The sequence below is a fragment of the Alphaproteobacteria bacterium genome (assembly GCA_039980135.1).
In the GTDB taxonomy this organism is placed as follows: Bacteria; Pseudomonadota; Alphaproteobacteria; order UBA6615; family UBA6615; genus UBA8079.
In genome coordinates, this window is sequence record JBDXCV010000003.1 from 1 (window position 1) to 56844 (window position 56844).

55 protein-coding genes, 1 tRNA gene and 2 pseudogenes (1 of these 58 only partly in view) are annotated in these 56844 nt (G+C 62.3%); 26 read left to right on the plus strand and 32 right to left on the minus strand.

The features are described 5' to 3' along the window. From ABJ363_01885 to ABJ363_01915, 7 genes and pseudogenes are all read right to left on the minus strand, one after another. A partial coding sequence (locus tag ABJ363_01885; GenBank protein ID MEP4377725.1) for a VCBS domain-containing protein occupies positions 1-2116 on the minus strand: 2116 nt, incomplete at its 3' end. Between the two features lie 408 nt (positions 2117-2524). Then, positions 2525-3220 (minus strand): annotated as a pseudogene (locus ABJ363_01890) (IS6 family transposase). Positions 3221-3278: 58 nt separating this feature from the next. Next, positions 3279-4340, minus strand: coding sequence for a TIGR03032 family protein (locus tag ABJ363_01895; GenBank protein ID MEP4377726.1), 1062 nt, complete (start codon positions 4338-4340; stop codon positions 3279-3281). A gap of 309 nt (positions 4341-4649) precedes the next feature. Next, entirely contained in the window at positions 4650-5345 is a 696-nt protein-coding gene (locus ABJ363_01900; GenBank protein MEP4377727.1) for an IS6 family transposase, read from the minus strand. A 193-nt stretch (positions 5346-5538) separates the two neighbouring features. Further along, positions 5539-6357 carry a dienelactone hydrolase family protein gene (locus ABJ363_01905; GenBank protein MEP4377728.1) on the minus strand — a complete coding sequence of 273 codons (819 nt, stop codon included), beginning with the start codon at positions 6355-6357 and terminating at the stop codon, positions 5539-5541. A gap of 134 nt (positions 6358-6491) precedes the next feature. After that, a pseudogene (locus ABJ363_01910) lies at positions 6492-7187 on the minus strand (IS6 family transposase). A 187-nt stretch (positions 7188-7374) separates the two neighbouring features. Beyond that, positions 7375-7464: transfer RNA gene (locus tag ABJ363_01915), tRNA-Ser, on the minus strand. Positions 7465-7623: 159 nt separating this feature from the next. Here ABJ363_01915 and ABJ363_01920 point away from each other — a divergent pair. Next, complete coding sequence (locus ABJ363_01920; GenBank protein MEP4377729.1) at positions 7624-7944, plus strand: hypothetical protein; 321 nt, start codon at positions 7624-7626, stop codon at positions 7942-7944. Positions 7945-8097: 153 nt separating this feature from the next. Here ABJ363_01920 and lepA read toward each other — a convergent pair whose 3' ends face one another. The 5 genes from lepA to rpmI form a co-directional block, all read right to left on the minus strand. Next, a complete protein-coding gene (gene lepA / locus ABJ363_01925) occupies positions 8098-9900 on the minus strand; it encodes a translation elongation factor 4 (GenBank protein MEP4377730.1) in 1803 nt (600 codons plus the stop codon). Between the two features lie 444 nt (positions 9901-10344). After that, positions 10345-12750 carry a phenylalanine--tRNA ligase subunit beta gene (gene pheT, locus ABJ363_01930; protein MEP4377731.1) on the minus strand — a complete coding sequence of 802 codons (2406 nt, stop codon included), beginning with the start codon at positions 12748-12750 and terminating at the stop codon, positions 10345-10347. A 124-nt stretch (positions 12751-12874) separates the two neighbouring features. Further along, positions 12875-13963, minus strand: coding sequence for a phenylalanine--tRNA ligase subunit alpha (gene pheS, locus ABJ363_01935; protein ID MEP4377732.1), 1089 nt, complete (start codon positions 13961-13963; stop codon positions 12875-12877). A 46-nt stretch (positions 13964-14009) separates the two neighbouring features. After that, positions 14010-14375, minus strand: a complete 366-nt coding sequence (rplT, locus tag ABJ363_01940; protein MEP4377733.1) for a 50S ribosomal protein L20 — start codon at positions 14373-14375, stop codon at positions 14010-14012. A 3-nt stretch (positions 14376-14378) separates the two neighbouring features. Next, positions 14379-14585: a 50S ribosomal protein L35 gene (rpmI, locus tag ABJ363_01945; GenBank protein ID MEP4377734.1), complete on the minus strand. Its 207-nt coding sequence runs from the start codon at positions 14583-14585 to the stop codon at positions 14379-14381. Between the two features lie 213 nt (positions 14586-14798). On the opposite strand from rpmI, the gene ABJ363_01950 reads away from it, so the two are divergent. The 4 genes from ABJ363_01950 to ABJ363_01965 all read left to right on the plus strand — a co-directional run bounded on the left by ABJ363_01950 (position 14799) and on the right by ABJ363_01965 (position 18266). Beyond that, on the plus strand, positions 14799-15581 hold the full coding sequence (locus ABJ363_01950; protein ID MEP4377735.1) for a short-chain dehydrogenase/reductase: 783 nt from the start codon (positions 14799-14801) through the stop codon (positions 15579-15581). Positions 15582-15701: 120 nt separating this feature from the next. Beyond that, positions 15702-16700, plus strand: coding sequence for a 2-oxoglutarate and iron-dependent oxygenase domain-containing protein (locus ABJ363_01955; GenBank protein ID MEP4377736.1), 999 nt, complete (start codon positions 15702-15704; stop codon positions 16698-16700). 2 nt (positions 16701-16702) lie between these two features. Further along, positions 16703-17440, plus strand: a complete 738-nt coding sequence (locus tag ABJ363_01960; GenBank protein ID MEP4377737.1) for an alpha/beta fold hydrolase — start codon at positions 16703-16705, stop codon at positions 17438-17440. 148 nt (positions 17441-17588) lie between these two features. After that, on the plus strand, positions 17589-18266 hold the full coding sequence (locus tag ABJ363_01965) for an alternative oxidase (GenBank protein MEP4377738.1): 678 nt from the start codon (positions 17589-17591) through the stop codon (positions 18264-18266). A gap of 218 nt (positions 18267-18484) precedes the next feature. Here ABJ363_01965 and infC read toward each other — a convergent pair whose 3' ends face one another. The 4 genes from infC to ABJ363_01985 all read right to left on the minus strand — a co-directional run bounded on the left by infC (position 18485) and on the right by ABJ363_01985 (position 23328). Next, on the minus strand, positions 18485-19030 hold the full coding sequence (gene infC / locus ABJ363_01970; protein ID MEP4377739.1) for a translation initiation factor IF-3: 546 nt from the start codon (positions 19028-19030) through the stop codon (positions 18485-18487). A gap of 36 nt (positions 19031-19066) precedes the next feature. Then, the gene (gene thrS / locus ABJ363_01975; protein ID MEP4377740.1) at positions 19067-21079 is read right to left on the minus strand and encodes a threonine--tRNA ligase; all 2013 of its coding nucleotides are present in this window, start codon (positions 21077-21079) and stop codon (positions 19067-19069) included. Positions 21080-21145: 66 nt separating this feature from the next. Continuing rightward, complete coding sequence (locus tag ABJ363_01980) at positions 21146-22075, minus strand: glycosyltransferase family 9 protein (protein MEP4377741.1); 930 nt, start codon at positions 22073-22075, stop codon at positions 21146-21148. After that, a complete protein-coding gene (locus ABJ363_01985) occupies positions 22072-23328 on the minus strand; it encodes a glycosyltransferase family 4 protein (GenBank protein MEP4377742.1) in 1257 nt (418 codons plus the stop codon). Before ABJ363_01985 ends, ABJ363_01980 begins: the two co-directional genes overlap by 4 nt. A 20-nt stretch (positions 23329-23348) precedes the next feature. Here ABJ363_01985 and ABJ363_01990 point away from each other — a divergent pair, with 20 nt between their 5' ends. After that, positions 23349-24212, plus strand: a complete 864-nt coding sequence (locus ABJ363_01990; protein ID MEP4377743.1) for an alpha/beta fold hydrolase — start codon at positions 23349-23351, stop codon at positions 24210-24212. Here ABJ363_01990 and ABJ363_01995 read toward each other — a convergent pair. Next, a complete protein-coding gene (locus tag ABJ363_01995) occupies positions 24173-25048 on the minus strand; it encodes an SDR family oxidoreductase (protein ID MEP4377744.1) in 876 nt (291 codons plus the stop codon). The two genes, ABJ363_01990 and ABJ363_01995, sit on opposite strands and share 40 nt — an antisense overlap. Positions 25049-25145: 97 nt before the next feature. On the opposite strand from ABJ363_01995, the gene ABJ363_02000 reads away from it, so the two are divergent. Next, entirely contained in the window at positions 25146-25961 is an 816-nt protein-coding gene (locus ABJ363_02000) for a tetratricopeptide repeat protein (protein MEP4377745.1), read from the plus strand. Positions 25962-25988: 27 nt separating this feature from the next. Here ABJ363_02000 and ABJ363_02005 read toward each other — a convergent pair whose 3' ends face one another. Further along, complete coding sequence (locus ABJ363_02005; protein MEP4377746.1) at positions 25989-26672, minus strand: glutathione S-transferase family protein; 684 nt, start codon at positions 26670-26672, stop codon at positions 25989-25991. 122 nt (positions 26673-26794) lie between these two features. Between ABJ363_02005 and ABJ363_02010 the strand changes: the two genes are divergently transcribed. Beyond that, a complete protein-coding gene (locus ABJ363_02010; GenBank protein MEP4377747.1) occupies positions 26795-27634 on the plus strand; it encodes a phosphoenolpyruvate hydrolase family protein in 840 nt (279 codons plus the stop codon). Positions 27635-27658: 24 nt separating this feature from the next. Here the strand turns inward: ABJ363_02010 and ABJ363_02015 are convergent, their stop codons facing one another. Together ABJ363_02015 and ABJ363_02020 are read right to left on the minus strand one after the other, a co-directional pair. Further along, positions 27659-27814 (minus strand): hypothetical protein, encoded by a 156-nt coding sequence (locus ABJ363_02015; GenBank protein ID MEP4377748.1) that lies wholly within the window; start codon positions 27812-27814, stop codon positions 27659-27661. Between the two features lie 3 nt (positions 27815-27817). Beyond that, positions 27818-28822: an alpha/beta hydrolase fold domain-containing protein gene (locus ABJ363_02020; protein ID MEP4377749.1), complete on the minus strand. Its 1005-nt coding sequence runs from the start codon at positions 28820-28822 to the stop codon at positions 27818-27820. Positions 28823-29027: 205 nt separating this feature from the next. On the opposite strand from ABJ363_02020, the gene ABJ363_02025 reads away from it, so the two are divergent. After that, complete coding sequence (locus ABJ363_02025) at positions 29028-29831, plus strand: undecaprenyl-diphosphate phosphatase (protein ID MEP4377750.1); 804 nt, start codon at positions 29028-29030, stop codon at positions 29829-29831. 17 nt (positions 29832-29848) lie between these two features. Here the strand turns inward: ABJ363_02025 and ABJ363_02030 are convergent, their stop codons facing one another. Then, on the minus strand, positions 29849-30802 hold the full coding sequence (locus ABJ363_02030) for a complex I NDUFA9 subunit family protein (GenBank protein ID MEP4377751.1): 954 nt from the start codon (positions 30800-30802) through the stop codon (positions 29849-29851). Positions 30803-30957: 155 nt separating this feature from the next. On the opposite strand from ABJ363_02030, the gene ABJ363_02035 reads away from it, so the two are divergent. From ABJ363_02035 to ptsN, 8 genes are all read left to right on the plus strand, one after another. Next, positions 30958-31581, plus strand: a complete 624-nt coding sequence (locus ABJ363_02035) for a ribonuclease H-like domain-containing protein (protein ID MEP4377752.1) — start codon at positions 30958-30960, stop codon at positions 31579-31581. 147 nt (positions 31582-31728) lie between these two features. Continuing rightward, positions 31729-32721: a KpsF/GutQ family sugar-phosphate isomerase gene (locus ABJ363_02040; GenBank protein ID MEP4377753.1), complete on the plus strand. Its 993-nt coding sequence runs from the start codon at positions 31729-31731 to the stop codon at positions 32719-32721. 7 nt (positions 32722-32728) lie between these two features. Continuing rightward, positions 32729-33433: an LPS export ABC transporter periplasmic protein LptC gene (gene lptC / locus ABJ363_02045; protein MEP4377754.1), complete on the plus strand. Its 705-nt coding sequence runs from the start codon at positions 32729-32731 to the stop codon at positions 33431-33433. After that, complete coding sequence (locus ABJ363_02050) at positions 33430-34266, plus strand: LptA/OstA family protein (protein MEP4377755.1); 837 nt, start codon at positions 33430-33432, stop codon at positions 34264-34266. The genes lptC and ABJ363_02050 overlap by 4 nt, the downstream gene beginning before the upstream one ends. Then, entirely contained in the window at positions 34263-35048 is a 786-nt protein-coding gene (lptB, locus tag ABJ363_02055; GenBank protein ID MEP4377756.1) for an LPS export ABC transporter ATP-binding protein, read from the plus strand. The genes ABJ363_02050 and lptB overlap by 4 nt, the downstream gene beginning before the upstream one ends. A gap of 12 nt (positions 35049-35060) precedes the next feature. After that, on the plus strand, positions 35061-36527 hold the full coding sequence (gene rpoN, locus ABJ363_02060) for an RNA polymerase factor sigma-54 (GenBank protein ID MEP4377757.1): 1467 nt from the start codon (positions 35061-35063) through the stop codon (positions 36525-36527). A gap of 282 nt (positions 36528-36809) precedes the next feature. Beyond that, a complete protein-coding gene (raiA, locus tag ABJ363_02065; protein ID MEP4377758.1) occupies positions 36810-37403 on the plus strand; it encodes a ribosome-associated translation inhibitor RaiA in 594 nt (197 codons plus the stop codon). A 10-nt stretch (positions 37404-37413) separates the two neighbouring features. Continuing rightward, a complete protein-coding gene (gene ptsN / locus ABJ363_02070; GenBank protein ID MEP4377759.1) occupies positions 37414-37896 on the plus strand; it encodes a PTS IIA-like nitrogen regulatory protein PtsN in 483 nt (160 codons plus the stop codon). 25 nt (positions 37897-37921) lie between these two features. Here the strand turns inward: ptsN and ABJ363_02075 are convergent, their stop codons facing one another. The 3 genes from ABJ363_02075 to ABJ363_02085 form a co-directional block, all read right to left on the minus strand. Further along, the gene (locus tag ABJ363_02075) at positions 37922-38131 is read right to left on the minus strand and encodes a DUF1150 family protein (GenBank protein ID MEP4377760.1); all 210 of its coding nucleotides are present in this window, start codon (positions 38129-38131) and stop codon (positions 37922-37924) included. Continuing rightward, entirely contained in the window at positions 38128-38580 is a 453-nt protein-coding gene (locus tag ABJ363_02080; protein ID MEP4377761.1) for an Hsp20 family protein, read from the minus strand. Before ABJ363_02080 ends, ABJ363_02075 begins: the two co-directional genes overlap by 4 nt. 189 nt (positions 38581-38769) lie before the next feature. Next, positions 38770-39180: a hypothetical protein gene (locus ABJ363_02085; protein ID MEP4377762.1), complete on the minus strand. Its 411-nt coding sequence runs from the start codon at positions 39178-39180 to the stop codon at positions 38770-38772. A gap of 201 nt (positions 39181-39381) precedes the next feature. Here ABJ363_02085 and ABJ363_02090 point away from each other — a divergent pair, with 201 nt between their 5' ends. After that, positions 39382-40305, plus strand: a complete 924-nt coding sequence (locus ABJ363_02090) for a phytanoyl-CoA dioxygenase family protein (protein ID MEP4377763.1) — start codon at positions 39382-39384, stop codon at positions 40303-40305. A 9-nt stretch (positions 40306-40314) separates the two neighbouring features. Here ABJ363_02090 and ABJ363_02095 read toward each other — a convergent pair whose 3' ends face one another. After that, complete coding sequence (locus ABJ363_02095) at positions 40315-41235, minus strand: SMP-30/gluconolactonase/LRE family protein (protein ID MEP4377764.1); 921 nt, start codon at positions 41233-41235, stop codon at positions 40315-40317. Between the two features lie 122 nt (positions 41236-41357). Here ABJ363_02095 and ABJ363_02100 point away from each other — a divergent pair, with 122 nt between their 5' ends. The 3 genes from ABJ363_02100 to ABJ363_02110 are packed head-to-tail and all read left to right on the plus strand — an operon-like array spanning position 41358 to position 44330. Further along, the gene (locus ABJ363_02100; GenBank protein ID MEP4377765.1) at positions 41358-42011 is read left to right on the plus strand and encodes an NIPSNAP family protein; all 654 of its coding nucleotides are present in this window, start codon (positions 41358-41360) and stop codon (positions 42009-42011) included. Positions 42012-42031: 20 nt separating this feature from the next. Then, a complete protein-coding gene (locus tag ABJ363_02105) occupies positions 42032-42670 on the plus strand; it encodes an NUDIX hydrolase (protein ID MEP4377766.1) in 639 nt (212 codons plus the stop codon). A 49-nt stretch (positions 42671-42719) separates the two neighbouring features. After that, on the plus strand, positions 42720-44330 hold the full coding sequence (locus ABJ363_02110) for an RNA-directed DNA polymerase (GenBank protein ID MEP4377767.1): 1611 nt from the start codon (positions 42720-42722) through the stop codon (positions 44328-44330). A 148-nt stretch (positions 44331-44478) separates the two neighbouring features. Here the strand turns inward: ABJ363_02110 and ABJ363_02115 are convergent, their stop codons facing one another. From ABJ363_02115 to ABJ363_02130, 4 genes are read right to left on the minus strand one after another with little or no spacing between them, the layout of a single operon-like run. Continuing rightward, positions 44479-44607, minus strand: coding sequence for a hypothetical protein (locus tag ABJ363_02115; protein ID MEP4377768.1), 129 nt, complete (start codon positions 44605-44607; stop codon positions 44479-44481). A gap of 13 nt (positions 44608-44620) precedes the next feature. Then, entirely contained in the window at positions 44621-45610 is a 990-nt protein-coding gene (locus tag ABJ363_02120; protein ID MEP4377769.1) for a hypothetical protein, read from the minus strand. Between the two features lie 37 nt (positions 45611-45647). Continuing rightward, positions 45648-46550, minus strand: a complete 903-nt coding sequence (locus ABJ363_02125) for an MBL fold metallo-hydrolase (GenBank protein ID MEP4377770.1) — start codon at positions 46548-46550, stop codon at positions 45648-45650. A gap of 4 nt (positions 46551-46554) precedes the next feature. Further along, positions 46555-47745 (minus strand): CaiB/BaiF CoA-transferase family protein, encoded by a 1191-nt coding sequence (locus ABJ363_02130; protein MEP4377771.1) that lies wholly within the window; start codon positions 47743-47745, stop codon positions 46555-46557. Between the two features lie 126 nt (positions 47746-47871). On the opposite strand from ABJ363_02130, the gene ABJ363_02135 reads away from it, so the two are divergent. The 4 genes from ABJ363_02135 (at position 47872) to ABJ363_02150 (ending at position 53690) form a co-directional block, all read left to right on the plus strand. Continuing rightward, entirely contained in the window at positions 47872-49137 is a 1266-nt protein-coding gene (locus ABJ363_02135) for an MFS transporter (protein MEP4377772.1), read from the plus strand. A 155-nt stretch (positions 49138-49292) separates the two neighbouring features. Next, entirely contained in the window at positions 49293-50834 is a 1542-nt protein-coding gene (locus tag ABJ363_02140) for a tetratricopeptide repeat protein (protein MEP4377773.1), read from the plus strand. Positions 50835-50849: 15 nt separating this feature from the next. Beyond that, positions 50850-52472, plus strand: a complete 1623-nt coding sequence (locus tag ABJ363_02145) for a porin (protein ID MEP4377774.1) — start codon at positions 50850-50852, stop codon at positions 52470-52472. Between the two features lie 27 nt (positions 52473-52499). After that, positions 52500-53690 (plus strand): multidrug effflux MFS transporter, encoded by a 1191-nt coding sequence (locus ABJ363_02150; GenBank protein ID MEP4377775.1) that lies wholly within the window; start codon positions 52500-52502, stop codon positions 53688-53690. A 15-nt stretch (positions 53691-53705) separates the two neighbouring features. Here ABJ363_02150 and ABJ363_02155 read toward each other — a convergent pair whose 3' ends face one another. Further along, complete coding sequence (locus ABJ363_02155; GenBank protein MEP4377776.1) at positions 53706-54155, minus strand: hypothetical protein; 450 nt, start codon at positions 54153-54155, stop codon at positions 53706-53708. A gap of 100 nt (positions 54156-54255) precedes the next feature. On the opposite strand from ABJ363_02155, the gene ABJ363_02160 reads away from it, so the two are divergent. Beyond that, positions 54256-54879 carry a DsbA family oxidoreductase gene (locus ABJ363_02160; protein ID MEP4377777.1) on the plus strand — a complete coding sequence of 208 codons (624 nt, stop codon included), beginning with the start codon at positions 54256-54258 and terminating at the stop codon, positions 54877-54879. A 15-nt stretch (positions 54880-54894) separates the two neighbouring features. Here ABJ363_02160 and maiA read toward each other — a convergent pair whose 3' ends face one another. Beyond that, positions 54895-55548 (minus strand): maleylacetoacetate isomerase, encoded by a 654-nt coding sequence (maiA, locus tag ABJ363_02165; protein MEP4377778.1) that lies wholly within the window; start codon positions 55546-55548, stop codon positions 54895-54897. Positions 55549-55626: 78 nt separating this feature from the next. Then, positions 55627-56844, minus strand: partial view of an ABC transporter permease subunit gene (locus tag ABJ363_02170; protein MEP4377779.1) — the 3' portion only. Its footprint extends 414 nt past the window's final position; 1218 of the gene's 1632 nt are visible here — the last part of the coding sequence; the start codon falls outside the window, past its right edge; the stop codon is at positions 55627-55629.

Below are 56844 nucleotides of genomic sequence, written 5' to 3' on the forward strand. Positions count from 1 at the left end.
CACCGTTGTCCACGTCGCTCGCGTCGAGGTCGCCCGTCGCCTGAAGCGTCACGTCTTCCTCGACCGCACCCGAGACATCGCCACCGTCGGCGATCACCGGATCATCGTTGGTCCCCGTGACGGTGACCGTGACGGTCTCGGCGTCGGTCGCGCCGTGCTCGTCGGTGACCACCACCGTGAACACCTCGTCATGGGACTCGCCGTCGGCGAGCGCCTGCACATTGGCGTCGCCGTTGCGCAGGTTGTAGGTCCAGGTGCCGTTGCCATCGACCGACAGGTCCCCATAGGTCCCGGCCCCGCCGCCGGCCACGCTCCACGCCGCCGTCGCACCATTGTCCACATCGGTGGAGTCCAGGTCACCCGAGACGGACGTCGGCGCATCCACACCGTCCTCATCCACCGTACCCGCGACATCGCCGCCCGCCGTGATCTCAGGGTTGTCGTTTGTGCCCGAGACATCGATCGTGATTGTCTCGGTATCGGTCGCGCCCTGGTCGTCGGTCACGGTGATTGTGAACACTTCATCGTGGGTTTCGCCCACAGCCAGCGCCTGCACATTGGCGTCGCCGTTGCGCAGCACGTAGGTCCAGGTGCCGTTGCCGTCGACCGACAGGTCGCCATAGGTCCCCGCACCGCCGCCGGCAACCGACCATGCCGCCGTCGCGCCGTTATCGACATCCGTAGAATCCAGATCGCCCGACACGAATGTCGGCGCATCGACGCCGTCCTCGTCGACCGTGCCCGCAACATCACCACCGGCCGTGATCACCGGCGCATCATTCACACCGGTCACTTCGATCATGACTGTCGCCGTCGAGGTCTCGCCCGCAAGATCGGAGATCGTGTAGGTGAAGCTGTCCAGGGCGGTTTCGCCCACGGCGAGCGCCTGCAGGAATGTCGCCGACGTCGCGTCATAGCTGTAGGTGCCGTCCGGATTGACCGTAACGGTCGCGCCAAACAGGCTCGTGGCATCAAAGCCGGTGACCGTCAGCACATCGAGATGATCGGGATCGGTATCGTTGGCGATAAGGCCTGCAGCCACATCGCTGACCACCAGAACCGTGTCTTCGTCCGTCGCGCCGGAATCATCATTGGCCGTCGGGCCGGTGTTGATCAGCTCAACCGTATAGCCTTCCCAATCGGTCAGATCGAGGGTCGCAAACGACGTGAAGTTGTAGGTCGGACCGTCATCAGTCGTCGGGTCGCTGTTGGCCGCCAGGAACGCTTCAAACGCCGCCAGGTCGGCGATCACACCCGCATCCGCAGCCTCGCCATGGGTCAGCGCAAACCGAATCGCGTCTGTCCCCGTGCCGCCATCGTAGATATCGGTGGCGCCGAGATTGTCCTGCATCGTCCAGGCGCCGATATCGTCGCCCTGCTGCCCGAACACCAGATCGTCGCCGGCACCGCCGTCGAGATAGTCGTTGAAGCTGACGTCGGCGTCGCTGCCCGAGCCACTGCCATGGTGGGAGCCAGAGCCCGATCCACTGCCCGAACCCTTGCCATTTTGGCCACTGCCCGAACCGGACCCCTTGCCCTTTTTGCCTTTTGCACCGCCGGAACCGCTGCCATGGCCGGCGTGGCTGCCTGAACCAGAGCCGGCGCCATTGTCGCCATAGAGAACGTCGTTCCCGGTGCCACCCAGGAGCGTGTCGTCACCCGCACCGCCGACGATCAGGTCGTCGCCCGCGCCACCATCAAGATAGTCGTCAAAACCAGCGCTGCCCGAACCGCTGGCGGACGCACCGCCCGAACCCGAGCCATCACCAAACAGCGTGTCATCACCGTCGCCGCCGTAGAGCGTGTCCGAACCCTTGCCACCGACCAGATCATCGTCGCCGAGCCCGCCCCATAACTCGTCGTCGCCCTTGCCCGCCTTCAGCCGGTCGTTGCCTTCACCACCGTCAAGGAAGTCGTTGCCCTTACCGCCGTCGAGGGTATCGTCGCCGCCCTCGCCGAACAGCGTGTCGTCGCCCTTGCCACCCTTGACCTTGTCGTCGCCATCGCCCGCATGGACCGTGTCGTCCCCGTCCTTCGCGTCAATGTCGTCAATCCCCGAGGTCCCAAGCAGATCGTCGTCTGAGTTCGTACCCTTGATCTTGTTCTTCTTAGCCATGCTACGCCCCCTTCACTTTTCGTGCTTCCAGAATACGAAACAACACGCGAGCGCAACTGGATCTCGGAACGTCCTTCCGGCCAAGAAAACATGCTTTTTAAGTACGGATATGCTCTCCCCAGCGCATTCTCAGGAAGAATACTGCGCCAATTAACTCAGCTTGTACGAGTCGAAAACATAATCACTCGCCAGAAAATCGCTTCACTTGATCCGTAACCATTCGTCAAAAGTCGGGGTTTTTGGTTTCTCCTCAAACACTTGTGCTTGATTCCGGTTCGGTTGGAACCAAAGCACAGATTTGTCCGTTAAAGTCCGTGATCGACAAGCAGAAGACTCGTTTGGGAGCTGTCAGTCTAATGCGAACCAGTCTCCGAATGCCCTGGCACATCACATTCTGGCACATCACATTCAGGCAGCAAGCTGGCGCCACTCGGCTAGCGCTACCGAGCGGCTCTGTTTGAAAGTTTCGCGTGGATTGAGATAACGGTCGAGATTGAAATGATTGTGGATCGAAGCGTGAACGGAAGCGAATTGCTGAAGGGCCTTTATGTCCCTGAATCTCGACATCGCTCCCTCTCTCCGCCGGAACGGCTGGTGTGAGTTTTCAGCGCGATTATTGAGCCACCGACCACATTCCTGATCGGCGGTGTTCCCAATCAAATTCATTGCCGCTCGATACGACCGAAGGCGATCCGTGACAATTACCTTTGGACAGCCATACCGCTTCATCGCTCGCTTCAGAAAATCAAGCGCCGCCCTGCGATTCCGCCGTTACGTGACGAATACCTCAAGCACCTCACCTTCGTGATCGACCGCGCGCCAAAGGTAGTGTGTCTCGCCGTTGATCCGTACAAATACCTCGTCCAGGTGCCAGCGCCAGTTCGAATATGAATGGGTTTGAACGCGGCGTTTTCGGATATCGGCACCGAACATCGGACCGAACCGATTCCACCACAGCCTCACCGTCTCATGACAGATATCCATGCCGCGCTCGAACAAAATGTCTTCGATCTGGCGCAGAGAAAGCGGGTACCGGATATACAACATCTCCGTCAGGCGAATAATCTCGGGCGACGAATTGAAATAGCGGAACGGGTTTTTCATCCGAGGAGTAAACGGACCACCCCGTCCCGGTTCAACACGGTTTGCTCTGACAGTGCCCTTAGAGTGGTTGCGGCGCGTCTGAACTCAGGAGCCGGCGAATCTCGTCGGTTTTGAACCCCAGCGCCATCGGCCGTCGCACCCCCGGCAGAATCGCGACATCGTAGAGCTCCTCGATCAACCCCTCGAGTCGCAGCCAGTGGACGATATCGCCCGACTTCAGGTCGATCACGATCAGCCCGCTGCGCGCCTCGGCATCCCGCGCGGCCAGGTTGTCTTCCAGTTCGAGGCCGGAGAAGCTGCCGTCGCGTGGCTTCGACAGACCGACGATGGCAAATCCCTTGTGGAACGCGAGCCCCCGCGCATAGCCGGGGCAGAAGGTGACGGGCTCGAACTTCCCGGCGGCCGTGTCGACGTACCCGAACCAGCCGGTCCCGGAATTCAGCACCCACAGCTTGCCGTCATGCACGCGCGGCGAATGGGGCATCGACAGGCCGTCCACGATGATCTCGCCGTCCGGCACCCCGATCACGCAGCCACCGTCCGTACGCCGGTCACGCCAGCCATCGGCGACACCGCTCTGGCTGACAGCCGTCACATATCTGGGCTTGCCGTCTTGCATCGCCAGCCCGTTCATATGGCAACGGTCCTCGGCGGCAAGCTTGCTGATAAAGGGCGGCGACCACAGCGGCGTGAAGCTGTGATCCGCGCTGGTCGTCGCCAGGCAGCTGAACAGCGTGTTGACAAAGACGACGCGACCTTCCCCGTCGACGGCGACGTCATGAATATCGAGATCGCCCGTCGTGAAGGATTGGCGCGGCACGTAAAGCCGGTCGTAACCCTCATGCCCCTGGCCCGACTGGAGCGCATTCGTGAAGCGCCACAATTGATACAGCGAACTCAGCCACAACCCGTCATCGGTCGCATACAGACCCATACTGCGATTGAAGAAGCGCTCGAAAATCGACAATTTCCGCTCGGAATTCGTGCCAATGAGAAACAGCCGGCCTGCCTGATAGGTCGTGAAGGCCAGGCTGAGCTCATGCTCGATCAGCCAGTCGGGAAACTGACGCGAGGACGACACCGATGATGGCGGTGAATCAGGTTCTTGAGTGTCGGGCATGATTCTCTCTAGAAATTTGGATCGAGACCTTAGCGATCTCGATCAACAAAAGGTACTTTCCAATCATGCGTGCTGGCTATCCAATCATGCGTGCTGGCTATGCGATAAAACTGAATAGCCCCTAGATTTGTAGACGTCTTCTTCCCCAATCTTGAAGCAAGGAGGACAAGGACACCTGCCCTTAGTAGGGTTGGATCATGCTTTTCCGGCACGGCTTTCAGCTGCATCCAACTGAAGTCGAAGGATAGGTAGAAGAGGTGGTGTCAGACCAATGCGAACCAGTCTCCAAAATTGCCGACGACCCCGTCTTCATGCCGCCAACTGACGCCACTCGGCCAGCGCGGCGGAGCGGTTCTGTTTGAAGACGGAGCGGCTGTTGAGGTGGCGGTCGAGATTGAAATGGTTGAAGGTTGAAGCATGAACTGCGGCGAACTTCTGCAGGGTTTTTACGTCCCGGAATTTCGACATCGCCCCTTCCCTTCGTCGAAACGGTTGATGTGAGTTTTCCGCTCGGTTGTTAAGCCAGCGGCCGCGTTCCTGATCGGCGGCATTCCCGATCACATTCATCGCTGCCCGGTATGACCGAAGCCGGTCGGTGACAATCACTTTCGGATGTCCATACCGCTTCATCGCACGCTTCAGAAACTGAAGAGCAGCCCTACGATCCCGGCGTTTCGTCGCGAAAACTTCGAGCACCTCGCCTTCGTGATCGACCGCGCGCCACAGGTAATGCGTCTCGCCATTTATCCGAACAAAAACCTCGTCCAGATGCCAACGCCAGTGCGAATACGAACGATTATGAACCCGGCGCTTCCGGATCTCCGCGGCGAACATCGGCCCGAACCGGTTCCACCAGAAACGAACCGTCTCATGGCAGATATCGATGCCACGTTCGAACAGCATGTCCTCAACCTGGCGCAATGACAGCGGATAGCGGACATACATCATCACCGTCAGGCGGATCACCTCCGGCGAAGAGTTGAAATAACGGAACGGATTTCTCATCCGCAAAGGCTATGGAACGGACCTCGCCACCTCAAGGCGTTTTGCTCTGACAAAGCCTTCGAATCTCTTTTGAGAATAAATAAAGAGAAGGACTTAGTGGCGGTGGACGGAGTCTTCGGCGAACCCGTCTCTGCCGTATTTCTATATTTTAATGGGAATGAAAAACGGCATCAGTTGCCTCTTCGCACGAATGTTAACGAGCGCCCGTATGTTCTGCAAAAAATCCTACAATTCGGTCATAGGCATCCTGGGCGGACGCGGGATTGCTACCGGAAGTTGAACGGCCCGATGCGTGTTTATATTCTTTGACCGGTTGGTTGATGTTATCAAATCCATGATGGGTATCTGCGTATATCTTCAATTCCATCTCTGCGCTGTGAGGACTTTTCTCTCTTATCAAATCCTCACATTTTCCGGCGGGCTCCCAATTGTCATTTTCACCAACAACAATCAGCATCGGAGCATATGGTGAATAGGGTGAATTTCCGCCCCCACCTCTGCAAGGCGGGTAGAACAGTGCTGCCGCAGAGAAAAGCTGCTCCGTTCGGCTAACGAGATTGTTGCGGGTATTCATTGTCTCTAAAGAACCCGGCCCCCAACCAACTAGGACAATACTCGCATCGGGATACATTTTTTTTATGTACGCGGCAGCGCCAATGTGATCATCAATGCGCTTTGCGGGAGTGGCTGACCGGTGCGCGTCTTTTGTTTTACAAATGTTGTTTTTCCCACGAGAATTGTGGCTATCAACCAGAAAACTCGAGACGCCGTTTTCTTTAAGTTGGAACGCCATAGCGCTATACTTTTCGCGAATGTCACCTTTTCCATTTAAAACCCCATTACATGCATGGGCCAATACAGCCCAACGGTTACTACCGCCCGTACCACTTCTCAAAATGTAACCGGTGATCGTAGTCTCCCCGGTAACATTGGGAAACTCGATTCGGTCGTATCGTTCATCTCCAGCCGATGGGGTTGCTGACAGGCCGAGAACCGCCACGGAAACTGTCATGATGATTGATATCAAGTGTCTCATTGTGCGAAACCATCCCTAGTAGAATTATTCAGCGCAAAGTAACATATCTTAAATATAGGTGCTGTCAGTCTAATGCGAACCAGTCTCCAAATTGGCGACCAACGCCAACTTCATGCCGCCAGTTGACGCCACTCGGCCAGCGCGACCGAGCGGTTCTGCTTGTAGACGGAGCGGCTGTTGAGATGTCGGTCGAGGTTGAAGTGATTGAAGGTTGAGGCATGAACAGCGGCGAACTTCTGCAGGGTCTTTATGTCCCGGAATTTCGACATAGCCCCTTCCCGTCTTCGAAAAGGCTGATGTGAGTTTTCGGCCCGGTTGTTCAGCCAGCGACCGCACTCCTGGTCAGCGGCATTCCCAATCACCTTCATCGCCGCCCGGTAAGACTTTAGTCGATCCGTCACAATTATCTTTGGCCGACCGTACCGCTTCATCGCACGTTTGAGAAACCGCAGCGCAGCCTTGCGATTCCGCCGTTTCGTCGCAAACACCTCGAGCACCTCGCCCTCGTGATCAACGGCGCGCCAGAGGTAGTGCGTCTCCCCGTTGATGCGCACAAACACCTCGTCCAGGTGCCAGCGTCAAATCGAATGCGATCGATCATGAACGCGACGTTTCCGGATCTCCGCAGCGAACATCGGACCGAACCGATTCCACCAGAACCGGACTGTCTCGTTGCAAATGTCGATGCCGCGCTCGAACAGTAGATCCTCAACTTGGCGCAGCGACAGCGGGTAGCGCACGTACATCATCACCGTCAGGCGGATGACTTCAGGCGAACTATTGAAATAGCGGAACGGATTTGTCATCCGCGGAGGCTACGGACCGGCCTCTCCAGGCTCAAGCCATATTGGCCTGACACTGCCCAATTGGCGCACCAAGTTCGTCTCTGTCGTTGGTTGCCTCGCGCACTATCGCGCTAACCCACGGAAGTGACGGACGAATTACGACGCGTCTGAAAAACAGAAAGTCGTTGGGTGTCTACGAGAGGTAAAGTGGCGGAGGGAGAGGGATTCGAACCCTCGAAACGGTCGCCCGTTTACACGCTTTCCAAGCGTGCGCCTTCAGCCACTCGGCCACCCCTCCGCACTGGGGCACTGGATAGCCGACCCGACCCACGCTGGCAACCGCCGAGCGCTTTCATAAAATTGAACGGGAGTAAGGCTTGTGTCCGACGCGCCGAGTGCGGTTAAACTTGCCCCAGAGCCTAAACAAGAAAAACGGAAACGCGGGGCCCGCAGGGCCATGATAATTGGCCGAATCATAGGCTGGATATTTCTGATCGCGGCGCTGGCGGTGCTGGCGCGGGATGTGCTCGCGTCGATCGATGCCGGCTCGCTGAGCCTGATCGCCGCCGGCGAGCTTTGGTTCAGTCTGCACCAGACCAGCCTGCAGGTCGCCGAACCCGCGATCGCGCGCCATATTCCCGTGATCGGACCGTGGCTCTGGCATCCCGTGATCTCGACAATCCTGACCTGGCCCGCCCTGTTCGTGTTCGGCGTACCGGGGCTGGTGTTGACGTGGATGTTCCGCGCACGGCGGCGCAAGACCGGGATGTTTACGTAAGTTAGATATTCACTGGATCGTCATGCCCGGACCCGCCCTCGCGCTTTGCGCGTTGGCGGATAAAAACCGGATCCGCGCATCTCACTTACATCAGCCAGTTTTCAGACGAGATGCCCGGATCAAGTCCGGGCATGACGTGACTTAATCTGCGATCTACTCGTCACCCATGCGCAGGGCCTGGATGAAGGCCGACTGGGGAATCTCGACATTCCCGTACTGGCGCATCTTCTTCTTGCCCGCCTTCTGCTTCTCCAGAAGCTTGCGTTTGCGCGTGATGTCGCCGCCGTAACATTTCGACGTCACGTCCTTGCGCATGGCTCCGACCGTCTCACGCGCGATCACCTTGCCGCCGATGGCGGCCTGGAGCGCGACCTTGAACAGCTGGCGCGGCACCAGATCCTTGAGCCGCGTGCACAGATGCCGGCCGCGCCCCTCGGCCTGTTCGCGATGGACCACCATCGACAGGGCATCGACGGTCTCGCCGTTCACCAGGATATCGACCTTTACGAGGTTGCCGTCGCGATAGCCGTCGAGTTCGTAATCGAAGCTCGCATAACCGCGGCTGATGGATTTGAGCCTGTCGTAGAAATCGAACACGACCTCGTTGAGCGGCAGCTTGTACACCGCCATCGCCCGGCCGCCGACATAGGTGAGTTCGACCTGTTCGCCGCGGCGTTCCGTACATAATTGAAGCACCGCGCCGAGATACTCGTCCGGTACCATGATCGAGGCCTTGATCCAGGGCTCGGCGATGGTCTCGATCCGCGTCACATCGGGATAGTCGGACGGGTTGTGGAGCTCGATCTCCTCCCCGTCCGTCAATGTGATGTGATAGACGACCGACGGCGCGGTCGCGATGATTTCCAGATCGAACTCGCGTTCGAGCCGCTGCTGGATAATCTCCATGTGCAGCAGGCCAAGAAAGCCGCAGCGGAAGCCCATGCCCAGCGCGGCGGAGCTCTCGGCCTCATACTCGAAGCTGGCGTCGTTCAGATGCAGGCGGCCCAGCGCCTCGCGCAGATCCTCATACTCCGCCGTGTCGGCTGGATAGAGCGACGAGAACACGACCGGCACCGACGGCTTGAAGCCCGGCAGCGGCGCGGCGGCGGGCGCGCGGTCGTCCGTGATCGTGTCGCCGACATTGCAATCCGCGACCGTCTTGATCTGGGCGGTGATGAAGCCGATCTCGCCCGGGCCGAGCGTGCCGGTCTCCGTGCGCGCCGGGGTGAACACACCCACTCGGTCCACGGGATAGGTCCGCCCGTTCGACATCATGCGGATCTTCTGGCCCTTCTTCAGGGTGCCGTGCTTCACCCGCATCAACGCCACGACCCCCAGATAGGGGTCGTACCAGCTATCGACGAGAAGCGCCTGCAGGTCCGCATCCGCGTCACCCTCGGGCGGCGGCATCTTGGTGACAATCGCCTCCAACACCTCATCGATCCCGAGGCCGGTTTTGGCGGACATCTCGATCGCGTCGGACGCGTCGAGGCCGATGACGTCCTCGATCTGCTGCCGAATCCGATCGGGCTCCGCCGCGGGCAGATCGACCTTGTTGAGTACGGGCACGAGTTCCAGATCCGCTTCGATCGCCAGATAGGCGTTGGCGAGAGTCTGCGCCTCGACCCCCTGGCTGGCGTCGACCACCAGCAGCGCGCCCTCGCACGCCGCGAGCGAGCGCGAGACCTCGTAGGAGAAATCCACATGCCCGGGCGTGTCCATCAGGTTCAGGTGATAGGTCTCGCCGTCTCTAGCGGTGTATTTCAGGCGCACGGTCTGGGCCTTGATCGTGATGCCGCGCTCGCGCTCGAGCTCCATATTGTCGAGCACCTGCTCCTGCATCTCGCGCTCGGTGAGGCCACCGCAGGTCTGGATCATCCGGTCGGCCAGGGTCGATTTCCCATGGTCGATATGGGCGACGATCGAGAAATTGCGGATGTGGGAGAGGTCAGTCATTCAACGCTAGCCAAATCAAAGAACGAAACATGAAAATTGGTTGTCACAATTGCCGGCACATGCTGTGTGAAAAGCGGGGATAAGTCTCATATTCGGGGTTTCAGGAATAGTTCAAGGACTAATTACGGGAGTTATATGACACATTGGTTTCATTATTTTACGTTATAAAACAAATATTTATGTTCCTTATCACCACAATCCACCGACTTGTCATATTCACGGATGCGACCGTCATCCCACTGTCATTTTATCCACAGCAACCTGTGGGCAATCAGCGCGGGAGAACACCCCCCGCAAATCCCGTCCCGCGGCCCGTAACGCCACACTTCGGGGACCCTGGACACCTCTGCCGCTCAAACTGGTTGGATAGATGGATGTTCTCGACCCATCTGTCCAGCGCGAAGTCACGCGTCCGGCCCTGCATCGGCCAACACGCCAGGCGTGTTACCCCCGCAGACTTCCGCCGGTCGCCTTCTCGACGGCCGCGACGATCTTCGCGGCGATCTTGTCGATTTCCTCGTCGGTGAGGGTCGCCTCGACCGGCTGCAACGTGACCTGGATCGCCAGCGATTTCTTGCCGTCCTCAATATTCTTGCCGTCATAGACGTCAAACAGATCGACACCCGAAATCAGGTCGCGCTCGGCACCGCGCGCGGCGCGGATCACGTTGCCCGCCTCGACATCCGTGTCGACCATGAACGCGAAATCACGCCGCACCGGCTGCAGCGCCGACAGGTGCAGCGGTGGCCGGGCCGCGCCCTTGTCCTTGCGGTCGGGCAGCGCATCGAGGAACACCTCGAAGCCGATCGAGGGGCCGCGCACGTCGAGCTTGCGCAGGACACCGGGATGAATCTCGCCGAACCAGGCCAGCACGTTCTTGCCGAGGCGCAGCCCGCTCGAGCGGCCCGGGTGATACCAGGCCGGCGCGTCGCGGCTGACCTGGAGATTGGCCGTGGGCGCACCGGCGGCGTCCAGCGCGGCCAGCGCATCGGCCTTGGCATCGAGCGCGTCGGCGGCGCGCGCCGCACCGGACCAGTGGGGCGGGTGGGCGTTGCCGTGGCGTACGCCGGCGGCGACCAGAAGCTGGCCGTCGGGGCTGGCATTGCGATAGGCAGGGCCAAGCTCGAACAGGCCCAGATCGGCGAAACCCCGGTCGGCGTTGCGCCCGGCGGCGAGCAACAGATTGCCCAGGATCGATGGTCGCATCGCGTCCAGCTCGCTGGAAATCGGATTGGCCAGCATCAGATCGTCCATGCTGATTTCAGCACCCGCGAAAAGCTCGGCTTGCCCGCGACCCATGAAGGACCAGGTCACGGCCTCGTCGAGGCCCTGTGCGGCGAGCGATCGGCGCACCCGGCTGGCGCGCAATTGCGACGGCGTGATCGCGGCGGGCGGCAGTGCTGTGTCGCGGTCGAGCGAGACCGGCGCGATCTCGTCGAAGCCATGAATACGCGTGATTTCCTCGACCAGGTCCGGCTCGCCATGCACGTCCGGCCGCCAGGGCGGCACGGCGGCGGTAATGATGTCGCCTTTGGTCTCGGTCTCGAAACCAAGCCCATTCAGAATTTCCGCCTGGCGCGCGGGCGCGATTTCCACGCCGCCCAGGGTCGCGACGCGGTTTGTTCGTAGTTCGATCTTGTGCTGCCAGTCCGGCATGGACCCGGCGGTGACATGCGCGCTCGTCTCGCCGCCACAGAATTCGAGGATCATGCGGGTGGCGACATCCGCACCCCAGTTCGCGGATTCCGGATCGACCCCACGCTCGAACCGGTAGCGGGCATCGGAATCGATCGCCAGTTTGCGGCCGGTTGTCGCGACAGAGACCGGGTCAAACAACGCCACTTCAAGGAACACATCGGTGGTCTCTTCGGTGCAGCTCGAATCGAGCCCGCCCATGACGCCGGCGACCGCCTCGGCCTTGTCGCCGTCGCCGATCACGGTCATCTCGCCGTCGAGCGTGTATTCCCGCTCGACCAGGGCCATGAAATCCTCGCCGTCGCGGGCGCGTCGCATGGTCAGCGTGTTGGAACCGAGCTTGCCCGCATCGAACACATGCAACGGTCGGCCGAGATCGATGGAGACATAGTTCGTCACATCGACCAGTGCGGAGATCGGCCGCAGGCCAATGGCGCGCAGGCGGTCCTGCACCCATTGGGGCGACGGCCGGTTGGTCACGCCACGGAAATGTCGGCCCACCACATAGGAACACGCATTGTCGTCATCGGCGATCGCCCAGGCGACCGGGCTGTCATAGCTGCCGTCGATAGGCGCTGCGCTGTCAAAAGGCTTGAGGCTGCCGAGCCCGGCGGCGGCCAGATCGCGGGCGATGCCGCGCACACCGGTGCAGTCGGGGCGGTTCGGCGTCAACTCGATGTCGATCACCGGATCGTCGATCCCCAGTACGCCGGCAAACGGCGCACCCAGCGGCGCGGCGTCGGGCAGCTCGATGATGCCGTCATGTTCGTCGGATAGGCCCATCTCGCGTTCGGACACGAGCATGCCATTGGACTCGACGCCGCGGATCTTGGTTTTCTTCAACTCGACATCGATACCGGGGACATACGTCCCGGCCGGGGCGAAGACGCCCTTCATGCCCGCGCGCGCATTCGGCGCACCGCAAACGACCTGGACCTGCTCCTCACCCGTATCGACGGTACAGACCTGCAACCGGTCGGCATCGGGATGGCGTTCGGCCGAGACGACATGCGCGACCGTGAAAGCCGCCAGCTTGGCGCCGGGGTCATCGACCGTGTCGACCTCGAGCCCGATGCGGATCAGCGTCTCGACGATTTCATCAACCGACGCGTCGGTCTCGAGATGGTCTTTCAGCCATGCCAGCGTGAACTTCATCGTGAAGATCCCACTGCGCGTCGTTCCCGCGAAGGCGGGAACCCATAATCGCAAACGGCTGCCCGGCCGGGCGCCTGTGTATATGGATGCCCGCCTGCGCGGGCATGACGATTAAAGTGACCCATCACAGCCCCCGCACCATGGACGGCACGGCGAGCGGCACGAAGCCGTAATGCTTGAGCCAGCGAATGTCGGCATCGAAGAAGGTGCGCAGATCGGGGATGCCATATTTCAGCATCGCGATCCGGTCGATCCCCATGCCGAAGGCGAAGCCCTGATATTTGGCTGAATCGATGCCGCCATATTCGAGCACCCTGGGATGGACCATGCCGGACCCCATGATCTCGAGCCAGTTGTCGGCCCCCTCGCCGAAATTGCCTATCTTGAGTTCGCCGCCCTCGCGCGAGCAGCCGATATCGACTTCCATCGAAGGCTCGGTGAAGGGGAAATGGCTCGGCCGGAAACGTACGGGCAGATCGGGGATGTCGAAGAAGGCCCGGCAGAAATCGATGATGCAGCCCTTGAGGTGGCCCAGATGGGTCGTCTCGTCGATGACCAGCGCCTCGATCTGGTGGAACATCGGCGTGTGGGTGGCATCGGAATCGCTGCGATAGGTCCGCCCCGGCGCGATAACCCGGATCGGCGGCTTGGCGGTTTCCATCGTGCGGATCTGCACGGGCGAGGTGTGGGTCCTCAGCACGGGCTGGGCCGCACCCTCCTGTCCTTCAAGATAGAAGGTGTCGTGCATCTGGCGGGCCGGATGCTCGGGCGGGATGTTCAGCGCCGTGAAGTTGTGGAAGTCATCCTCGATGTCCGGCCCCTCGGCGACGGTGAAGCCCATCTCGCCGAAGATCGCGATGCATTCTTCCGTCACCTGGCTGACCGGGTGCAAATGCCCACCCGGCCGCGGGCGCGGCGGCAGGGTAACATCGATGGTCTCATGGGCGAGCCGTGCCTCAAGCGCGACCGCATCGAGATCGGCCTGGCGCGACGTGATCGCCTCCTGGACCGCGTCCTTCACCCGGTTGAGGGCCTGACCCGCCTCCTTGCGGGCCTCGCCATCGAGCTGGCCCAGGCCCTTCATCTGATCGGTGATGCGGCCCTTCTTGCCAAGCGCGGACACGCGAACGGCCTCGAGCGCGTCGAGGCTGTCCGCTGCCGACACTTCTGCCAGCAGGGATGCTTGCAACTCGGTGACGTCAGGCGCGGTCATGGCGTACCCCGTTCGACCCGACTGAGCGACCCCTTGCGGGACCGGTTCAGGCGGATGCGTTGAGGGCGGCCTGCGCCTGATCGACCAGGCTCTTGAATGCCTCGGGCTCGCGGATCGCCAGATCGGACAGGACCTTGCGATCGAGCTCGATGCCGGCCTGCTTCATGCCGTTCATGAACTGGGAATAGGTCAGACCATGCTCGCGCGCACCTGCATTGATGCGCTGAATCCAGAGCGAGCGGAAGTTGCGCTTGCGGACCTTTCGATCGCGATAGGCGTATTGCAGGCCCTTCTCGACCCGCTCTTTCGCGACGCGATAGACCTTGGAATTGCGGCCCTGGTAACCCTTGGCGGCCTTGAGAACCTTCTTCCGGCGCGCGTTACGCTGGACGGTATTTTTTGCGCGTGACATCGGTTAGCCCCTCTTCGCATAGGGCATCATCGGCCGGAGAATCTTCTCATCCGACTTGGCGATGTTGCCGATCTTGCGCGCCTTGCGCTTCATGGATTGGGAGCGCTTGCGCATGCCGTGTCGCATGCCCGAAGGCTTCATTCGGATTTTGCCGGAGGCCGAGACGCGGAATCGCTTCTTGACCGACGCTTTGGTCTTCATCTTGGGCATTTTGTCCTCGCTTTGATTTCGCGTGATTTGCTCGACGGCTGGGCTGCCCCGGGCGTTAATTTTCGCCCTGCCGCACCGTCGCTGTTCGGAATGCGCGGGGTTATAGCCCCGCAGGGCCCGGCTGGCAAGGGATATCCCCCGGATTTCATTGCCTTACGGGAACCGCCTCACTAGGGTCCGTGCAAATCAAAAACACGAAGCAGGGGGACTATCATGGATCTGGAACTCAACGGCAAAACCGCGATCGTGACCGGCGCCAGCAAGGGCATCGGCAAGGCCGTCGCCGAGGTGCTCGCCGAGGAAGGCTGCTCGCTGCATCTGGTCTCGCGGACCGAGGCCGACCTCAACACCCTGCGCGACGATCTGAACGACCGGTTCGGGGCCCAGGTGACCGTCCATGCGCTCGATCTGTCGAAACCCGAGGCCGTGAAAACCCTGGCCGCAGCGGCGGGCGACGCGGACATTCTGGTCAACAACGCCGGCGCAATTCCCGCCGGCGACCTCACCCGGCTCGACGACGACACGATCAAGAGCGCCTGGGATTTGAAAGTCTTCGGCTTCGTCGGGCTCATCCGGGGAATTTATCCGCGCATGTGCGAACGCGGCTCTGGCGCGATCGTCAACGTCATCGGCATGGCGGGCGAACGCCCCCGCGCGGGCTATATCGCGGGCTCCATGGCCAATGCGGCCCTGATGCAGCTCACCCGAGCACTGGGAGCGGAAAGCCTCGACCACGGCGTGCGCGTCGTCGGCATAAATCCCGGCCCGATCGAGACCGAGCGGCTGGTCAGCCAGGCCAAGATCAACGCCGACATGGAGTTCGGCGACGAATCCCGCTGGCGCGAGACCCACAAGAGCCTGCCCGGCGGACGCCCCGGACTGCCCGAAGAAATGGGCTGGCTCGCCGCCTATCTGGCCAGCGCACGCGCATCCTGGGTCTCCGGCACCGTCGTCATGGCCGATGGCGGCCAGCATTCGCGCTCGGCGCGGGGATAAGCATAAACCGTCATGCGCGGACTTGATCCGCGCATCTCATCTCGCGCGCGACCTGTGTCACCAGATGGCCGGATCAAGTCCGGCCATGACGAAGATGCATATGCGCGGTAACATCCGCGCATGAGCGACATGCACGTCCCCGTCATCGACATCGCGCCCTATCTTTCGGGCGACGCGGCGGCGCAAGCGCGCGTGGTCGATATCGTCCGCGCGGCGTGTGAAGGGATCGGCTTCTTCACCATCACCGGGCACGGGGTGGAGCCCGAAATCATCGATAATTTGCGGAACAATGCGCGCGGCTTCTTCGCCCGGCCCGCCGACGAGAAGCTGGGGGTCCACCACGCCAACCCGGCCCTGCCCCGCGGCTACCGGGCGATCGGCGACGAGGGCCTCGCCTATGGCGCGGGTGACGAGACGCCGCCGGACCTGAAGGAAGTGTTCCACATGGGCCCGCCGGATTTCCCGGATGAGGACTACTTCACTTGCGAGGCTGCCGCCGCCCACTTCATCGAGAATGTCTATCCCGAACAACCATCTGAATTCCGCACCGCGGCCAGCATCTATTACCGCCGCCTCGAACAACTCGGCCAGACGATCGAGGAAATCTTCGCCCGCGCGCTCGACCTGCCGCCGAACTTTTTCCGCAAATACACCGACCGGCAGATCGCGGCGCTGCGGATTATCCGCTACCCCCCGACACAGGCCACACCCTTGCCGGGGCAGCTGCGGGCCGGCGCCCACACCGACTATGGCACCTTCACATTGCTGCTCAGCGAGAACCGCCCCGGCGGGCTGGAGGTCCAGACCCGCACCGGCGACTGGATCAGCGTGCCCACGCCCGCCGACGCCTTCGTCGTCAATATCGGTGATCTCCTGATGCGCTGGACCAATGACCGGTTCGTCTCGAACCCCCACCGCGTCGCCATCCCGCCCGACGACGCGGGCGATGCGGCCGACCGGCTGTCGGTCGTGTTCTTCCACCATCCCAATTACGACGCCGAGATCGCCTGTATCCCGACCTGTACGGATGCGGACAATCCGCCGAAATACGACCCGGTCTTTTCCGGGCCCTACCGCGTGTCCATGTACACCGCGACCCGCCTCGAGAAAGACGACTGAATATGGCGACCTTCCTTCTGATACATGGCGCATGGCAGGGCGCCTGGGCATGGCAAATTCTGATACCCCATCTGGAAACCGCGGGTCACACGGCAATCGCGGTCGATCTGCCGGGGGACGGCCATGACGACACACCGCCGGAAACCGTCACGACGATGCTGTGCGCCGAGAAGGTCGCCGGGCTGATCGATCAGGCCGAGGGGCCTGTCATCGTCGTGGGGCATTCCATGGGCGGCACGGTGGCCTCGCAGGTCTGCGAGCTCCGGCCGGACCGGATTGCCGTGGCCGTCTATCTCTGCGCCTTCCTGCTGGGAGACGGGGATTCCTGCATCGATTTCTACGCGCGGGCCTGGAAGGACTGGATGACCGGGGCTCATGCGCGGGTGACCCATTCCGAAGACAGGCTGGTCTCGATGATCGACCCGGAAGCCGCCATAGATGTGTTCTTCAATACGACCGACCCGGCGGCGGCCCGCGCTGCGGCGGCGCAACTCACGCCGCAGCCGGAAGCCTCGCGGCGCTCGCGCCTGCAGCTCAGTGACGAAAAATACGGCACGGTACCGCGCGTCTATATCGAGACGCTGCGCGACCAGTCGGTGTTCCCGGAATTACAGAAGCAGATGTACACCGAGACACAAGTCGACAAGCTCTATTCCCTCGACACGGATCACGCGCCGCTGGTGGGCGCGCCGGAAAAGCTGGCCGCGATATTGCTGGAGGTGGCGGACGATCACACGTGATCCGCGACGTCACGCCGCACAATCAACCTTGGCACCCTGCCTGCCGCAACCCACATAATCATTGAGGAATCGCGTTCTGCCTGCCGCAACCCACATAATCATTGAGGAATCGCGTTTACCCTTGAAGATGACAAAGGAGCAACGTGAGATGACCATCCACCGTCAGATACCGGCCGCTGAATATGCGTCGCCGCACCGCGCACCACACGGCTTCAGCGATCGGTTCGCCTTCGCACTCGTAAAGTTTCTCCGCTTCTTCGCGGACTGGTTCTTCGCCAAACGCTATGGCCACCGCGCCATTGTGCTCGAGACCGTCGCCGCCGTTCCCGGCATGGTCGGCGGACTTCTCCAACATCTCAAGGCGTTGCGTCACATCCGCGACGATCAGGGCTGGATCCGCGAACTTCTGGACGAGGCAGACAATGAACGCATGCATCTGATGACGTTCATCCAGATCGCCCAGCCGACGTCATTCGAACGCTTCGTGGTCATGATGACCCAAGCGGTCTTCTACAATTTCTATTTCTTCCTCTACCTCTTCGCGCCGAAGACCGCCCATCGGGTGGTCGGCTATTTCGAGGAGGAGGCCGTCATCAGCTACACCCATTATCTGGGCGAGATCGATGCCGGGCGGCATCCCAATGTGCCCGCCCCGCAGATCGCCATCGACTATTGGAACCTGGACGCCAACGCGACCTTGCGCGACGTGGTGATTGTTGTGCGCGAAGACGAAGCCGGCCATCGCGACCGGAACCATGGCTTCGCCGATCAGCTCGAACGCGGCGAGCAGCCGACGGGCTCGGGCCCGTCCGTGGCGAGCAACTGAAGGTTCGTCGGGCGCGCTCACATTATTTTCATCGTCATGCCGGCACTTGATGCGGGCATCTCGTCTCGGTCATTGCAAGATGCGCGGATACCGCCCTTGCGCTTTGCGCGTTGGTGGAAATGCATCAAGCCGGCGCATGACGGACAAACATGAAGCGCACAATGCAAAAGCCCCGCACGTAGCGGGGCTTTCGGAACTAGTTCGTGAAACGGGTTCGCCTAGCGCGGTGAAATCACCATCACCATCTGGCGGCCTTCCATCTTCGGCATCTGTTCGACCTTGGCGATCTCATCGAGTTCCGTGCGAACCCGTTCGAGCACCTGGGCGCCCAGATCCTGATGCGCCATCTCGCGACCACGGAAGCGAAGGGTCACCTTCACCTTGTCACCGTCGTCGATGAACCGGCGGGCGTTGCGCATCTTCACGTCGTAATCATGGGTGTCGATGTTGGGGCGAAGCTTGATCTCCTTGACGTCGATCGTCTTCTGCTTCTTGCGCGCCTCGTTGCGCTTCTTCTGCTCCTGATATTTGAGCTTCCCGTTATCGATAATCTTGCAAACCGGCGGATCGGCGTTCGGCGACACCTCCACCAGGTCGAGCCCCACCTCAAAGGCGCGCTCCAGCGCGGCGGCCGTATCTACAACGCCGACCTGTTCGCCATTCTCGTCAACGAGGCGTACCTGCGGAACGCTGATATCCTCGTTGGTGCGCGGTCCGTCTTTCTTCGGGGGACTCTGATCTACTGGTCGTCTAGCGATTACAATTCTCCTTCCGGGGCAATTTCAGTTGAATAATCCATCTCAGGCGGCGTGTTTCGCCGCCGGGCTTTCGGCCTCGGCGCCTAGTTTGCCGACCGCGTCGCCCAACGCAAGCACTTCCTGATCCTTCGAGCCGAGTCGCCGCACGGCAACCGTACCTTCCTCGGCCTCGCGGCGGCCCACCACCAGGATCGCCGGGACATGCGCGTGGCTGTGCTCGCGCACCTTGTAGTTGATCTTTTCGTTCCGCAGATCGGCCTCGACTCGCAGGCCCGCCGTCCGGCACGCGGCCGCAACCTCTTCGGCATAATCATTGGCATCGCTGGTGATCGTCGCCACGACAATTTGGGTCGGCGCCAGCCAGAGCGGGAACCGGCCCGCATGGTTTTCAATCAGGATTCCGAGGAACCGTTCGAAGGATCCGAGGATCGCGCGATGCAACATGACCGGCCGCGCCTTCTCGCCACTCTCGTCGATGTAGCTGGCATCGAGGCGCTCGGGCAGCACGAAATCCACCTGCAGGGTGCCGCACTGCCAGTCCCGGCCGATGGCATCGCGCAAGACAAACTCGAGCTTCGGCCCGTAGAAGGCGCCCTCGCCCGGGTTGAGCGTGAAATCGAGCCCGGCGGCCTTGGTCGCTTCCATCAGCGCCTGTTCCGCGCGGTCCCAGGTTGCGTCATCGCCGGCGCGCACCTCGGGTCGGTCGGAGAACTTCACCGCCACCTCTTCGAAACCGAAGTCCCGATAGACCGACAACAGCAGTTCGCAGAAGGACTTCGTCTCCTCAACGATCTGATCCTCAGTGCAGAAGATATGCGCATCGTCCTGCGTAAACGCGCGCACTCGCATGATGCCGTGCAGCGCGCCCGACGGCTCATAGCGATGACAGGAGCCGAACTCGGCCATGCGCAGCGGCAAGTCTCGATAACTCTTCATGCCGGAGTTGCTGAAGATCTGCACATGACAAGGACAGTTCATCGGCTTCAGCGCCAGCATCCTGTTCGTCGCCGTCGAGGGCGCGTCGTGATCATGATCATGGCCGTGCGCGGCGGGATCGCTTTCGTCCACTTCCGCGACAAACATGTGCTCGCGGAATTTTTCCCAGTGGCCCGAGCGCTCCCACAGCGCGCGATCGACGAGCTGGGGCGTCTTCACTTCCGTGTAGCCGGCCCCGTCGAGCCGGGTGCGCATATATTCCTCGCACGCCCGGTAGAGCGTCCAGCCCTTGGGGTGCCAGAACACCGAGCCGACGGCGGCTTCCTGCATGTGGAACAGGTCCATCTCGCGGCCGATCCGGCGGTGATCGCGCTTCTCGGCCTCCTCGATCATCGTCAGATGGGCCTTGAGCTCTTTCTCGTTCCGCCAGGCCGTGCCGTAGATACGCTGGAGCTGATCGTTCGCCGCATCGCCACGCCAGTAGGCGCCGGCGAGTTTCATCAGCTTGAAGGCTTTGGGCAGCTTGCCCGTCGATGGCAGATGCGGGCCGCGACAAAGATCGACCCAATCACCCTGGCGGTACATCGTGATGTCTTCGCCGTCGGGCAGTTCGCCGACCCATTCGGCCTTGAACGTCTCGCCGTTCTTTTCGAAGTAGGCGCGAACCTCATCGCGCGACCAGACCTCGCGGATGATCTCCTCGTCGCGCGACACGATCTCTTCCATCTTCTTCTCGATGGCCGCGAAGTCATCCGACGAGAAGGCCTCGGCCCGGTGGAAGTCATAATAGAAGCCGTCTTCCGTCGACGGGCCGAAGGTGATCTGCGTGCCCGGGAACAATTCCTGGACCGCCTCGGCCAGCACATGGGCCGCGTCGTGGCGGATCAGCTCGAGTGCGTCCTCGTCCTTGATCGTGATGATCGAAACTTCGGCATCGGCCTCGATGGGCCGGGCGAGGTCGCGGATCTCGCCATCGACCCGGACGGCGAGCGCCGCCTTGGCCAGGCCGGGGCCGATGTCGGCCGCCAACGCAGCTCCGGTCACCGTGCCGTCAAAGACGCGCGTGCTGCCATCGGGCAGTGTGATCGTGACCTGGTTCGCGGATGCTGGGTCTGCCATATCGGTTCCGTTGTCTCTCGAATATCCAAACGCCCGGTTAACCAAAACCGGGCGCGTGTGCGGGATTTAGTCCAGTCGGAGCGCGGCATCAACCTCATCGACGGAAAGATCCGCCAGAAGATCGCTGCGCAGAATGGTCACATCGTCGCCTTTCTGTGCGCACAACGCCGGGTCGGAAGCAAAGGAATAGAGCGCGACTGACGGGCAACCGGCCGTCGCGATAACATGCATCGGCCCCGTGTCGTTGCCGACCGCGCCTTTCGCGCCTCGCGCCAGCACGACGATTTCGGCGAAGCTCGTGTCGGACGTCAGGTCGATTGTCCCGGGGCAGAAGGACGCGATGGTGCCGGTCGCATGGGCATCGGCACCCGCGCCGATCAGCACCGGCGTCACGCCGCGCGCGACGAGCCGCCGCGCCAGTTCGGTGAACGAACCCACCGGCCAGCGCTTCTCGGGGCGATGGGCCGACCCGCCGGGCACGAGCAGAACATAAGGTCCCGTGATGCCGAACCGCGCCGTATCCGCCCGCACCCAGTCAAGCGAGGGTGCCGGGACATGCGCGATTCCCGCGACGGCGAGTTGATCGATTTGCCGGTCGATCGTGTGCATCTCGTCGCGGTCGGGATTCTTGTGCCGCAGTGCCGCGCCGCGCGCGATACCCGACCATTCGGGCCGCGGCCCCGGCAACATGAGCTGATAGTAGAGGCTAGATCGATCGGACGTCTGGAGATCATAGACACGATCGAACATGCCGTATCGCAAGCGGAACCGCAGTCGATACCAGCCCCAGAAGTTTTTCCAGCCCGGTCGGTCATCGACCCAGACCTCGTCGAACCAACCGGAGGCGCCGAGAAAATTGCTGAAGGCCGGTGATGTCAGAAGGGTGATATGCGCGTCGGGGTGATGGGCGCGGATCGCGGCAAACGGGCCCGTCGCCTGAACAACATCGCCCAGCGCCCCCAGCTTGATCACCAGGATACGGGCAAGATTCTTCATGCCCGCGCCTCATGGAGCGCGGCGTAAACCCGCAACGTGTCGGCGCACATGCCGGCCTTGGAAAAATTCTCACGCACATGCACGGCAGCACGCACGGCGAGCGCCTCGCGTCTCGCGGCATCGAGAGTCAGCGCGGATTCGAGCGCGTCCGAGAAGGTCTCGGGGTCACCCGGCGTGAACAACCAGCCGGTCTCACCGGCGAGCACCTGTTCGGTCGCCCCGCCATGATCGGCCACCACCACCGGCCGGCCCATGGCCTGGGCCTCGGCGATCACCCGGCCGAACGCTTCGGGGTCGGTCGAGGCCGACACCACCACGTCGGACAGCATGTAGGCGGCAGGCATGTCTTCACAATGACCGACGATTTGCACGTTGCCCCCGAGGCTCTTTTCGGAAATCTTCTCCTCAAGCTCACGCCGATAGGCCTCGCGCCCCTGATCGGACCCGACCAACAGGCCGGTAATGCGAAATCCCTCCGAGCCCCGCCGCGCCTTGAGCCGCGCCAGCGCCTCGATGAACAGGAGCTGGCCTTTCCAACGGGTCAACCGCCCCGGCAGCGTGATGACGGCATTCTCATCGTCAAGCCGCCAGCGGGTGGAGACATCGATCATCCGGTTGGGGTTGAACCCCTCGGCATCGAAGCGCGCTGTATCGATGCCGCGCGGGATCGTGCGGATCCGCGCGTCGGGGACCGCATAGTTGTCCTTGATATGGGCCGTGATGAATTGCGAATTGGCGATCACGATATCGCCGTCGGCCATCACGGCGTTGTACCGCTTCTTCAGGGCGCCGAACGTCCCGCTGCCGAAATTATAGGTGCCGTGGAATGTGGTGACGAAAGGCAGCCCCGCCTCCCGGGCCGCTGCGCGGGCGCTCCATGCGGGTGCGCGGGAACGGGCATGCACCAGCTCCACATGTTCACGCTCGATGAGTTCGGCCAGCCGCGCGATGTTGCGGCGGATGATCAGGGGGTTCTTGGACGCGAGCGGCAGCTCGACATGGCGTACGCCACGGCGTTCGAGCTCCGCAACCTGTCTGCCCCCCGAAGAGGCGACGATCGCCGTCTTACCCGCCAGGACCAGCGCTTCGGCCACATCGATCGCGCTTCGCTCGACTCCGCCGCCGCCGACATCGAGCGACGGCAACACCTGCAACACCACCGGCAGTCGCGCCGCCGTCTCACGCGCTATGGCTTCGCTGGCCGCACTCGCCGCAGCATCCGCCAGGGTGTTAGAATCGGGACCGTCGTTCATTCCGCTAAGTTCTTGTCCTGATGGTTTCCGCCGACATCCACACTGTCAACGCCGCAGACGGTACCGCCCTCGCATATTGCGCGACGCCGGTGCAAGCGCCGGTCGCCGACACGCCGATTACGCAGGCACCCGGCCCCAGGCCCGGTGTCGTGTTCCTGGGTGGTTTTATGTCCGATATGACCGGCCAGAAGGCAACTGTTTTGGAGGCATGGGCACGCGCAAGCGGCCACGCGTTCCTGCGGCTGGATTATTCCGGCCATGGCGCGTCGGGCGGTGCGTTCCGTGACGGGACCATCGGGCGCTGGCGCGACGACGCGCTCGCCGTGATCCGTCATGCGGGCCATACAGTGCCGGGGTTGGGCGGGGACCTGGTGCTGGTCGGTTCATCCATGGGCGGCTGGATCGCAACCCTCGTGGCGAAGGCGCTCATCGAGCAAACCGACGCGCAAAACGTCGCGGGACTCGTAACGGTCGCCGCGGCGGCGGACTTCACCGAGGATCTGCTGCCCGCGCGGCTGGGGCCCGAGGCGCTGGCGCAGATCGCCGCGACCGGCTCCTTCGAGGCACCTTCGGAGTATGCCGAAGACCCCTATGTGATTACCGGGGCATTGCTCGACGAGGGCCGCAACCATCTGGTTCTGAAAGCACCGCTGGCGCTGGACATCCCCGTGCGGCTGATCCACGGAACCGCCGACCCGGACGTGCCCTGGACGCAATCGCAGAATCTCATGGATGCGCTGACGTCGGACGATGTCGAACTCATCCTGATCAAGGACGGCGACCACCGCCTGTCGGAGCCCCGCGACCTGGCGCGAATGATCGGTGTGGTCGAACGCCTGTGTGATCAGCTGTCCGACAACAGCGCCGCCAGCCCCGTCCGATAATCGGGATAGGCCAGTTCCACGCCGAGCTCTTCCTTGATCCGTCGGTTCGAGACGCGTTTGGATTCCGCATAGAAACTACGGCCCATTACGGACATCTCGGCGTCTTCGAACGGTATCTCCGGCGGCGGATCGATCCCCAGAAGCGCGCACGCATGGGTCACCACGTCCTGGGGCGGTGCCGGATCGTCGTCGCAAACATTATAGGCCGCGCCCGGATCGGGTCGCGTGATCGAGGCCGCCAAAACCGTCGCGATATCCGCCACGTGGATGCGGCTGAACACCTGACCTTCCCTGACCACGCGACGCGCCATGCCCTTGCGCACCGTCTCCAACGCGTTGCGCCCGGGACCGTAGATTCCCGCGAGACGAAACAGATGGATCGGCAAGCCATACTCGCGCCAAAGCCGGCACCAGCCGGCCTCGGCCGCGACCCGACGCAGGCCGCGTTCGGTCGCCGGTGCGAGTTCGGATGTCTCGTCCACCCAGCCGCCCGCACGGTCGCCATAAACTCCGGTGGTGGAGAGGTAGCCGGCCCAGGCGATGTCGCCCGCCCGCGCCGCAATATCGCCACCATGCAGGCCCAGAACAGGGTCGCCGTCCGCACCGGGCGGTACCGATAAAAGGAGGTGGCTGACACCCTCGAACGCAGCATCCACATCCGCGATCGGCGCCGTCCCGTCGAAAAGATGCGCATCGATGCCGTCTGCCCGCAACGCCGCAACCTTCTCGCCATCACGCACCGTGGCACGCACCTGCCAACCCGCCGGCCGGAGCCGGTCCACCAGGACCCGGGCGCTAAAGCCCAGGCCGAACACCAGTAGAGTTGGAGACGTCATGACTGCCTTTTGATCGCTCTTGTCCGCCATCCTGTCAGGAGCATTTTGCGCGGATCGCCTGGCACTGCTAGACCAGAATGACAGAATAGGAGCCCGCGTGTTGCGCCGTCTATCACCACCCGCCCCCAGGTCCAGCCTGCTTGTCGCCCTGTCGCTGGCCGTCATGCTTGTGGCCGCGTCGTTATTTGTGGCACCCCGCGATGCGCAGGCGCAGGATCGCTACGCGGACATGCCGCCCGGGCAAGCCTACCAGACCTGCCTCGCGACCGCCCGGAGCGACCCTGAAACGGGATTCGAGGCCGCCATTACCTGGCGCGACGAGGGCGGCGGCGCGCCGTCGCGCCATTGCGTGGCGCTGGCACTGTTCGGGCTGGGCCAGTTCACCGAGGCCGCCACGCGCCTCGAAGCGCTCGCCGCCGACATGCCAACAGCCACCACCCGTGAGCAATCCGCGGTCCTCGGGCAGGCCGGCAGTGTCTGGCTCCACGCCGGCGATCTGAGCCGCGCGCATACGGTGCTTACCCAGGCCCTTGAATTCGACTCGACAGACCCCGAAATCTGGATCGATCGCGGCGATGCGCTGGCGCGCGGCGGGGAATATTGGGACGCGGTGGATGATTTTTCGGCCGCGCTCGACCGGGACCATCGCCGACTCGACGCACTGATCTTTCGTGCTGCCGCCTATCGACTCCTCAACGTCCCCGACCTGGCGCGTGACGACATCGCCCGCGCACTCGTGGTCGACCCCGACAACCCCGACGCATTGATGGAACTCGGTGCGGTCCAGGCCGGCGTCGGGGAGTTCGACGCCGCGCGCGAATCCTGGCTGCGGGTGCTGGCCATCGCGCCGGCCTCGCGCGCAGCCGGCGCCGCGCGCGAAGCGTTGCAACAAATGGACGCGAAGGCAGAATAAAGGATTTCCGTCCGGGCCGGTCCGGCCCTAGAAATCCGGGTCCGCGTAATGTTTGGGCGGCGGGATGCCGGGAATATGGTCGGCGAGTATCGGCCGCATGCTGGGGCGTGATTTGACCCGCGCGTACCAGCTCTTCGCCTCGGGGAAATCTTCCCATGGCACGTCACCGACATAATCGACACAGGATATCTGCGCGGCCGCGGCAATATCGGCGAGCGAAAAATCCGGGCCGGCCAGCCAGTCCCGCCGTTCGATGAGATATTCCACATAGGCCAGATGCGTCCCGATATTCACGTGGCCGGCGCGGATCGCGGCGGATGACGGCGCCCCCAGTCCCAGGAAACGCTTGTTGATCTTCTCATCCACCAGATTGACCGTCACTTCGCGCTGGAATTTCTGATCGAACCAGGCCGCCAGGCGGCGGGCCTCGGCGCGCGCCTCGGGTTCGGCCCCCAACAAGCCGGGCTCGGCACAGATTTCCTCGATATATTCACAGATGATGGCGGAGTCCGAGAGCACAATCGGCGGCCCGTCTTCACTGTTCGCCTCGATCATGACCGGCACCTCGCCCGCCGGGTTCAGGGCGAGAAACTCTTCGCGGCGCTCCCATACCTTTTCGATCTCGAGTTCGAAAGGCAGTTTCTTTTCCGCCAACGCAATTCGAACCTTGCGTGCAAAGGGGCAAAGCCAGAGGTGATAGACGGTCCGCATCGCGCGCGCAGCCTAGACGACGCGCGCGATTCAAGGGAAGCGGAGACGGCTCATTCGGGCAGAGAAAAGCGCAACGAATGCCGTTATGCTGCGCGCTTGATCTTGCCTGGAGGAATGAACACATGGCGTCCCAACTGACCCACGAAGCAATCATGCAACGCCTGCACGCCGAACGCGATGCGGGACGCACCATTTATGACGCCCTGTGCGGGTCCGGAATCACGGCAAAGATGGCCGCGCGCGGCGGTGCCGACATGATCACCACCCACATCCTCGCCTATTTCCGCATGCAGGGGCACAGCTCGATGGCCGGCTATCTGCCGATCGGCGACGCGAACGCGATTACCCTGGAACTCGGCGAACGTTCGTTGCTCAATGTCATCGACGATTGCCCGGTCATCGCCGGTATCCTTTGCGTCGATCCGACCCGCGACATGAACCGCTTCGTCGACCAGCTCGCCGCCGCGGGCTATCACGGCGTGATGAACTGCCCGACCGTCGCGCTCATTGACGGGAAGTTCCGTTCGGACCTGGAAGAGACGGGCACCGGCTATGCCCGCGAGATCGAGGTGCTCGGCTATGCCAGCAATCAGGGTCTGTTTACGAAAGCCTTTTGCACCACGCCGGACGAATGCCTGTCGATGGCCGAAGCGGGCGTCGACAACATCATCGTCCATTTCGGCAATTCCTCGGGCGGTACCATCGGCTCTGAAACGGTCATGAACTATGACGACATGGCACAGCGCGTGGCCATCTGTACCGACGCGCTCGCCGCCAAATATGCCGACCGGATCATCACCTGCCATGGCGGGTCGATCGAGACGCCGGAGCATTTCGCGGAGTTCATCAAACTGGCGCCGCAGCTTCACGGCTATGTCGGCGGTTCGTCGGCCGAGCGGTTCCCGATTGAGGATTCGGTGCCCGCGGTCACGCGCGGCTTCAAGGCGGTGAAGACCCGGTAACGGCGCGGCACCGGCTCGCGGCGCTCAGCTGCGTTTGCCGCCAAACCCCCAACCCAGCACCTTGAAGACGAACGCCAGAACCACCCAAATCGCGCACAAGGGTGCCGCGACGATGCCGACCGGCGGCGCCACGAAGATCAGAATGATCGAGACCAGCAGGGCGACGATGGCAACACCCATGGCCTAGGCCCGCCCGTGGCCGCCCGGGCCGCCCTGGCCCTGCCCGAGCGCGCGACCGAGGAACGTCGCCGCGTCATTGACCAGACGCTTCGCCTCGTCGACGACCCCCGAATAGCCGAAAAAGGCATGCAGCATGCCGGGATAGACCTCGAGCACGAAGAAATGCTTGGCGGCCTTCAGCGTCGCGGCAAAGGTCAGGGAATCGTCGCGGATCGGGTCGAGTTCCGCCGCCGCAATGAAGATCGGCGGCAGGCCCGTCGGATCGACCCTGGCAGCAAACGCACGCGGGTCGGATTGGTCGGCCGCATCGGGCACATACCCGTCATAGACCATCTGTGTGTATTCGGTGGTGAGCATGAAGTCGCCGCCGCCGAGTTCCTTCATGGAATCCGATTCCAGATTGTAATCGAGGACGCCGTAAAAGGACGAGATGGCCTTCAGGAGATCGCCTCGGCCCTTGTCGCGCAGCGTGATCGCCACGCCGAGCGCGATACTCGCGCCGGCGGACGCCCCGCCGATCGCGATCCGGCCCGTGTCGAGACCCCAGTCGCCGCCGTTCTCGGCCAGCCACTCGACCACCGCGACAATCTCGTCCACCGGGTCGGGGAATGTGTGTTCCGGCACGTGCACATAGTCGGCACTGACCACCGCCCCGCCCCACGCCGCCGCGATCTCGCGCATCTGGCGATCGTTGGAAAGCGGGCTGCCGATCCGGAAACCGCCGCCGTGGAGATAGACAAACACGGGCAAAGCACCGTCCGCGGACGGCCGATAGAACTGCACCGGAACGTCGCGGAACGGGCCGGGAACCGTCCGCGCCTCGTTGAGCGCCATCTCCGGGCCACCCTCGTTCCAGACCACACGCGCCGCCTCGGCATGCGCACGCACCGCTTCAATGCCTTCGCCTGGGTCACCGAGCTCGGCGACGATTTCGGCGTTGCGCTTGAGCGCGGCGGCCTGCTGCGTATGGATGCGGTCAGTCGGCTTGACCATGTTGTCGTTCGGCATGCTGCCCCCTTGTTCATAAATCCGGCGGGTCAAATATCTGCCGGACACTAGCATCTCGAACCGCCGGGGCAATATGCCCCGATCAGATGTTTCAGATGCCGAATGCAAGCCATCGAAAACGGTATCCAGGCATGACCAATCTCATATCCCGGCGCGTGGCCGGGTGGTATAAGGCGAGTCTCTCCCAGTGTCGGAACCAGGCGTCATGCCGTTATTCGAAATCGCCATTCTCGCCGTCATTCAGGGCCTTACGGAGTTCCTGCCGATCAGTTCCTCGGGCCATCTCCGCCTGGGTTCGGAACTGCTCGGACTTTCGGAAAACACGCTGATCCTGGATGTGGCCGTGCATGTGGGGACGTTGTTCGCCGTGATGGCCTATTTCTGGCGCGACCTGCTGTTTATGCTCGCCGGCCTTTTCGACAATCTACGCGGGCGCAAGCATGACGGCGGCCGTCTGGCGGGCTATCTGACGCTCGCCACCATCCCGATCATCGTCGCCGGCTTCTTCGCGCAGGACCTGGTCGAGAATCATCTCCGCACCCTGGAAATCGTCGGCTGGGCAACCATCGGGTTCGGGGTGTTGCTGTTTCTGGCGGACCGTGCGGGCATGACGATCCTGAAACTCGACCACCTGACCGTTTCCAATGCCCTTATCATCGGCATCGCGCAGGTGCTGGCACTGATTCCCGGTACCAGCCGCGCCGGCATCACCATCACGGCGGCGCGCTTCCTCGGCTACGACCGCAGCGAGGCCGCGCGCTTCTCGATGCTGATGTCGATCCCGGCGATCGGCGGTGCGGGATTGCTCATCGGCCTGCAATTGATCGAAACCGGCAACCCAGTGCTGACCCGCGACGCGCTGATCGCGGCGGGCCTGTCATTCGTAACCGCACTGCTTGCAATCGCACTGTTTCTGCGTTGGCTGCGGTTTGCCGGGTTTGGACCATTCGTGATCTACCGGCTGGCGCTCGGCGCTCTGATCCTGGGCTGGGTGTACGGCGCCTTTTAGTCGGCGTACACGCGCTTCTACTGCGCCATCGACGTGCGGCCGAACCGCCCGCCGCGCCGGTAGCGATGCAAATAGGTCGGCAGGATCGATTCCATCGCGGTGGGGGATATTCCCAGATCGGCCAACGTGAACGCATCCGCACTCACCACATTGTCCGCGCGCAGGGACTTCATCTGGTCGCGGGTGACCGGCGGGTTCGGCAGGATGCCGACAAGGCTCGCCTGGATATCACCGACGAAAAACGGGATCGGCACCAACAGACGGTTGCGGCGGATCTCGCCGAGCATCAGCGCCATCAACTCCGCGAAGCTGGCGACCTTCGGTCCGCCCAGTTCATATGTCCGGCTGCGGGCTGCCGGATCGGTGAGCCCTGCGACAATCGCATCGGCGACGTCGGCGACATACACCGGCTGAAATTTGGTTCTACCCCCGCCGAACAACGGCAAGGCCGGTGACATGCGTGCCATACCGGCGAACAGATTGAAGAAGCCGTCCTCGGGTCCGAAGATCACGGACGGGCGCATGATCACCGCGTCGGGAAACGAGCCGCGGAGTGCGTCCTCGCCAGCCGCCTTCGAGCGGGAATATTCCGACGGCGCGTTGGCGGCCGCGCCGAGTGCGGACACATGCACAAGGGATTCGACGTTTGCGCCGGCCGCCGCAATCCCGATTGCCGCCGGCGCATCCACATGCACGGACTTGAACGTTTGGCGGCCTCGCTCGGCCAGAATCCCCACGAGATTGATGACACCGTCCGCGCCATTTACCGCGCGGGCCACGGCGGCGGCATCGGTCACATCGCAGGCAAAGGGTGTGACCTGCCCGACCTGACCGAGTGGCCGCAGATGCTTGGCGGCCTCGGGGTCACGAACGGCCACCTGCACGGTCAGATCACGGTCGGCCAGCCGCTCGACCACGTACCGACCGAGAAAGCCCGACCCGCCAAATACCGTCACCCGACGTAACGCCATCTCTTTACTCCACTGATGCACCGCATGCGCGGACCCAACCGCTGTATAGCGCCGGGCCGCGCATTCTGCCAAGCTCAGTTGACAGGCGCCACAGCGGGAGTTAGCAACCGCTCGCGCGACGGCGCATCGTGCCCCATCAACTTCGGGACTTCATCGTGGATATCGAGCTTCACCAAAACGACCTGCCCGACGGCATCGATCTGGGCGAGGTGATCGCCGTCGATACGGAGACCATGGGGCTCAATTCGTTGCGTGACCGGCTATGCCTGGTGCAATTGTCGGCGGGCGACGGGGTCGCCCATCTGGTCCAGTTCCCGGCCAACGCCGGCGATGCCTACGACGCACCGAACCTGAAGGCGCTTCTGGCCGACCGCAACCGCCTGAAGCTCTATCATTTCGCGCGCTTTGATCTCGCCGCCATCAGCCGGTATCTCGGCATCGACGCCAGCCCGGTCTACTGCACGCGCACGGCATCGCGGCTGGTCCGCACCTACACGGATCGGCACGGCCTCAAGGATCTGTGCCGCGAACTGCTCGGCGTCGAAATCTCGAAGCAGCAGCAATCGTCGGACTGGGGCGCGGATGAACTCAGCCGCGAGCAGCTCGAATATGCCGCCAATGACGTGTTCTTCCTGCATGAGATCAAGCTGCGACTGGACGCCATGCTCGAGCGCCATGACCGGACGGGGCTGGCGCAGTCCTGTTTCGATTTTCTGCCCGCGCGCGCCGCGCTGGACCTGGCCGGCTGGCCGGAAATCGATCTGCTCGCGCACAGTTAGCGCAGCGCGTGGTTTCATCCACCGAAATCAGGTGGCGGGTTTGACGAGTCATACGGTACAACCCATACTGCAACCGATTGATTCACGGGGATTTCTTGCCATTCACGTGGATCGGCCACCGTTTGAAAATATCCGATTGACCCAACCGTGACCGGGACCGCCAAAACCAATCCGAATCCGCCTGCGGCGTCGCGCGATATCGACGCGGCGCAGCGCGTTTTCCGGCTCGAGGCCGACGCATTGCGCGTGATGAGTGACGCGCTCGACGAAACTTTCGTTACGGCAGTGGACCTTGTTCATCGTGCCCCCGGCCGGACCGTCGTCACCGGGATGGGCAAAAGCGGCCATATCGCCCGCAAGATTTCATCGACCCTGTCGAGCACGGGCACCCCGTCATTCTATGTCCACCCGGGCGAAGCCAGCCATGGCGATCTCGGCATGATCGCGCGCGACGACGTGGTGATCGCGCTTTCCAATTCCGGCGAGACACCGGAATTGAGCGATGTGATCAACTATTGCCGTCGCTTCAACGTACCGCTGATCGCGATCACCGGGCGCGCCGGCTCATCTCTGGCCGACAATGCGGACTGCACACTGCTCCTCCCTGCCGTCGCGGAAGCCTGCCCGATGGGCCTGGCGCCCACCACATCGACCACGGCGATGCTGGCGGTCGGAGATGCACTCGCCATCGCACTCCTCGACCGGCGCGGGTTCACGGCCGAGGATTTCCAGGTCCTGCATCCGGGCGGTCAACTGGGCCAGAACCTGCTGCGCGTCGGCGACCTGATGCACAGTGAAGAAGCGTTGCCGTTGCTCGACGCAGATGCGACCGTCGGCGATGCCATCCTGGAGATGACCACCAAGGGATTTGGCTGCGCCGGCGTGATCGACGATCAAGGCCGGCTCGCGGGCATTATCACCGACGGTGACCTGCGCCGCCACATGTCGGACACATTGCTGCAGCTAACATGCGGACACGTCATGACAGCCGATCCCAAAACCATCCGCGCCCAGGCGCTGGCCTCCGAGGCGCTCGGCCTGATGAATGCGAGCCAGATCACCAGCCTTTTCGTGGCCGAAGACCGGCATCCGGTGGGCATCCTTCACATTCATGATTGCCTGCGCGCGGGCATCGCCTGAACGCGGCATGAGCGACGCGGGAAACACGGCCCCACAGAGCGAGATGCCGGGCGAAACACGCCGGCAGCGCCAGTCGCGAATGGGTTCGGCACCGCGGCGGCGGCGCAGCGGGTTCGCGCGCTCGCGCATTGTCTCGACGATGAAGTATCTGCTGCCGAGCATCGCGTTCGCGTTGTTGGTGCTGGTCGCGGTGTGGCCGCGCCTGTCGCCGGACGAGGACCGGTTTCGGATCGATCTCGAGGCCGTCGGCCCGGCCGGCGGGGCCAAACCCCAGGTGCTCAACCCCCGCCTGCAGGGCATCGATTCGGCCGCGCGGCCGTTTCAGGTCACCGCCGATTTCGGCGCCCGCGGCGACGCCCTCGATGGCGGTGAAATCTACGACCTGACCAACCCGAAGGCCGACATTGTCCTCGCCGATGGGTCATGGGTTGCCCTCACTGCCAATGACGGACGGTTCGAAGCCGAGACCAACATCCTGCACCTCGCCGGAGACGTGAACCTGTTCCACGATCAGGGTTACGAGTTCCAGACCACCACTGCCCAGGTCGATCTGGCGACGAGCACGGCATCGGGCGACGAACCGGTCAAGGGTCAGGGTCCGTTCGGGATTCTCGACGCCGAGGGATTCCGGGTGCTCGATTCCGGCGCGCGGGTTTTGTTTCTCGGTCCGGCACGGCTGACGGTCTTCGAGGGGGCGACGCCGCCCCAATGATCCGGACATCTCATATTCTGGCCCTCGCGGCATTGTTATGGGTCACCACGCCCGTTTCCGCTGGCGCCCAGTCGCTCGGCTTCAGCCGGGGGGGCGAAGGTCCGATCGAAATCGAAGCGGATGACGGGATCGAATGGCAGCGCGCCAATCAACTCTACGTGGCGCGCGGGAACGCCCGGGCCCGTCAGGGGGGCGTAACGGTCGAGGGCGACGAACTGGTCGCGTTCTACCGGCCGAACGCCGCGGGCGAGAACGAGATTTTCCGCATCGACGCCAACGGGAATGTGCGGATATTTTCCGCGAACGAAGTCGCGCGATCCGACAAGGCCGTCTACGACATAGACAGCGGCGTGCTGGTGATGACCGGCGACAATATCCAGCTCGACACCGCGGAAGACACCATCACCGCGCGGGACAGCCTCGAATATTACGAGACCAGGCAACTCGCCGTGGCCCGGGGCGACGCGCTGGCCATCCGCGGCGACCGTAGGGTTCGCGCCGATGTCCTGACCGCGCATTTCGGCGATGGTAGCCAGCAGGCCGCGATGGAGCGGATCGATGCCCTGGGCAATGTGCTGGTCTCGACCCCGACCGATATCGTGCGCGCCGAGAAGGGCGACTATGATCCTTCCCGCGGCATCGCGACGGTGACGGGCAATGTAAAAATCACCCGCGGAGACACCCAATTGAACGGCGAGCGCGCAGAGGTTAATTTGGATACCGGTGAGAGTCGTCTTCTGTCCTCGCCGTCCGGCGAACGGGTGCGGGGACTGTTCCTTCCCAAGGCCAAAAGCCCGTCTACACCCAACCCGGGATCGACTGGAAACCAATGACGGACCAAATAAACACTCGCGAAACCGGCGCCGACGGAAAGCCGCGGCTGGTCGCCAGCAATGAAGGCCTGGTCGTCCAGAATATCGGCAAACGGTTCCGCAAACGCCCGGTGATCCGCGACGTGTCGCTGGTTGTGAAACAGGGAGAAGCCGTGGGGCTGTTGGGGCCCAACGGCGCCGGGAAGACGACCTGTTTCTACATCATCACCGGCCTGCTTACGTCTGATTCCGGGTCCATCTCGCTAGACGGACACAACATCACCGAACTGCCGATGTACCGGCGTGCGCGCCTCGGTGTGGGATACCTGCCCCAGGAGGCATCCATCTTCCGGGGCCTGTCGGTCGAGCAGAATATCCGCTCGGTGCTCGAAGTGATCGAGCCCGAACGCGACCGGCGCGAGGCCCTGCTTGACGATTTGCTGGCGGAATTCTCGATCAGCCATCTGCGCCGAACCCCGGCACTGGCCCTGTCGGGCGGTGAACGGCGGCGCGTCGAAATCGCGCGCGCACTGGCGAGCCAGCCCCACTTCATCCTGCTGGATGAGCCGCTCGCCGGCATCGATCCGATTGCCGTGGCGGACATCCGCGACCTCGTCAGTCACCTTAAGGATCGTGGTATCGGCGTATTAATTACCGATCATAATGTGCGTGAGACCTTGGATATCGTCGACCGGGCATATATCTTGCACGAGGGTACCGTTCTGATGAGCGGTGCGCCGTCCGAAATCGTATCCCATGCCGATGTAAGACGTGTTTACCTCGGCGAAAGATTCAGTCTGTAGAAGACGTTAACCATGGCTCTGACAACGCGTCTCGACGTCCGACAGACGCAGGCGCCGGTCATGACGCCACAGTTGCAGCAGGCGATCAAGCTGTTGCAACTGTCAAATCTTGAACTGGCGGCCTTCGTTGAATCCGAACTTGAGGAGAATCCGCTCCTCGAGCGCGAAGACGCGATCATTGAAGATGAGAGTGCGCCGGCCGAAACCGTGACCGATGACGGCGACGCCGTAACGCTCACCGAGCGCGAGGGGCTGGGTTCGGACGAAGCACCCCTCGACACCGACTACACGAATGTCATGCAGGACGACCCCTTCCGGTCGGCCGGCGGCGGTGCGCCGGCACCCCGCGGCGACAGCGATTCGCTGCCCGGCATCGACCAGACGATGGCCAGCGAAGTCACGCTGCGCGAACATCTGACCGACCAGCTCGACCTTTCGATCGCCGACCCGACGGACAGGCTGATCGGACGCGCGCTGATCGACTCGCTCGACGAGCGCGGTTTTCTGACCGCCAGCATCGAGGAAATGGCCGGGCAACTGGGTTGCGACGTTTCCCTCGTCGAACGCGTACTCGACATCCTCCGCGGGTTCGAGCCGACCGGTGTCTTCGCGCGCGATCTGATCGAATGTTTCGCCCTGCAGCTGGCCGAACGCGACCGGCTCGACCCCGCCATGCAGGCGATGCTCGACAATCTCGATTTCCTGACCAAGCATGATCTGCCGGGGCTGCGCCGCGCGTGCGGCGTGGATGAAGAAGATCTGGTGGACATGCTGGCGGAGCTGAAGTCGCTGGATCCGAAGCCCGCGGCAGAGTTCGAGAATACCAGCACCGAGTACATCACGGCCGATGTGATGATGCGCCCCAAACAGGGCGGCGGCTGGGAAATCGAGCTCAACAACGACACCCTGCCGCGCGTTCTGGTGAACCGGGCCTATTACGCCGAAATCACCAGTGTGGCGCGCGAGAAGGATGACAAGGAGTTCGTGCAGGAACGGTTCCAGGCGGCCAACTGGCTCGTGCGGGCGCTGGACCAGCGCGCACGGACCATCCTGAAGGTGGCCACAGAAATCATCCGCCAGCAGGACGCGTTCTTCCGCCTCGGCGTGGCACATCTCAAACCTTTGATTCTCGCCGACATCGCTGAAGCCGTGAGTCTGCATGAAAGCACCATCAGCCGGGTCACCACGAACAAATACATGGCCACCCCGCGCGGGCTGTTCGAGCTGAAATACTTCTTCACCACGGCGATCGGCAGCACCACCGACGGCGAGACCCATTCGGCCGAATCGGTGCGCCACAAGATCAAATTGCTGATCGACAACGAATCCGCCAAATCCATCCTCTCGGATGACAAGATTGTGGACATGCTGCGCGGCGAGGGTGTGGAAATCGCCCGCCGGACCGTTGCCAAGTACCGGGATTCGCTCAAGATTCCGTCTTCTGTGGAACGCCGCCGCATGAAACGGGCGGCGGGCTGATTATCTTTTAATCCCAGACCGTTACTTGAAACATCAGCGCCCCTGCCCATCTCGGAAAAAGGGCGGCACACCGTATTGACACCCATCCGGCGCCTGACTAAGTTCCGCGCCGCGAACCGAGACCGCAGAACGAACGGTCGGTACGAACGTAGACGACATACAGCGCAACGACCGGCATTGATGCAGGTCACGCGCATAACGGGAAACGAAGCGTTGAATACCGAGGCCACCTTGTAGCGGCCCGCAGCATTCCTTTTCCAACCACGAACGGCGTTCCAAACCTTGCAAATCAATGTAACAGGACAGCAGATCGATGTGGGCGACGCGTTGCGCGGTCATATCGAGGATGCGATCGAAGATACAACGGACAAATATTTCGCCGACGCGATCGATGCGAGTGTCGTGCTGTCGCGCGAATCCTATCGGATCCGTGCCAGCATCAACATGCATGTCGGCCGTGGCATTCATGTGCGCGCCCATGAGGAAGCCGACGACCCCTATGCGGCGTTCGACGTCGCCCTGGCGCATCTGGCCAAGCGGCTGCGGCGGCACAAGCGGCGTCTGCGCGACCATCACCAGGATCGCGAAACCATCAGCACACCGACCATGCCCGAATATGTCATCGCGGCCTATTCCGGTGACGAGGACTCGTCTGAAGAGGTCCAGTCAGACGACAACCCGGTCATCATCGCCGAGAACCAGACGTCAATCGAAAGCCTGACGGTCTCGGAGGCAGTCATGCGCATGGACCTGGCGGACGGCCACGCGCTGGTCTTCCGCAACGCCAAGCATGGCGGCATGAGCGTGGTCTTCCGCCGCGCGGACGGCAATGTCGGCTGGATCGATACGCCGGACGGCTCGGAAGACGAGGCCTAGCGGACAGCCCATGAATATCGAAGACATCCTTGAACCGGGCAGCGTCATCGCCAGCCTGCACGCGACCAGCAAGAAACAGGTCCTGCAGGAGCTTTCGAAGGCCGCCGGCGGAATTCTGAAAACCGATGCGCGCCGGGTGTTCGACATCCTCGTCGAACGCGAACGGCTGGGTTCGACCGGTGTGGGCGCCGGCCTCGCAATCCCCCACGGAAAACTGCCCGGGCTCGACCATCTCCAGGGCGTGTTCGCGCGTCTCGAAAAGCCGGTGGATTTCGACTCGATCGACGATGAGCCGGTCGACCTGGTTTTCCTGTTGCTCGCCCCGGAGGGCGCCGGCGCCGATCATCTCAAGGCGCTCGCGCGGGTTTCTCGAATCATGCGCGACCGATCATTCTGCGACAAGCTGCGCGGCTCCGACAGTCCGGATGCCATCTACGCACTGCTGATCGAGACCGGCCTCACGCCCGCCGAGAGCCTTCGCGCCGCCAGCTAGGCCCTCGCAATTTCGGTACACGGCGTCAGTGAACGCTGACGGGCTCCATGTCATGCTGCTTGACCGCCGCGAACGCGATATCGCGCTCGGCCATCATGCCCATTTCATTGCCGTTGGCGTTGTGGATCGTATAGACGGTGCGCCCGTCCACCACGGCGGGGCGCACATAGGCGACCCGGTCAACGCCAAGCGCGGCAAACTGATCCGGGCTGAACTTTTCGTTTCGCATGTTCATGATGCCTGTCCTTTCGTCTCTACTTCGAGCGCGGGCGAGCCTTCGCCCTCAATCTCGATCTTGCGCACATTGCGTTCGGGACGCGGCAGGGACACGTCGATATGCAGCAAGCCGCTGTCGAGCGACGCCGATGTCACCTCCACCCCATCCGCGAGCACGAAGCTGCGCTGGAACATGCGCGTCGCGATCCCACGGTGCAGATACTCGCGCGTCTCCTGCGCCGCCTGGCGACCGCGGACGGTCAACTGGCTGTCTTCGAGCTCGATATCGAGGTCTTCGCGCGCAAATCCGGCCACCGCGAGCGTGATCCGCAACCGGCTCTCGCCCGTACGTTCGATATTGTAGGGGGGATAGCCGTCCGAAGAGGCCTTGGAGATGCGCTCGAGCGTACGTTCGAATTCATCGAACCCGAGCAGAAGCGGGCTGTTGAGCGGGGACATACGTGACATTGCCGTCACTCCTCCTTTTGAGCGAGTTCCGGGCCGCGACCCTGTCCCTGGTTTGCTAACAGAAGCCGGGATCGCAGTCCTTGGGGCCCGATACCGGCGCCCCGGGTTTCAAACACCATGCGCTCACATGAGCCGCACAGCGTAGACATTAAATGGTTTCGAAAGAGCGAATTTCAAGGCGCCCGGGCGTCAGGGCGCGGCGGCATTGCGAACGCGCGCGGGACCGGGGATGGCACCCGATCGCATCAGGGTCAGGAACACCAGCGCGTCGCGATCACCCGATTCCGCCAGGCGCCGCAGCCGCTCCCAGCCCGCCCGGTTCCGGTCATCGCGAAACGTCCCGGCCGGGGGTGGTGTCCAGCGCACATCTGTCCGCCGGTTTTGCGCTTCCATATGATCTGGCGCGCGAGTTGGGATGCCGGCAGGCGCCTCAAACGCCGGTGGCTCTTGCCGGTCCGGCGCCATGCGCGCCACATCCGGCATCCCAGACCCTGCAGACGGCGCGCGTATCGGTGCGCCGTCGGTCAAGGCGAGCGTCGCGGCAAACGCCACGACAGGCAGACCGCCTATGACCCATGCAACCACCGTTAATCCGCGCAAACCGTCTCTCCTCCCTGACAGGGCTGATTGAAGGCTGACGGCGCAACGGGGCCGTCCGGTGTCCGGATTGGGGCAATTCCGTGCCAAACGTCAAATGAGCGACGAAGGGCCTGGCATTCAGGATTGTTTCGGCCGTGTACAGCGGCATGCGGAGGTATACAATTTCCACTGCGAGCAGGAATCTGGGTGCAATATCGTCGAATGACCGAAAATCACACACGGCTCACGGGTGGCGGCGATACGCTCATCGAGCCCTGGTTCCATCGTGCCGAACACAAAGACGCCAACCTGACCGACGACGAAGCCGACGTCGTACGCCAGCTCAAGACCGAGGGCCTTGCCGTCATTGATCTGTTGGTCGAAGAGGATGATGCGTATTTCGACCAATTCCTGACGAGCCTCGGCCCCGACTACGGGTCATTGCCGCGGCAGGGAAACCTTTGGAAACGGAGCGCTCCCGCCCGCGCAATCGCCGGCCATGAGCGCGTACTGAACTATCTGCGCAAGGCATACGGCCGCGATCCCTTTCCGTTTCAGACCCTCAATTTTCCCCACGGCACCGAGCAGGCCACACACAGCGACACGATCCACTTCAACACCTACCCCGAACATTTCATGTGCGGCGTCTGGGTCGCGCTGGAAGACATCACACCGCAAAACGGACCGCTTCACTACTACCCCGGCAGCCACATGCTCCCCAGCTATGCGCTGTCCGACATCGGCATCGTCAGCAACGGGAAACGAAGCCACGCTGCATATGAGCGTTTCTATGAGCCGTTTGTCCTTGCCCGGATCGAGCAGCTGGGCCTGGAGCGGGTCGAACTCACGGTCAAGCGAGGGCAAGCCGTGATCTGGTGCGCCAACCTGCTGCATGGCGGCAGCCCGATCCTCGACAAAAGCCGCACGCGGCACAGCCAAGTCACGCATTATTATTTCAAGGGATGCGTTTACTACACGCCGATGTTCAGCGATCCGATGCTGCGCAAAATCGCCTATACCCGGCCCCATGACATCCGCACCGGCCGCCGGGTCAACCCAAGCTATCTCGGGAAAAATGTATCGATTCCGATCCGCCACCGGGTGGTCGACTGGATGCGGGACATCCGGGACATATTGGGTTTATAGCCACGCGCCCTATCGGGGATACGATGCCTCCGACAGCCCCGCGACCCCGGCGTCGATGGCGAAGAGCGCACCCGCAAGCGGCTCACGCGCCAATTCCTCGGGGCTCAGCATGATCTTCGCGGTGGTGACATACAGCGTCGCCAGATCCGGCCCGCCGAACATCGGGCAGGTCACCCGGCTGACCGGCAGCGCGATCTGGCGGTCCACCTCTCCCTCCGGCGACAAACGCGTCACGCGGCCGGCGCGAAACTCCGCCACCCAGACCCCGCCCTCGGCATCGACGATCGCGCCGTCCGGCGTCCCGCGACCTTCATCTTCAGGAAATGTCGCGAACACGCGCTCATTCTCGATATCCCCCGTCGCCGGGTCATAGTCCCGGGCCAGCATGGTGCGCGTCGGCGAATTCGCCGTGTACATGGTCTTCCCGTCGGGTGACCAGCACAACCCGTTGGACACCAAAATCCCGTCGATCATCCGATGCATGGACCCGTCCGGGTCGAGGCGATGAAACGCGCCCACGGGTTCGCGCTCGAAATAGGTATCCGGCGGCCCGTCGGGGTCATGCATCGATCCGGCCCAAAAGCGGCCCTGCCGGTCCGCGCGGCCGTCGTTCAGCCGGTTCAGCGGCATGTCCGGTTCCGGGTCGCCGATCCAATCAGGCTCGATGGGCTCACCCGGCACGCCCACGTCGAAAAACGCGAACCCGCCGCGTAGCGCGCCGACCAGCCCGCCGCCTTTTCGCAGGACGATCGAGCCCGTCTCCTGGGGCAGCGGCCAGGTATCATCGATACCCGACGCCGGATCGTAGCGGTGGAGTGCCGGCGCCTTGATATCGAGCCACCAGAGCACGCCTTCGTCCGGCGACCAGACAGGGCTTTCACCCAGAGTCGCCCCGGCTTCGACGACATTCAGAATCTTCGCGTCTTCCATGCGCCTCTCCGATACCGCAGCGTCTTTCAACCGCCATCAAAGGGTGTCACGATACACCCATCAGGCTAGGCGGCAACCGCACACGGCCACTGTTGAATAGATAACTCGGGGGAGACAAGCGCATGATCGTCGACGCGCGCAGATACGCCATCAAGCCGGGCCAGATGCCCGCATTCCTGAAGAATGTCGCGGAGGTCGGACAGCCTCTGCAGAAGAAGCACGGCTTCGAGCCCGTCGGCTATTACACCGTCGAGACCGGCGAGATAAACTCCGTCGTCCACTACTGGAAATGGGAAAACGCGCAGATGCGTCAGGATTGCCGCGCGGCCCTCTATGCCGACCCGGAATGGACCGAGTACCGCCAAGGGAGCAGCGACAAGCTGGTCTCGCAAACCAACCGGCTTTTGCAGGCAACCGATGTGGTCGAGCCCTTCGCCTTCATGGGCAACGGCAGCCCCAAGGGCTTCGTCGACGAGCGCACCTACACCATCGCCTACACGCAAGTGCCCAACTATGTGGCGATCACCAAGGCGCTGGCCAAGCCCCTCGTCCAAGAGATGGGCTGGCAGCTCATCGGCTATTTCTTCTCGATCACCGGCAAGATCAATCAGGTGGTCCATCTCTGGTACTGGGACGACCATGCGCAGCGCGAAGCGTGCCAGGCCAGGGCCGTGTCCGACCCGCGCTGGGCGCTTTATCAGGCGGGCAACGGCCACCGTGTGGTCGACCAGCAGAACCGCTACCTGGTGCCGACCTCTTTCTCGACCGTCAAATAGCCTTCGAGGGTTTGCCTGGCATGGCTGAAACGCCCAAGCGCTCGCGGCGCCCCGTCGACGCCGCGACCATGGTCGTCTGGCGCCGCCGTCGCGGCACCGTCGAGGTCCTGATGGGACGGCGCCACCACAACCATGTCTTCATGCCCCACGCCTATGTGTTTCCCGGCGGCCGGGTGGAACGCGCGGACGGCAGACTGAAGCCCGCAACCGAACTTCGCGCGGACGTGCAGGCGCGGCTCGAACGGGCCGCCACCCCGTCGCGTGCGCGGGCCATCGCGGCGGGTGCTGTACGCGAGACCTGGGAGGAGACCGGGCTGCTGATCGGGCAGACCGACGGCGACCTGCTCCAGCCTGATTTGGCAGGCCTCGACTATTTCTTCCGGGCGATCACCCCGCCGGGCCGGACGCGCCGCTTCGACGCGCGATTCTTCCTGGTGGAGGCAGACAAGGCGAGCGGCAAGCTCGCCGGCGACGGCGAGCTGGTCGACCTGGCGTTTCGTAGTTTTGACGATTCACGCCTGCTGGACGTAGCCGGGATCACCCGCATCGCCATGGCCGAGGCCGAACGCCATATCCACAACCCGCCCAAGCCTGACCCGGCGCGCCCGGTGCCCCTCTCGCGCTTCCTGCGGGGGCAGTACTACATCACGCCGGAGTAGGCTTACGGTATCCACTTAACGAGTTGCGATCACGTAGGAGCCTTCAAACATGGGACTGAAACAAGACCTGCTAGGAAAAGGTTACCTGCCCGAAAATATGCCTCCCGCATTCACAACCAAGGCAGCCGCAGCTGCAATCGATGCATTCAGCATTGGTGTTTACTTGAGTCAGGCACGTGTTCGTCCGGCGGTATACAGCGCCTCTAAGCGCGGAATGACGCGCAGACAGTTCTCGTTTGTTCACCCACAGACCGCTCACGACAACGCTTTGTTCATTTCAAGCCACTGGGACAAGATCGAGAAATTTTTTGATAGCAGCGGCTTCAGTGAATCCGCTCCACGCTGGAATGAAGATAGTGATCGTGCGCTGGAGATAAGCCCTCACAGCCATGTGGAGGTTACAAAGGCGAAAAAACTGTCCGCTTACCGATTCATCGCCACGACAGATATTTCCCGATTCTATCATTCCATTTACACCCATTCGATTCCGTGGGCATTCCATGGCAAGAAATCATCTAAAGCGGATAACAGTGAAAGTTCGAAAGCTGTTTTTTTCAATCGCGCCGATTTTACGACGCGGCGCGGACAAGACGGCCAGACAATAGGCATACCAGTCGGACCAGACACTTCGCGTGTCCTAGCTGAGGTCGTATCAACAGCAATCGACGTCGACTTTGCTAGTAACTGCACTGTCAAAGATTTCGAGGTAGTTCGACACGTAGACGACGTTTGGATCGGGACGAACACACACGCAGACGCTGAACGAGCGCTTTCAGAATACAGAGGTGCAATTCGGCAATATGAACTGGACATCAACGAGTCAAAAACGAAAATATTCTCGTCGGACTTCAGGTTTTCAGACGACTGGCCAACAGAAATTGCCAGTAAGTTTGATACTGCGATTTCATCAAGATCATCAAACCTAGTCGAGGAACGTCTGCGTGCGGCCTTTGAACACGCCTTCGCACTTGCCGTTCATAGAAGCGACGATGCGATACTGAAGTATGCGATCAGATACATCGACCGAGGTGTTTCAAGATGGGCGCACTGGTCCACGGTCGAACCATTTCTGAAAAGAGCGGTGGTCCATTACGGCCATTCAATCGATTACGTTGCGCGAGTACTTATATGGAGGCAACTAGTCCAAGGCGACGTAGATACAAATTCTTGGTCAAATATACTTAACTCAGTTCTGCAAAGGCACGCAGAACTCGGAAACGATAGCGAAGTTTGTTGGGCCACCTACGCTTGTCTGCGACTGAACATAAAGATTGACGAAAATATTGCTAAGCTAATCGTTCAGAGATGTGGGCCAATGTCGCTTTTAGCCATCTTGAATTCTGCTGAATCTGGAATTGTTCCAACTAGCCTGTTCAATAGCGCCAAGAATGTTGTCACCGGCGAGAATGCAAGGGGAGCAATGTGGCCAATTCTTCTGGAATGGAAATCACGCAAATGGCCGAACCATGGCGATGTGGAAATTGGAGACGAGTTAATTGGGCACTTGGTCGAGAAAGAAGTGACCATTTTTGATCCGGATCAACTTACTGTCGTCTTTTCTGAAAATAGCGATTCTGAGTACTCGTCGATTGGCCATGCGATAGAAAAACGGACCAGCATGTATGACGAAGATGAGGAGGACGAATTCCCAGATTTTTAGACTGGTTCCACCCTATTCGCGCCCTGTTCCGCATCGCACTCACCCGTCATCCAGTCAGTCTCGACCATGCGGATCAGACAGGCCAGCACCGAGGGTAGCGGATTCTGTGGATATAGCACTACATCACGCCGGAGCGAGGTACATTCTTCTAATCATCTTTCTTTTCTTTTATTTTCTCGATCATTTCATCGATCAATTTGGATGGTCTCTTCACTGTATTATTTGAGGTTTGATAGTAATGACCTTTTTTTGATCCACTATCTTTGTCATCAGCCATTTTATCCGCCTTACTAGCTATCTCGAAGTGAACGTCGAAGTGCATTCACACCAGCGATAAATTCGTCCAACAATTCGGGTCTTTCCTTTGATTTAAACAATCCAACCAAACGTTCAAAACAGACGATGTTCTCTTCTCCGTGCACGAGCTTACCCATATTTGAAACTTTCGAAAGCGCATATACATCCGCCACATCGACAAGATCACTCATCTCTTCGACCGCACGCAGTTGAATTAGAGTGCAGGTTAAATTGTACGCGGAGACCACAACATCATATGGATTCTTAGCGTAAACATCAGACTCATACTCTCGAGTAAACGCAGTCAGATCATTCTGCAGTTCCTCGGCGATATCCACTTTCTGATAGTTAGTTCTGACCGCAATCATTTGGAGGAATGCAAAGTAGTTCGGATGCATCTGATAACTGTGTTCCACCAAACCATCGATAGCGACACTCAACTCATATGGCTTTCCTTTAAGCAATCCGAATAAGAAACCGTCAAAAAGTCGTTTTTGAACGTCGAGTGACCTGGAATCAGGAATGTCAGGGGGCGCTGATACACCCAGCGTCTCCTTCTTCGATTCTTCGGTATAATAGTTTCCATGAACAAGAATGAGCCAATCCTCATCTGTTTCAACATGAGGATTCGACACAGACGATCCATACCGGATCGCCAATATTCCAGCATCGCTGCCGTAATCTGATACAATTTTTTTCTTTACGTATTCGAAATCAAAACGATTCGGCGGCCCATCGTCGTTTACTTTGTCTAATTTATTTGATTTTTTGTCTAATTCTTTAACATCCTTTATTTTGTCAATGTTGTTAAACAAATAAACAACAACACCAAAAACTATGGCCGTTTGCGTAATTACAAATATTGCCTCCGCACCGCTGAATTCTGTGTCACGTACAATTTCCAAGATAATGTACATACATAAAGCGCCGGCGACCCACTTTTTGTCTAACTTCGTTTTCAGAATTTCTGCCAGATCTGTCATGAGATTGTATTCTAAAGAACTTGGTTTCTATGGGTAACTAAGAAACTTGCACCCGATACTCCGCCGCCGCACCGGCATCCCCGTCCACATGCACCCGCTCCGTCTCCACCATGTGGAGCAAGTGCGCCAGCACCGACCGCGCGGCCGCCGGGTAGAGCTTCGGGTCCACGTCGGCATACATGCGCGGCACCATCTCGGCGATGGTCGCCGGTCCCGCCGCGAGCTCGGCCAGGATCTGCTCTTCGCGCTCGTGGCGGTGGGCGAGTAACGCGGCCACATAGGGCTTGGGGTCGTCGATCGGTGCGCCGTGGGTGGGGAAGTAACGCTGCGAGGCGTGCCGCCCCACCTTCTCCAGCGAGGCCATATAGTCCGCCATATCGCCATCGGGCGGCGAGACGATCGAGGTCGACCAGCCCATCACGTGATCGCCGCACAGCAGCGTCGATTCCTCTTGCAGGGCGAAACACAGATGGTTCGAGCAGTGGCCGGGCGTGTGCACCGCCTCGACCGACCAGCCCTTGCCCGTCACCACGTCGCCATCCCCCACCACATGATCCGGCGCGAAATCGTAATCCGCCCCGCCCTCGCTGGCGCCGTCCTCGGGCCGGGTGCCGTGGGGGCCGTAGGCGTAGCTCGGCGCACCCGTCGCGGCCTGCACGGCATTGACCGCGGGTGAGTGGTCGTTATGGGTGTGGGTCACCAGGATATGGCTCACGGTCTCGCCCCGGATAGCCTCCAGCAGCGCGTCCACATGCTCGGCCAGGTCCGGGCCGGGGTCGACGATCGCCACCTGGCCATGGCCGACGATGTAGGTACCGGTGCCGTGGAAGGTGAACGCGCTGGGGTTGTTGGCGATCACCCGGCGCACCAGCGGCGTGAGCGCGTCCACCCGGCCATATTCGAAGTCGAGCTCGCGGTTGTAGGGGATTTTTGTGGCCACGCCGCTAGCTCTCCTTCCGCCCGATCGCACCCGCCGCCTTCAGCGCCTCGATGTCGTCCGCCGGCAGGCCCCAGGCCGCGAGCGCGGATTCGGTATGCTCACCGGGCACCGACGGCGGCGAGTGGATCCGACCCGGGGTGCGCGAGAATTTCGGCGCCGGGCCCGGCTGGGTGATCCCGGCCACCTCGACGAAATTGCCCCGCGCCTGGTTGTGCGGGTGGGTGTGGGCCTCCGTCATGGACATCACCGGCGCGAAACACACATCGCTGCCCTCCATGATCTCGACCCACTCGTCGCGGGTCTTGGTCGCGATCACCTCGGCGAAGCGCGCCCTGAGTTCGGGCCAGCGATCCCGATCCATCTGGTCGGGCAAATCCGCGTCGTCGAGGCCGAGCTTCTCCAATAGAATCGCGTAGAACTTCTTCTCGATGGACCCGATGGAGACGAACTTGCCGTCGGCGCATTCGAACGCGTCATAGAACGGTGCACCACCGTCAAGGATGTTCGAGGCGCGCTCGTCGGTGAAATAGCCCGACGCGTGCAGCCCGATCACCGGGATCATCAGGCTGGCCGCACCATCGACCATGCCCACATCCACGACCTGGCCCTGGCCGCTGCTGCGCGCCTCATAGACCGCCGCCATGACGCCGAAGGCGAGATACAGCGCGCCGCCGCCGTAATCGCCGATCAGGTTCAGCGGCGGGGTCGGCTTGTCCTTGCCGCCGATCGCGTGCAGCGCGCCCGACAGCGAGATGTAGTTGATGTCATGCCCGGCCGCCTTGGCGAGCGTGCCCGTGCCGCCGAAGCCGGTCATCCGCGCATAGACCAGCTTGGGGTTGCGGGCCATGCAATCGTCGGGGCCGAGACCGAGCTTTTCGGTCACGCCGGGGCGATAGGGCTCGATCAGCACGTCCGCGCTCTCGACCAGGCGCAGGACGGTCTCGACGCCTTCGGGGTTCTTCAGATCGACGGCCACAGAAGGCCGCGACCGGGTCGCCAGGTCGAATTCGGCACCGCGCGGCACGCCGAGGCCCGCATCCGCCGGCCGGTCGATCTTGATGACGTCGGCGCCCAGATCGGCGAGCAGCATGGCGGCGAAGGGTCCGGGGCCGATGCCGGCCAGCTCCACCACCTTGAGCCCGACCAGCGGGCCGGATCGTGTGCGCGTATCGCATTGTACGGTTGCGTCGGACATGGTTCCTCTTTTCCCCCGTTTGGCAGTACCCTGCGGGCTAAGACAGCCGAGTGCAATGGTCTACACGACCCGCAGCAAGGCCCTCAACACGCCCCTTGCGACACCCCAGCCGAGACAAGCCATTTCATGACCGATCAACCCGCCCCGCGATCCTTCGCCGCGCTGCGCCACCCCGGCGCGCGGGCCTATCTGCTGGGGACCGCGCTCGCCATGAATGCCGACGCGATCGAGCATGTGATCACTTATCTGGTCATCTGGGAGAAGTTCCAGTCGCAGACCCTGGGCGGTTTCGCGGTGGTCGCCCACTGGCTGCCGTTCCTGTTCTTCTCGATTCACACCGGCGCGCTGGCCGATCGGTTCGATCCGCGCCGGGTAATCCAGGCGGCGATGCTCCTGTTCATGGCGGTCTCGGCCGCCTGGGGCTTCCTGTTCATGACGGACAGCCTCCAGATGTGGCATGCGGTGATCCTGCTGATATTGCATGGGCTGGCCGGCGCGCTCTGGGCGCCCGCGTCTCAGCTCATGATCCACGACATCGTCGGGCGTGATCTGCTCCAGTCCGGTGTGCGGCTGCAGGCCACGGCGCGCACGCTCGGTATCCTGCTGGGACCCGCTATCGGCGGCGCACTGCTGTTCGTCGTCGGGCCGGTATGGGGCATCTTCATCAACATCCTGATCTATGTGCCGCTGACATGGTGGCTGATCGGTGCCCCCTACGGGCCGGCATTCCGCACCGGCGCGGAGGCCGCCGCGGCGACCAGCCGTCGGGCCATCAAGGGCTTCTCCGACATTCTATCGACGATCCGAACGGTCTCAACCGACCGGGTCATCATGCCGATGACCCTTGTGGTCGGCGTCGCGGCGATGATGGTCGGCAATGCCCATCACCCGCAGATGCCCGAATTCGCGCTGGATCTCGGCAGCACGGGCGGTGGCCTGCTCTACTCCATCCTGCTGGCCGCAAACGCGGCGGGCGCGATGACCGCGGGCGTGATCCTGGAAACCCGCTCTCTCCTGCCGGCACGCCGGAACACGGTGTTCATCCTCGTCATCCTCTGGTGTCTCGCGATGGGCGGTTTCGCGCTGACGTCGGACATCCGGGTGGCGCTGCTGCTGTTGTTTGCGGCCGGATTTCTGGACCTGTCCTACAACTCCATGGCCCAGACCCTGGTGCAGCTCAACGCCGCGCCGGAAATCCGTGGCCGGGTCGTCGGTCTCTACGTCATGGCGGCCTTCGGGCTGCGCGCCGTTTCCGGGGTGACCATCGGCATGGCCGGCAGCCTGGTCGGCATCCACATGTCACTGGCTGTCAGCGCGGGGATCGTGTTCGTGGTGGCGATGGGTCTGATCACGCGGACGTTGTTGTCGGAGCCGCGCGCAGCCAGGAGCTGATATCCACAGCGCAGGAGCCTCCCAATCACGGCCCTGTGTATTTGATTTATTGGCGTTTTCTCCGGCGCCCGCCCTGTGGTATTTAAGTACCTGCTGGGCAATCAGTTTCCGGGAACGCGCATGGCCTTCCTCGAATAGGGGTGTTGGGGGCTTACATGAGTATTCGCATCACGGGCATCGCCCTTGTTTTAATCGGCACATTGGCGGCATCACCCGCATTCGCATCGGCGGAATCCGACGAGTTGTCGCGCGACGGGCTGCGCCAGCTCCAGGCGGGCAACCCGCAGGCGGCCGTCAAGAGTTTTGTCAACGCGACAAAGGCCGACCCGGACGACGGGCGGGCCTATTTCTATCTCGGTGTCGGACTGAACCGGACCGGCGAACCCCATGTCGCGCTTACGGCCTTTCGCCGCGCGATCGCGCTGAAGGCCATCCACAAGGATCTGGGCTTCGAAGCCGGCTGGGCGGCGCTCGAAGCGGGCGACTATGGTGCTGCGGCCGTCATGCTGGGCGGGCATCTCGAACTGAACCGGGACCACGCCAAGACCCATGAATTGCTCGGCCGCACCTATTGGCGGCTGGGCCAGCTCGATCGGGCCGAGAAGCTGTTGCGCCGTGCCATGGAACTCGATCCGGCGCTCGAATCCACGGTACTTCCCGTTCTCGCGGCGATCGATCTGGCGCGCGGCAATACGCAAGGCGCCGGCGAATCCCTGGTGGCCGTGTTGAACAAACCGGCGAATGACCCGGTGCGGAGAAGCCTGCTCCAGTCTCTCGAACCGCCAGAGCCGACCCCGGCCGACGCGAAACCCTGGGCCGTGTTCGGTTCCACGGCAATCGGCCGCAACAGCAATGTCATCGCCCTGAGCGACGAAATCGTCCAGCCCGCGGACATCACGCGCACCGCGTCACGTTATTTCGATATCAGCGCGGGCGGCCAGTATCGTTTGCCGATCGACGCCACATCGGCGATCACGGCTCGGCTTACCCTGGGCCATCGAAACTACAAGGATCTCCCGGCCAAGGACACTCACACGGCCAATCTGCAGGCGGCCTATCAGCGCGCCGTCAACCGCAACCTTCTGGTGTCACTGACGACCAACTACGGGCACACACGCGTCGATGGCGACAAGTTCCAGACCACGTTGGGGGTCAGCCCGTCGCTGCGCTACCGGATCAATGACCGGGTGCGGTTCGACGCGGTCTACAGTTTCAGCAAGATCAACCTGCCGGAGCCGACGACCTCGGCGGTGAACCTGGACCGCGATTCGGGTCTGCAGAGCCTCGGCGGCAAGATCAGTATCGCGTTTCCGGATCTGAAAACCGACATCAATTTCGGCGCGACGATCCTGCACAACAGCGCCGTCGGCAATGACTACACCTACCGGGCGAGACGCCTGACGTTGGGGGCGCGTACCCAGCTGCCGTGGGAACTGGTGGGCGGCATCGGCGTCACCCGCACCGCCTATGACTACGCGAATTTGAACAGCCTCGCGCCCACGACCCCGGCCGGCGCGACGGGGTTCGGGTTCGCCCGTGACGATGCGATCACAAGCGTTTCTGCCAATCTGACGCGCCCGATCAATGAAACCGTTTCGGCATTCGCGCGCTTTACCCGCACCAACGCGAACTCGAACCTGGCCGTGTTCAAATATGACCAGAAAGACATCCAGATCGGCGTTACGGCGCAATTCTGAACCGGAGACGAATCCATGTTTCTGAACCCTGCATTCCTGAGATACGGCAAACCCCTGGTCGCCGCGGCGCCGATCATGCTGGCGCTGACCGGGCTGCCGACAACGGCCCATGCCTGCACCGGCGACGCCGCCACCGACCCCAACCTCTGCGTCAATGACGGGCGGACAGTCAACGGATTCGGCGAGTTCTTCAATTCCGACCTGACGGGCGTCCCCGGCGCGACCACTGCGCCCGGCAGCACGGAAGACGAATCCGAGAACCCGTTCCTCGACGCCCTGTTCAACGGACTCGGCGGCCGCAAACCGGGAGCTGAGAATGAAGACATATCAATCAGCGGCACGATCGATACGAGCGGGGATCCCGGCGGTCCATTCGGCGGCGAAGAGGACTTTTATTGGTGGGAAGATACTGACGTGGACTTCGGATTTTCCGGAATGTCGGATAACGGGCTGACCTTCTCGGGATTCACCGACAACGGTCTGAGATTTGGCGCACGCATACGCATCATCGACGAACCCGAGCCCAGGGGCGGCGGGATCAGCATCGGTGGTCGTATCAATGAGGGGTATTTCGATTCCTTCCTCAACGACGGCGCCAACGGCGGCACCGACGCCAGCGACATTGATAACGCACCAGAAATACGCTTCAACCTGACCCGGTCGATAGTTGCCGACAACGGGCTGAAATTCGGCGTACAAATCCAGCTCGAGGAGACAGGCGGCGGCATCGACGAGTTCGACCCCTTCATCAGCGGAACTTTCGGAGAAATCCGAATAGGCGACGAATCCAGCGACCGCGCCTTCTCCTACGGCGCGCCCGATGACGTTGCCTCGGGCGGCGTCTTTCGCCCGCAGATCACCCTGGATAACGGGATCACCATCGGCATCGATCTCCAATCGGGTTCGGGGACGGCCGGGGCCAACACGGAAGCCGGACCGAAATTCACCAACTTCAGCCCCTCCTTCGGGGGCTTCAGGCTCGATGTCGGTGACCTGGGTTCAAACGATACCGCCGGCGGCGTAAAACAGTTCGACATCGGCAACCAGTATGTCGACAGTTTCGGCGACCTCAAGCCGGCATTGTCGGCACGCTGGGGCGTGGACAGCGCTGCCTCGAACTTCGCGGTCGGCCAGGCCAGCGCCGAAGGCTACGGAAACCTCGGGGTCGGCATCAAGAGCTTCGACTATGTGCCGCTGGACGATTACGGCATCAGGGTCCAGTACGGCCTGGACGGGAGTGCCGTGGTCGTGACGGCACCATCCGGCACCAGGCTGGGCGGGAACGCCCCGGCACCGGCCGCGGCACCGGTGACCCCGCCACCCGCGCCCGTGACCGGCACCCAGGTCGGCACGATGAGTTTCGCGAACCAGGGCCAGCGCAGTGAAGTCAATCTGATCCGCACCGCGGACGGCAAGACCCATGCCGTGGACACCGAGACCGGCCATGATTTCGGGACCGTCCATGAAAGCCGGTCGGGCTTCGGCTGGAGCTTCGACAACCCGCCGGTTCCCGCGCCCACGCCGCCTGACCCGGCCGCCGCCGATCCGATTTCCGCACAGGACCGCCAGGCGCTCTTCACCGACGGGTTTGAGTCTGGAAACACGTCGGCCTGGTTGACCCCTAATATCGGCTTCTAGTCCACTGAACCTGCGCGACGACACGGCATGACAACCGGCACGCCGGCCGCCCCGATTGCGCTGCTGGTGACGCTGATGGTGGTGAGCCAGGTGGCGATTACCATCTTCCTGCCCTCGCTGCCGGCCATGGCAGACGACCTCGGCACCAGCCAGGCGCTCGCCCAGATGACCGTTTCGGCCTATCTCGGCACCTTCGCGCTCGCGCAACTGATCATCGGTCCCCTGTCCGACGAAACAGGCCGGCGGCGACCTCTCCTGGCGGGACTTGTCCTGCTCACGCTCGGCGGCCTCGCCTGCGCGCTGGCGCCGAACATCACCATCCTGATCGTGGCACGCATGGTGCAAGCCGTGGGCGGCTGCACCTGCCTCGTCATCGCCCGCGCGATCGTGCGCGATACGTCGGACGGTCCCGCGGCAACACGTGCCATGGCCTATCTGGGCATGTCGCTCGCGATTGCCCCGATGCTCGCGCCGCTGGTCGGCGGGCAGCTCGAAATCCGCTTCGGCTGGCAATCCAGTTTCCTCCTGACCGCGCTGCTCGGTGCGGGGGCACTTGTCGCGACCCTTCTCACCCTGGAAGAAACATTGCCGCCGGCCGCGCGACGGCAAACGCGCCCCGGCAGGCTGGCCAACACATATCTGCGGCTTTCCCGGATGAAACGCTACATGGGATACAGCCTGAGCATCGGCGCGATGGGTGCGACCTTCCAGGCCTTCATCGCCGGTACACCGGTCGCCTTTATCGTGGTGATGGGTGTTTCGCCCGAGGCGTTCGGGTTTTTCATCCTCACCGGGCCCGGCGGCTACATCATCGGCAATTTCATCTCCAGCCGGCTGGCCCAGAAAGTTTCGCGGGAACGCATGATCTGGACAGGCGCCACGCTGGCGGTCGCGGGCACCGGCGCGATGGTCAGCCTGGCCCTTGTCGGCCACGACACGCCCTACACGCTTCTGCTGCCGGTGATGGTCTATGCCCTGGGTTCGGGGTTCCTGGCGCCCAACTGCCTCGCCGGGGCGCTCACCGCCGTTGAACCGGCGGTGGCAGGGTCCGCGGCGGCGCTCGGCGGATTCATCCAGATCGGGGCCGGATTCCTCAGCACCCTCGTCGTCGCCTCACTGATTCAGACATCCTTTCTGCAGCTCGGTACGCTGATGTTCGGCTGCGCTGTCCTTTCCTGGCTGTTCTTCGTGATACTGGTGCGCCCGTCCGGAAAATGACGGCGCGGAATTTCGCTAGCGCGCAAATGCCCCGCGTTCCTGGTCCCAATCGACGAGAAACGCATCCGCCGCCTCAAGCTCGTGGGCGATCTGGCGGCTCATCAGCCGCGTCATGCCCGCCGGGCCGCCAAACTTGATGAAGGTCAACGAATCCGTGCGCGGCTCGATACGCAGCCGAACTCCCGCTTCCGTCCGATCCACCAGGCGCAGGATGGTGCGCGCGGGCGTCTCGTCATCCAGCTCGGTCGAAAGGCCGAAGGTCGCCCCGGCCCTGCGCGACGCGACGACCACATCCTCATACCGTGCAACCCAGTAGCTATCGCTCGCCCCGCTGCCGACAAAGTCCGACACCGCCGGGACGCCGCTGATCGCAGGCGACAGAAGGCTGACGGCGGGTGCCGCGCAGCCCGCAAGCGCCAGGGCGGCGGTCAGGACAAGAACCCGTTTAAGATCGGGTATCACCATAATTCACCTCCCGTCTCACCGCGCATTCAGCGCCGCGTGCGACTCTCTGATACAATCCATCCGAGCACATATTGTCCCGCATCGCTTGGAGCGCAACCGCATGTCCGATCCCGTCACCCTCGAGGTCTTTGCCGACTACGTTTGACCCTGGTGTTACCTCAGCACCGTGCGTGTTGAAAAACTGAAACAGGCCTACGACGTCGATATCCAGACCGTGCACTTCCCGCTGCACCCCGACACGCCGCTCGACGGCCAGTCGCTCGAACAGCTGTTCGCGGGCCGCGATGTCGATCTCGATGCCATGTATGAAGGCATGAAAGCGCGGATGGACGAGGAAGGCCTGCCCTACGGCAAGCGCACCCACACCTACAACAGCCGTCTGGCCCAGGAACTCGGCAAATGGGCCGACACCCAGCCCGGCGGCGATGCCATCCACATGAAGCTCTACGAGGCCTATTTCGTGGACGCCAAGAACATCGGCGACGTCGATCTGCTGGTGGAGATCGCCGAGGGGGTAGGCTTGGACGGGGCCGCCGCGCGCGAGGTGCTAGAGAAACGCACCTTCGAGGCGGCGATCGACGCCGACTGGGAGAAGTCCCGCCAGTATGGTGTGACCGGCGTGCCGACCTATGTGGCCGACGCCAAGGGCGTCGTCGGGGCCCAGCCCTATGAGGTGCTGGAACAGCTGATGGATGCCGCGGGGGCCAAGAAGAAAGGCGGCTGAGCCGCGCGTCTCCGCCTACTTCATCTCCTCGGGAAAGTCCGGCTGGACCTGGGGCCGCGCGTCGAAGAAGGCCGGGTTCTCCAGGCATGTCTTGAAGATTCGTACGCAGTTCGGATAGGCGTCGAGCGGGATCTTGAACAACGTCGCCGCACCCACCTGGGGCACCAGGCAGAGATCGGCCATGGTCACCTGATCGCCCTCGCAATAGGTGCCTGACGTGCCGCCTTCCGCGAGATGTGTCTCGATGGCCGCGAGGCCCTTTGTCGTCCAGTTGCTGATCCACGCGCCGAGCTCTTCCTCGCTATGGCCCCAATCCTGAGTGATGTATTTGCGGATACGCGGCACCACCAGCGGATGAATATCCGCCACCAGGATCATGCAGAGCGACCGCACCCGCGCCCGCGCCATCGGGTCCTTCGGCAACAGGGCCGGCTCGGGGTAGGTCTCGTCGAGATACTCGAGGATCGCCATGGACTGGGTCAGCGTGATCCCGTCATCGGTCACCAGCGCCGGAACCACCCCCTGCGGGTTGATCTTGAGATAGTCCGGATCGAACTGCTCGCCCTTGAGCAAATCGGTCGAGACGACCTCGAAGGGCTGGCCCTTGAGGTTGAGCGCGATGCGGACGCGGAAGGCGGCAAGCGAGCGCCAGTAGCTGAACAGTTTCATGATATCTCCCCCGAATTCGGTGTTTGTTTCTTGGCCGCAGTGGGCCCCCTGGATGGATCGCCTGTCAACCCGCAAGCCCTATGCCGTCACCCGCAACCCCCGCCGGTCCCGGAACAACCAGGCCGGTGCGGCGGCGGCCACACCGAACGCGATGAATGGGAGCAGCATCTGCAACAGCGCGTAAGCGCCGATGGCGCGTCTGTCCGCACCCGACGCCAGCGATACTGCCTCGGTGGTCAGCGTGTCGAGACGGCCCGCACCGGCAAACAATGTCGGCAGATACTGGCCGATCGAAACGGTGAACCCCACGGCGGTGGCGACCAGTATCGGCCGCAGCAGCATGGGCAGCTTGACCCGGCAGAAGACCCGCAAGGGCGACGCGCCAAGGCACAATGCGGCCCGCGCATAGCGCTCGTCCCAGGCCCGGTAGGGATCGGCCAGGGAAAGGAAGACATAGGGCAGCACAAAAACCAGATGGGCCCAGGCCACCGCGACCCAGGCCCCGTCGAGGTCGCTCATCACCAGCAGGATCTGGGTGCCGAACAGGAAGGCAATCTGGGGCACGAGCAGCGGTACATAGAGCAAGAACAGCGCCTTGTTGGTCGCCCGTTTGCCGAATCGAGCCTCGTTCTCCAGGCAACCCACCGTCAGCGCCAGCCCGACGAGCGCCGCTGCGACCCCGATGGTCGCGGTATTCACGGTCGCGGTCGCCAGCCGGTCGGCATTGGCTGTCCAGGCGTTGAGCGAGAGTTGCGACGGCAGCGGATCGGGGAACCGCCAGCGCCCCGCAATCGACCAGAGCGCCATGCTCGCCAGCCCTAAGAACGCCGCCAGAAAACTCGCCGTCAGCGCCGTGCCCGAAGCAATACGCAACGCGAAATCCTGCCGCCCGCGGCTGCCGGCGCGGACCCAGACACGGCCCAGACACGCCACGACGCGTTCGCCCACCCACCAGATAAATATCGCCGCGACGACGAGGCCCAGCTGCACCAGCGCGCCCGCCGACGCCACGAAGCGCAAGGCCAGATCCGGATCGTTGAACCAGCGCACGAGCTGCACGGCCAGCGGCGGCGGGGTGGAGGGCGCCAGCACCACCGAGACATCCACCACGGATGCCGCATAGGCGAGCACGGCGAACACCGGCAGGCGGATCTGCCTGTAGACCAGCGGGAACACCGCTTTCAGCCAGGCCGCGGTGGTCCCGTAACCCAGGGTGCGCGCCAGGGTCCGGACCCGGGCCGCATCCACCTGCCCGATGGCGGCCAGGGTCATCAGAAACAGGAACGGAATTTCCTT

Excerpts from the sequence above, each read along its gene's own strand:
- ABJ363_01895 (MEP4377726.1), bottom strand. The coding sequence starts at position 4,340 with ATGCCCGACACTCAAGAACCTGATTCACCGCCATCATCGGTGTCGTCC.
- ABJ363_01900 (MEP4377727.1), bottom strand. The coding sequence starts at position 5,345 with ATGAGAAATCCGTTCCGTTATTTCAACTCTTCGCCGGAGGTGATCCGC.
- ABJ363_01905 (MEP4377728.1), bottom strand. The coding sequence starts at position 6,357 with ATGACAGTTTCCGTGGCGGTTCTCGGCCTGTCAGCAACCCCATCGGCT.
- ABJ363_01920 (MEP4377729.1), top strand. The coding sequence starts at position 7,624 with ATGATAATTGGCCGAATCATAGGCTGGATATTTCTGATCGCGGCGCTG.
- lepA (MEP4377730.1), bottom strand. The coding sequence starts at position 9,900 with ATGACTGACCTCTCCCACATCCGCAATTTCTCGATCGTCGCCCATATC.
- pheT (MEP4377731.1), bottom strand. The coding sequence starts at position 12,750 with ATGAAGTTCACGCTGGCATGGCTGAAAGACCATCTCGAGACCGACGCG.
- pheS (MEP4377732.1), bottom strand. The coding sequence starts at position 13,963 with ATGACCGCGCCTGACGTCACCGAGTTGCAAGCATCCCTGCTGGCAGAA.
- rplT (MEP4377733.1), bottom strand. The coding sequence starts at position 14,375 with ATGTCACGCGCAAAAAATACCGTCCAGCGTAACGCGCGCCGGAAGAAG.
- rpmI (MEP4377734.1), bottom strand. The coding sequence starts at position 14,585 with ATGCCCAAGATGAAGACCAAAGCGTCGGTCAAGAAGCGATTCCGCGTC.
- ABJ363_01950 (MEP4377735.1), top strand. The coding sequence starts at position 14,799 with ATGGATCTGGAACTCAACGGCAAAACCGCGATCGTGACCGGCGCCAGC.
- ABJ363_01955 (MEP4377736.1), top strand. The coding sequence starts at position 15,702 with ATGAGCGACATGCACGTCCCCGTCATCGACATCGCGCCCTATCTTTCG.
- ABJ363_01960 (MEP4377737.1), top strand. The coding sequence starts at position 16,703 with ATGGCGACCTTCCTTCTGATACATGGCGCATGGCAGGGCGCCTGGGCA.
- ABJ363_01965 (MEP4377738.1), top strand. The coding sequence starts at position 17,589 with ATGACCATCCACCGTCAGATACCGGCCGCTGAATATGCGTCGCCGCAC.
- thrS (MEP4377740.1), bottom strand. The coding sequence starts at position 21,079 with ATGGCAGACCCAGCATCCGCGAACCAGGTCACGATCACACTGCCCGAT.
- ABJ363_01980 (MEP4377741.1), bottom strand. The coding sequence starts at position 22,075 with ATGAAGAATCTTGCCCGTATCCTGGTGATCAAGCTGGGGGCGCTGGGC.
- ABJ363_01985 (MEP4377742.1), bottom strand. The coding sequence starts at position 23,328 with ATGAACGACGGTCCCGATTCTAACACCCTGGCGGATGCTGCGGCGAGT.
- ABJ363_01990 (MEP4377743.1), top strand. The coding sequence starts at position 23,349 with ATGGTTTCCGCCGACATCCACACTGTCAACGCCGCAGACGGTACCGCC.
- ABJ363_01995 (MEP4377744.1), bottom strand. The coding sequence starts at position 25,048 with ATGACGTCTCCAACTCTACTGGTGTTCGGCCTGGGCTTTAGCGCCCGG.
- ABJ363_02005 (MEP4377746.1), bottom strand. The coding sequence starts at position 26,672 with ATGCGGACCGTCTATCACCTCTGGCTTTGCCCCTTTGCACGCAAGGTT.
- ABJ363_02010 (MEP4377747.1), top strand. The coding sequence starts at position 26,795 with ATGGCGTCCCAACTGACCCACGAAGCAATCATGCAACGCCTGCACGCC.
- ABJ363_02015 (MEP4377748.1), bottom strand. The coding sequence starts at position 27,814 with ATGGGTGTTGCCATCGTCGCCCTGCTGGTCTCGATCATTCTGATCTTC.
- ABJ363_02020 (MEP4377749.1), bottom strand. The coding sequence starts at position 28,822 with ATGCCGAACGACAACATGGTCAAGCCGACTGACCGCATCCATACGCAG.
- ABJ363_02025 (MEP4377750.1), top strand. The coding sequence starts at position 29,028 with ATGCCGTTATTCGAAATCGCCATTCTCGCCGTCATTCAGGGCCTTACG.
- ABJ363_02030 (MEP4377751.1), bottom strand. The coding sequence starts at position 30,802 with ATGGCGTTACGTCGGGTGACGGTATTTGGCGGGTCGGGCTTTCTCGGT.
- lptC (MEP4377754.1), top strand. The coding sequence starts at position 32,729 with ATGAGCGACGCGGGAAACACGGCCCCACAGAGCGAGATGCCGGGCGAA.
- ABJ363_02050 (MEP4377755.1), top strand. The coding sequence starts at position 33,430 with ATGATCCGGACATCTCATATTCTGGCCCTCGCGGCATTGTTATGGGTC.
- lptB (MEP4377756.1), top strand. The coding sequence starts at position 34,263 with ATGACGGACCAAATAAACACTCGCGAAACCGGCGCCGACGGAAAGCCG.
- rpoN (MEP4377757.1), top strand. The coding sequence starts at position 35,061 with ATGGCTCTGACAACGCGTCTCGACGTCCGACAGACGCAGGCGCCGGTC.
- ptsN (MEP4377759.1), top strand. The coding sequence starts at position 37,414 with ATGAATATCGAAGACATCCTTGAACCGGGCAGCGTCATCGCCAGCCTG.
- ABJ363_02075 (MEP4377760.1), bottom strand. The coding sequence starts at position 38,131 with ATGAACATGCGAAACGAAAAGTTCAGCCCGGATCAGTTTGCCGCGCTT.
- ABJ363_02080 (MEP4377761.1), bottom strand. The coding sequence starts at position 38,580 with ATGTCACGTATGTCCCCGCTCAACAGCCCGCTTCTGCTCGGGTTCGAT.
- ABJ363_02090 (MEP4377763.1), top strand. The coding sequence starts at position 39,382 with ATGACCGAAAATCACACACGGCTCACGGGTGGCGGCGATACGCTCATC.
- ABJ363_02095 (MEP4377764.1), bottom strand. The coding sequence starts at position 41,235 with ATGGAAGACGCGAAGATTCTGAATGTCGTCGAAGCCGGGGCGACTCTG.
- ABJ363_02100 (MEP4377765.1), top strand. The coding sequence starts at position 41,358 with ATGATCGTCGACGCGCGCAGATACGCCATCAAGCCGGGCCAGATGCCC.
- ABJ363_02105 (MEP4377766.1), top strand. The coding sequence starts at position 42,032 with ATGGCTGAAACGCCCAAGCGCTCGCGGCGCCCCGTCGACGCCGCGACC.
- ABJ363_02110 (MEP4377767.1), top strand. The coding sequence starts at position 42,720 with ATGGGACTGAAACAAGACCTGCTAGGAAAAGGTTACCTGCCCGAAAAT.
- ABJ363_02115 (MEP4377768.1), bottom strand. The coding sequence starts at position 44,607 with ATGGCTGATGACAAAGATAGTGGATCAAAAAAAGGTCATTACTATCAA.
- ABJ363_02120 (MEP4377769.1), bottom strand. The coding sequence starts at position 45,610 with ATGACAGATCTGGCAGAAATTCTGAAAACGAAGTTAGACAAAAAGTGG.
- ABJ363_02130 (MEP4377771.1), bottom strand. The coding sequence starts at position 47,745 with ATGTCCGACGCAACCGTACAATGCGATACGCGCACACGATCCGGCCCG.
- ABJ363_02135 (MEP4377772.1), top strand. The coding sequence starts at position 47,872 with ATGACCGATCAACCCGCCCCGCGATCCTTCGCCGCGCTGCGCCACCCC.
- ABJ363_02140 (MEP4377773.1), top strand. The coding sequence starts at position 49,293 with ATGAGTATTCGCATCACGGGCATCGCCCTTGTTTTAATCGGCACATTG.
- ABJ363_02145 (MEP4377774.1), top strand. The coding sequence starts at position 50,850 with ATGTTTCTGAACCCTGCATTCCTGAGATACGGCAAACCCCTGGTCGCC.
- ABJ363_02150 (MEP4377775.1), top strand. The coding sequence starts at position 52,500 with ATGACAACCGGCACGCCGGCCGCCCCGATTGCGCTGCTGGTGACGCTG.
- ABJ363_02155 (MEP4377776.1), bottom strand. The coding sequence starts at position 54,155 with ATGGTGATACCCGATCTTAAACGGGTTCTTGTCCTGACCGCCGCCCTG.
- maiA (MEP4377778.1), bottom strand. The coding sequence starts at position 55,548 with ATGAAACTGTTCAGCTACTGGCGCTCGCTTGCCGCCTTCCGCGTCCGC.